Raw genomic sequence first — 57,671 nt, 5'->3', positions numbered from 1 at the left:
CGCCGGGCCGCAATTGCCCCAGTTTCCAGCGCTGTCCGGTCACCACGGTGGCCGGGCAGACGAAGCCGCCGAGCGAGGGCCCGTCCGGTCCGAGCAGCACGGGCATGTCGCCGGTGAAGTCGACGGCGCCGACCGCGTAGGGCGTGTCGTGGATGTTGGACGGGTGCAGGCCCGCCTCGCCGCCGTCCGGGCGCGCCCAGCGCGGCCTGGGGCCGACGAGCCGGACACCGGTGCGGGCGGAGTTGAAGTGCACGCTCCAACTGGCCGCGTAGAAGTCGTCGATGTCCTGTTCGGTGAAGAACTCCGGCGCCGCGTGCGGGCCTTCGACCACGCCGATCTCCCACGTGGTGCCGATCGCGGGGCGCCGGGCGGGTGCGACGGGCGTGCCGTCCGCGGTGACGCCGCCGTGCAGGACGTCCGCGGTGCGCAGCGCCCGCCCGCCGTGCCCGCCGAAGCGGCCGAGTGTGAAGGTCGCGGCGCTGCCGAGGTACGGGGGCACGTCCAGCCCCCCGGCGACCAGGACGTACGTGCGCAGGCCCGCCTCGTGCGGCGCGCCGACGTCCAGCAGCCCGCCGGCCGGCACGGTGACCGGCTCCCACTGCGGCACCGGGCGGCCGTCGACGGTGACGGGCGCGGGCGCGCCGGTGACGCACACGGTCGTGGCGTGGCTGAAGCGCAACGCCGGTCCCTGGAGCGTGCATTCGAGACCGGCGGCGCCTTCGCCGTTGCCCAGCGCGGTGTTGCCGAGCCGGAAGGACAGGTCGTCCATCGGCCCGCAGGGCGGCACCCCGACGTGCCACAGGCCCGTGCGGCCCGGCCAGTCCTGGACGGTGGTGAGGGTACCGGCGCGCACCACGTCGATCCGCCGCGAGGTGTCGGTGACGCCCCCCAGCGTGGCGGTGTGGTGGACGGCGGCGCGCAGCGCCGGTTCGGCGAGCGCGGCCCGCAGCAGGCCGAGGTTGGTCTCGACGCCGTCGACCCGGGTGGCCGCGAGGGCCCCGGCGAGCCGGTCCAGCGCCTCCTCGCGGTCGGCTCCGTAGGCGATCACCTTGGCCAGCATGGGGTCGTAGGCGGTGGTCACCTCGGTGCCGGTCGCGACCCAGGTGTCCACCCGTACGTCCGGCGGGAACTCCACCCGGGTGAGCACCCCGGCGCTGGGCCGGTGCCCGCGGGCCGGGTCCTCGGCGTAGACGCGCGCCTCGACCGCGTGGCCGCGCGGCCCGGGCGCGGCGGCGGGCGCCTCCCCGTCGCGGGCGAGCCGCAGCATCCACTCCACCAGGTCGACGCCGTAGGTCTCCTCGGTGACCGGGTGCTCCACCTGGAGGCGGGTGTTGACCTCCAGGAAGTACGCCTCGGCGCGCTCGGCGTCGTAGACGAACTCCACCGTCCCGGCCGAGCGGTAGCCGACCGAGGCGCACAGCGCGCGGGCGCTTTCCGCCAGTTGCGCGCGCAGGGGGGCGGGCAGGCCCGGTGCCGGGGCCTCCTCCAGCACCTTCTGGTGGCGCCGCTGGAGGGAGCAGTCACGGTCGCCGAGCACGGTCACCCCGCCGCGGCCGTCACCGAAGACCTGCACCTCGACGTGCCGGGCCCGCTCCACCAGGCGTTCCAGGAAGAGCCCGGCGGAGGAGAAGCCGGCCGCCGCGGCGCGCTCCACGGGCTCCCAGGCCGCGGCCAGTTCGGCGGGGGTGCGGCAGGCGCGCATCCCGATGCCGCCCCCGCCGCCGGTGGCCTTGAGCATCACCGGGTAGCCGAGGTCCGCGGCGGCGGCGAGCGCGGCGTCCAGGCCGGGGAGCAGCCCGGTGCCCGGCAGCAGGGGCACACCGGCCGCCTGCGCGGCCGCCCGCGCGGTGTGCTTGGCGCCGAAGACCTCCAGGTGCCGCGGCTCGGGGCCGACGAAGACCAGCCCGGCGGCCTCGCAGCGGCGGGCGAAGTCCGCGTCCTCGGACAGGAAGCCGTAGCCGGGGTGCACCGCGCCGGCCCCCGTCTCGCGGGCGGCGGCGAGCACCGCCCCCGCGTCGAGGTAGCTCTCCTTGGCGGGCGCGGGCCCCAGCCGCACGGCGGTGTCCGCGAGCCGGACGTGCGGGGCGCCGCGGTCGGGGTCGGAGAAGACCGCGACCGTCCGCAGTCCCATGCGGCGCGCGGTGCGCAGCACCCGGGCGGCGATCTCGCCGCGGTTGGCGACCAGCAGCGTGTCGAAGCTCATCGGTCCGCTCCCGGGAGGGTGACCGTCATCCGTACCGGTGTCGGGTCGAAGCCGTTGCAGGGGTTGTTGATCTGGGGGCAGTTGGAGACCAGTACCAGCACGTCCCGCTCGGCCCGCAGCGTCACGGCGAGCCCGGCGGCCGAGCGGCCGTCGACGATGCCGAGGGTGCCGTCGTCCTCGACGGGGACGTTCATGTACCAGTTGACGTTGCTCACCATGTCGCGCTTGCCGAGCCCCCAACGGGCGCCCTCGGCGAGGAAGTTGTCCGCGCAGGCGTGCTGCGACCAGGTGTGGTGGCCGTAGCGCAGGGTGTTGGACTCCTTCGAGCAGGCACCGGCGATCGTGTCGTGCCCGCCGCAGCCGTCGGCCGTCACCGTCATCAGCGGGGTGTGCTCGTTGGACATCAGGACGCTGCCGGTGGCCAGGAAGATGTTGCCCTGTGCCTGGAGGGTGTCCGGCGCGCTGTAGCGGACCGCGGTGTCGGCGGCGTCGTAGACGAGGAAGTCCACCGCCTGGTTGCCGTGCAGGTCGGTGATGGTCAGCAGGCCCCCCCGGGGGATCACCGCGGACCAGGGGGCGCGGGCGGCGACGGTCGTGGTCGTTTCGGTGGTCGCGGTCATCACAGCCCCCTCGCGGTCAGGTGCTCGGCGGTGTTCTGGAAGGCGCGGCGGCCCTCGGGGGTGTCGTCCCACAGCGGATCGCCCGGCGCGGTCGGCCGCCCCGGCCGTGCGGTGACCTCCAACGGGCCGCACACGTAGGACGGGTGCGGGTCCAGCGGGTGCGGCACGTTCGCCAGCAGCACCGTCAGCGGCATCTCCGCGCGCAGCGTCACCGCGGTGCCCGGGCCCGCCGAACCGGTGAACTCCAGGCTCCCGTCCGAATCGACGCGCACGCCCTGGAAGAACGACAGGGACGGCGGCAGGTCGCGCGGCTCCAGCCCGTGCTTGGCCGCGGCCAGGGTGAACAGCTCCCGCCCCGCCGGGCTGCCGCCCTGCGGCGAACCGTCCCCGTAGCGCGCGGTGTTGCGTACGGCGGTGGACGTGCCGCACAGCGTGTCGTGCCGCCCGCTGGTGTCCGCCACGAGGGAGGCCAGTACCCGGCCCTGGTCGGACAGCAGCAGCCGCCCCGCGCCCAGGTAGGCGTTCCACTGCACCTTCACGGTGTCGGCGACGTTCAGCCGCTCCCACGGGCTGCCGGTGACGAAGAGCAGCACGTGCGCGCACGCGGTGCCGGTCGGGTCGGCGAGCCGCAGCTCGGTGCCCCTGGCCAGCGCCTTGTGCGTGTAGTTGCCCCCCGCGACCGTCTCGGCCCAGACCAGGCCGTCGGGCGCCGGTACCAGCGGCATCGCCGCCGCCCGCCGCCCCTGCTGCGCCCGCGCGTGGGCCCGCGCGCCGTACGTCGTCCCTGTCGCCCCTGCCGCCACGCCGCACCTCCTGTTTCTGTCGTGCGACAGAAATTAGGCGGCGGCGGATTCCGCCCGATTGCCCGCGCGTTGCGCCCGCGTTACCGGCCGCTCACCGCGCCCGCCCCGTACGGAGACAGGTCCGCGGTTGTGCGACGATCGCGGCGTGAGCGGTACGGAACCGGGCAGCGGCAGGGTCGGGCGCGGGCGGCGCGTCGGGCGGCCCCGCGCGCAGGCCCGGCCCGACAGCGGGCTCACCCCGCGGCAGGAGATCCTCGCCGCCGCGGCCGAACTCTTCACCACCCGCGGCTACACCGCCACCACCACGCGGGCCGTGGCCGAGCGGGCGGGCATGCGGCAGGCGACCATGTACCACTACGTCAGCGGCAAGGAGGAGCTGCTCGCGGAGCTGCTGGAGGGCACCGTCACCCCGTCCCTCGCCCTCGCGCGGTCCCTGCTCGCCGACCGCGAACGCCCCGCCGAGCGGCGGCTGTGGGAGCTGTGCCGCGCCGACGTCGAGCTGCTGTGCGCCGGGCCGCACAACCTCGGCGCCCTCTACCTGCTGCCCGAGGTGCGGGCCGAGCGCTTCGCCGCGTTCCGCTCCGCGCGGGGCGAGCTGCGGGAGGCCTACGCGGCGCTGCTGGCCGCCACCGCGGTGGGCGCGGCCCTTCCGCCGGGGGAGCCGGCCCTGCGCGCCGACCTGCTCTTCGCCCTCATCGAGGGCGTGATCCTCGCCCCCCGCGACCGCACGGGCGCGGATTTCGCCTCCGCCACGGCCGACGCCGCCCTCCGTATCGCCGGCTGCGTGCCCGGCCGCCCCTGACCCCGCCGGGCACGCCCGGGGGCGCGCCCGGCCCGGAGGCCGCGCCGGACACCGCGAGCGGCGGTCCGGAGGGCCCGGCTCAGGACGGGAAGGCGCGGCGGAAGGCGCGGAAGGCGGCGCCGAGCACCAGCGCGGACCCGAGGAAGAGCAGGGTGAACCAGCGGAAGTACCAGTGCCCGCCCGTGGGGTCGTAGACGGCGGCCCGCGGCCAGGCGAGGTTGACGGTCATCGCGAGGCCGTACAGGAGGGCCGCGGCGTTGACCGGGACTCCCCAGCGGCCGAGTGAGAACGCGGGGGCGCCGGATTCGTCCGTCACCGGCGGGAGCGGCGCCCGAAGCCGCCGCAGCAGCTGCGGGCCCGTCACCATCGAGTACGCCAGGTACAGCATGACGATGCACGTCGTACCGATGGCCAGCCAGGCGTCCGGCGACGCGAACGCGATGAGCAGTACCGCCGCCGCGAGGGCGCCCACCACGAGCGCGGGTACGGGCGGCTGCCCGGTGCGCGGCGAGACGCGGGCGAGCGCGGGGGAGAGGGGCAGCGCCCGGTCCCGCGCCATCGAGAAGAGCATGCGCGTCGCGGACGTCTGGATCGCCAGCGTCGCGACGGCCACCGCGAGGGCCACGTCGCACAGCAGCACCCGGCCGAGCCCGTCGCCTAGCCGGCTGGTCAGGACGTACGACAGCCCGTCGGTGCCGAGCCGCCCGTCGCTGAGGCTGGGCGCGGCGAGCAGCGCCGCGAGCACCAGCAGCGAGGCGAGCGCCCCGGCGGCGGCCAGCGCGGTGAGGATGGTGCGCGGCGCGACCCGGCGCGGGTCGCGCGTCTCCTCGCTCATCTCGCCCGCGCTGTCGAAGCCGATCATCACGTACGCGGCCGCGAACGACCCGACCAGCAGCGCCGATCCGCCGCCCCCGCTGTGCACGGTGACCGACGGCGAGCGGTCGGCGTGGGTGAGCAGCAGGACGACGATGAGCACCGCGCCGGCGATCTCGGCGGTCACGCCGACCCGGTTGACCACCGACATGACCTTGTTGTCCAGCAGGTTGACCGCCGTGGTGAGCACGAGCAGCACGATGCCGAGCAGCGCCGCGTTCGCCGCGCCGTCCGGCGACACCGGCGAGGTGTCCGTCCCGATGACCTGGAAGCCGGACCACACCGCGGGCAGCACCACCTGGAGCGCGAGCGCGGCCGCCGCGACGACCACGATCTGCCCGAGCACCATGATCCAGCCCGCGAACCAGCCGAAGACGGCGTTGGAGAGCCGGGTGGACCACTGGTAGACGGCGCCGGAGATCGGGTAGCGGGCGGCGAGTTCCGCGAAGCACGCGGCGACCAGCAGCTGCCCGGCCAGGACGGCGGGCCAGGTCCAGAAGAAGCGGGGGCCGCCGAAGGAGTAGCCGAAGGCGAAGAACTGGAAGACGGTGGTCAGGACGGAGATGAAGGAGAAGCCCGCGGCGAAGGACGCGTAGCGGCCGAGGCTGCGGTGGAGCTCCTGGGGATAGCCGAAGCCGGCGAGCCCGGCGGTGTCGGCGGCGCTGCCGGTGCCGGTGCCGGCGTCGGTGCCGGTGGCGTGCGCGGCGGTCCGCACGTCCCGCGGCGGCCGCTCCCGGGTGGTGGGCGGTCTGCTGGTGGTCATGGCCGGGCCCCCTGTCGGGTGGTGCTGTCCGGTGTTCCTGTCGGGCGACAGAAATTAGGCACGGGGTGTTTCCGCCGCATCACGCAGCCGTGTCCGTCGCGGGCCGAAGTCCTCACGGGGACGCCCGGCCCCGCGGCCGCCGAGGGGGGGCGGCGGCTCGCGGTGCCGGGCGGGGCCGGCGAAGGCCGACGGGGTGCGGCGGGGCCCGGGTCCGCCCGCCCGGCCGGTGCCGGTCGTTCAGCGCGGTGACCCCGGCGGCGCCGGCCACCCAAGGGCGCTGCGGGGCCGCCGCTGCCGCCGGGTGCCCCGGCGCGGTCCTCGGCGCCTCTTCCCGCCCGGCCGGTGCCGGTCGTTCAGCGCGGTGACCCCGGCGGCGCCGGCCACCCGGGGGCGCTGCGGGGCCGCCGCTGCCTGGCGCGGTCCTCGGCGGCCCTTCCCGTCCGGCCGGCGCGCCGGTGCGGCCGTGCGGGAGCGCCACCGGCGTCACCTCCCGGCGGCCGAGGCCCGGCGTTCCTCTCCTCCGCCTTCACGGCCGGCGGGACGCGGTACGCCGCCGGCTCCGGTCCCGTCGCCCCGGCGCTCGCCACGTGGCGTTCGGCGGTGTCCGCGGGCCCCTGCCGGGGGTGCGGCGCCGGGCCGGGCGGCACGCCGCCCCTGCTCACGGCGCGGCTGCCCACCCGCGGCCTCCGCCCCGGCCGGCGCCCGGTGCGAGCCGGCGGCGACGCACGCGGGCGCGGCCGGTCAACCCACCGGCCGCGCCCGTCCGTTCACCCCGCCCTACGGCCGCCCGTCCGACTCCTGCTCGCGCTCCACCTCGGCGTTCCACTCCCGCTTGGACGACTGCCAGCCGTCCTCGTCCGAGCCGCGCCGCCAGTAGCCGGACACCGACAGCCGCTCGCGGGGCACCCCCAGCTCCAGCCGTACGAAGCGGCGCAGTTCCTTGACGAAGCCCGCCTCGCCGTGGACGAAGACCTGCGCGTCGCCCTCGGGCACCGTCATCCCGGTCACGGCGGCGACCAGCGCCTCGCCGACCGGGCGCCCGCCGCGGTGCAGCCAGACCACCTCGACGTCGCCGGGACCGGCGCCCTCCAGCTTCTGCTCCTCGGCGGGGCCGGCGACCTCCACGAAGACCTTCGCCGGCGCGCCCGGCGGCAGCGCCTCGACGGCCGCGGCGATGGCCGGCAGCGCGCTCTCGTCACCGGCCAGCAGGTGCCAGCCGGCCGCCGGGTCGGGCGCGTAGGCGCCACCGGGGCCCATGAAGTCGATGCCGTCCCCGGGCCGGGCGGCCGCCGCCCACGGCCCGGCGAGGCCCTCGTCGCCGTGGTGGACGAAGTCGAGGGTCATCTCGCCGGCCTCCGGGTCCCAGGCCCGCACGGTGTAGGTCCTGGTCCGCGGCCACTGCTCGCGCGGCAGGTCGCGGCGTACCGCCTCCATGTCCAGCGGGCGCGGGTACTCCACGCCCTCGGGCGGGAAGACCAGCTTGACGTAGTGGTCGGTGAAGGCGCCGAGATCCGGCCGGTCGGCGGGATCGACGGCCAGCACCACGCGCACCATCCGCGGGGTGACCCGCCCGGTACGCACCACCGTGGCGTGCCGTGCTCGGGGGGTCCTGCGTGCCGGTCGCTCTGCCATGGGATACCCGCTCTCTGCCGGAGGTGCTACTTAGGCGAGCCTAACCCGAGGGGGGTCCGGGGGTGCACGATTGTCCGCACGGCGGCCGCGGTTCCCGGTGCCGGGAGGGGGGTGGGGACCGCTCGGCCGCCCGGTGGCGGGCCGCCGGTGCGGCACGGGAGGTTCCGCGTTCAGAAGGTGAAGGCCGTACGACCCCTTGACGGCCGTCGGGTGGCCTCGCTTCCATACCTTGTAGCCAATGGGAGCGCTCCCATGGCTGACGAGGCAACCCCACACGCCACGAACCGAAGCGTTCCCGTTCCCCCCACCGAGAGGAAGCGCACCGTGGTTCCCTATCCGGATGTCCGGAGTCCGCTGAGAAGCCTGCGGCGGCTGCGCGTGCTGGTCGCGGCGGCTGTCGCCGCGGCGATGCTCGCCCTGCTGTCGATCGCGGGGCAGAGCCACGCCAACGCCGCGGCGGCGCCCTCGGCGGCGGCCGCCGCGGGCAGCGGCTACTGGCACACCAGCGGCCGGCAGATCCTGGACTCGAACAACCAGGCGGTGCGCATCGCGGGCATCAACTGGTTCGGCTTCGAGACCAGCAACGAGGTGGTGCACGGCCTCTGGTCGCGCGACTACAAGAGCATGATCGACCAGATGAAGCAGCTCGGCTACAACACCATCCGGCTGCCCTACAGCGACGACATCTTCAAGGCCGGTGCGACGGCCAACAGCATCACCTTCTACAACATGAACCAGGATCTGCAGGGCCTCAGCCCGCTCCAGATCATGGACAAGATCGTGAACTACGCGGGCTCCGTGGGCCTGCGGGTGATCCTGGACCGGCACCGGCCGGACTCCAGCGGGCAGTCCGCCCTCTGGTACACCAGCAGCGTCCCCGAGTCGACGTGGATCGCCAACCTCAAGGCCCTCGCGACGCGTTACCAGAACAACACCGCCGTCGTCGGCATCGACCTGCACAACGAGCCGCACGACCCGGCCTGCTGGGGCTGCGGGGACACCACCGTCGACTGGCGGCTCGCCGCCGAGCGCGCGGGCAACGCGATCCTGGGCGTCAACCCCAACCTGCTGATCTTCGTCGAGGGCATCCAGACCTTCAACGGCGTCTCCGGCTGGTGGGGCGGCAACCTGATGGGCGCCGGGCAGTACCCGGTCCAGCTGAGCGTCGCCAACCGCGTCGTCTACTCCGCCCACGACTACGCCACCAGCGTCGCCCAGCAGACCTGGTTCACCGACCCGACCTTCCCGGCCAACATGCCGTCCGTGTGGTCGAAGTACTGGGGCTACCTCTTCGAGCAGAACATCGCCCCGGTGTGGGTCGGCGAGTTCGGCACGACGCTCCAGTCGACCATCGACCAGCAGTGGCTCAAGGCGCTCGTCAGCTACCTGAAGCCGACCTCCGGCAACGGCGGCGACAGCTTCAGCTGGACCTTCTGGTCGTGGAACCCCGACTCCGGTGACACCGGCGGCATCCTCAAGGACGACTGGCAGAGCGTCGACACCGTCAAGGACGGCTACCTGACCTCGATCAAGGCCCCGACCTTCGGCGGCTCCACGGGCACCACGAACGGCGGCACCTCGACGGGCACCAGCACGGGGACGTCCACCGGCACCTCGACGGGGACGAGCACGGGCACGAGCACGGGCACCTCCACCGGCACCTCGACGGGGACGAGCACGGGGACGAGCACGGGCACCTCCACCGGCACCTCGACGGGGACGAGCACGGGCACGTCCACCGGCACCACCGGCGGGAGCACCAACAAGGGCTGCACCGCCACGCTGCACGTCGACAACCAGTGGGACACCGGCTTCACGGCCAGCGTCACCGTGACCAACTCCGGCTCCGCGGCCATCTCCGGCTGGACGGTCACCTGGACCTGGCCCGGCAACCAGCAGGAGACCAGCGGCTGGAGCGCCACCATCACGCAGTCCGGCGCGTCGGTCACCGCGAAGAACCTCAGCTACAACGGCACGATCGCCCCGGCGGCGTCCACGAGCTTCGGCTTCCAGGGCACGTCGTCCGGCGCTGTCGGATCCCCGGCGCTGAGCTGCACCGCCGCCTGACGGGCGGCTGAGGCACCCCTCCGGGCAGGTAACCGCCGGCGGGTCCCCTGACAGGGGGCCCGCCGGCGGCCGTTTTCCGCCGCGACGCGCCCCGGCCGCGCGGTGGCGGACCCGTGCAGACCCCTAGGCATACCGACCGGTCGGTACTAGCCTCTGCCCACACTCCGTCACTGACGCCGGTTTCCGCATCCCCTGGAGGACCCGCATGTCCGCCACCCCGACACCGTTCGACGACGACAGACCCGGACCGCAGCCCGCGGACCCCCGCCCCCGCACGCTCCTCGGCCGGCTCCACCGCCGCGACCTGGCCGCGTACCCGGCGACCGCGCCGCGCATGGTGTACCTCGCCATCGTGGTGGTCACCACCGTCGTGCTCTACTACATGCTCTACATCCAGTACGCCGTGGCCACGTCGATCATCACGCACTTCGACATGAGCTACCGCTACTTCGTGTGGGTCTCGGTGATCGGCAACGCGGCGGGCGCCTTCGCCTCGCTCGCCGCCGGGCTCGCCGACCGCTGGGGACGCGCCAACATGGTCGTCTACGGGCTGCTCGTCGCCTCGCTGCTGGTCCTCCTCGGGCTGCCGAACGCCGGCGGGAAGGCCACCTACCTGGTGCTCTTCGCGCTCGTCAGCGTCGTCGAGGGCGTCGTCCTGGTCGCCACACCCGCACTGATCCGGGACTTCTCGCCGCAGTTGGGGAGGGCCACCGCGATGGGGGCGTGGACCATGGGGCCGGTCGTCGGCAGCCTGGTCGTCACCACCGTCACCAGCCGCACGCTGGACACCTCCAGTTGGCAGGACGAGCTGCGCTTCTCCGCGATCGCCGGGCTGGCCGTCTTCGCCCTCGCGGTCGTGGGCCTGCGCGAGCTCTCCCCGGCGCTGCGCGACCAGATCATGGTCTCGCTGCGCGACCGCACGCTCGTCGAGGCCCGCGCCAAGGGCATCGACCCGCAGGTGCTCGCCCGCGGCGGCCAGTGGCGCCAGATGCTGCGGCCGGCCGTCGCCGGACCGGGGCTCGGCATCGCGCTCTTCCTGCTGCTCTACTTCGCGGCGGTCGGCAACTTCGTCGTCTTCTTCGCCACCACCTACGGCTACAGCGAGCAGCGCGCCAACGCCGTCGCCAACTGGTACTGGGCGGCGAACGCGATCGCGCTGGTGGCCGTCGGGCTGCTGTCGGACAGGCTCAGGGTGCGCAAGCCCTTCATGGTCGCCGGGGCGGTCGGCTCGATCGCGGTGACGGCCGTCTTCGCCACCCGGGCCACCCACCCGGAGACCGGTTACCACACCTTCGCCTGGCTCTTCGTCGGCATCGGCGTCTTCAGCGGGGTGGCCTACGGCCCGTGGATGGCGGGCTTCACCGAGACGGTCGAGAAGCACAACCCGGCGGCGACGGCCACCGGGCTCGCCGTGTGGGGGTGGACGGTGCGGATCGTCGTCGCCGTCTCCTCCGCGCTCATCCCGGTGCTGGTCACCTCCGTCACGCCGCTCGTCGAGCACGGCCCGCAGGTCGCGGCGGCGCAGGCGCAGGCGGCGCCGGCGCTTGCCGTCGTCTCCGCGCACCCGCGGATCTTCGCCGAACTCGGCGCGTACCCGCCCGGGAAGGCGCCCGCGGACGTCACGGCCCGCGCGGTGCAGGAGGTCGGGCCGGCCGGCCTCGCCGTCGTCCAGAAGGCGCAGCCCCAGCTGGCGGTCCTCCGGCAGTACGGCACGAAGGTCCAGAAGGCCGCGCACGACGGCCCCGGGCAGTGGCGCACGTGGTGGTGGGTCTGCGTCGGCGGGCAGGTGCTCTTCCTGCCCTTCGTCTTCCTGATGTCCGGCCGCTGGAGCCCGCGCCGGGCCCGCGAGGACGCCCGCGCCCACGAGGCCGCGGTCGCCGCGGAGCTCGCTGCGCTTGGCTGAGCCCTCCGCGCCCCGGGGCACCTTCCGTACGCCGGTGCCTCCTGGAGCGGGCCGCGCGACCGGCCGCCGGCGGCGGAAGGTCCGGGCGCCGCCGCAGGAGGCACCCGGTGGGGCCGCGGGGAGAGTGTCAAGAGTCAAGTCCGGTCGGGTAATCAAGGCGTCAAGCCCGCCGGCAGGCTATTGTGCGGCCACATGACCGAACGTCCGTTTGAGGCCCTTGGGTTGAGCCCGGACGCGGACCGGGCGTATTCCCTGCTGGTGTCCACGCGCGGCGTCGCCGCGGGCGAACTCGCCCGCCAGATGGCGGTGCCGGCGGACCGCGCCCAGGCGGCCTGCGGCGAACTCGCGGCCCGCGGTCTGGCGCGCAGGGGCCACGACGGGCGGTGGTACCCCGTACCGCCCCACGCAGGCTTCCGCCCCCTGCTGTCGCACGCGCAGGAACAGCTGCGGCTGGGGCGCGAGCTGCTCGACCGGCTGGACGCGGAGTACCAGCGCGTCCACGAGAGCCACCGGGCCGAGGAGGCCGTGCAGGTCGTCGCGGGGCGGGCGGCGATCGCGCGGCGGGTCGCGGAGGTCCAGGGCGCGGCGTCGCGGGAGGTCACGGCCTTCGTGCCGGGCTCGGCGGCCGCGCCGCGCGGGGCGGTGGCGGCCGGGGTGCCGCGGCGGGTGGTGTTCGAGCGGGCCGGGCTGGAGGCGGCGGGTGCGTTCGGGCCGCCGGGCGATCCGCTGACGGCCGTCCGGGTCACCGGCCGGCTCCCGGTCCGGCTGGAGATCGCCGACGGCCGGGTCGCCCTCATGCCGCCGCCGGAGGCCGAGGGCCCGGAGCCGGTGATGCTGGTGGTGCTGGCCGGTCCGCTGCTGGACGCGCTGACCGCGCTGTTCGGCGTGGTGTGGGCGGGCAGCGTTCCGCTGGGCCGCCGCCCGGACGTCCAGCAGCCGCGCAGCGCCCTGCGGTTACGGGTGCTGGGGATGCTGGCGAGCGGCAGCACGGACGCGGCGATGGCGCGTTCGCTGGGCGTGGCCGTGCGGACCGTGCAGCGGCACGTGGCGGCGATGCAGCGCGAGGCGGGCGTCGACAACCGCATCCAGCTGGTCTGGCACGCGGCCCGGCACGGCTGGCTGGACGAGCTTCCGGACGGACGACCGGACGGCCGGCCGGAGGGGGACGTACGGCGCCCGTCCGGATGACGGGAAGGCGACTCCGCACAGCGGAGCATGGAGTGTCAGGTATTCGTCAACCGTTTGACGAATCCCTGGGGCGCCTGAGGCACATGTATACGCCAGCGGTCCGAACGGCCGTGACCCCCGCGACGCACCCTGCCGCGCGGGGTCCCACCTGCCCCAGGGAGACCCCCCTTGCGGATACCCGTTCTCAGACGCCGCCGCCGCGCCACAGGTGCGGTGGCCTTCCTCGCAACGGCCGCGCTCGCGGTCGTCGGCCTGCAGATACCCGCTGCGGGCCCGGCCGCCGCGGCCCCCGCGAAGAAGCCGGACGTCGTGCGGCAGTGCGACACCCCGCAGCCCCGGCACGCCGCGTGCCTCGCGCTGCGCAGAACCGACGTCGCGGCCAGGACCGGCCTCCAGCCGCACGCCGCCACCCCGTCCGGATTCGGCGCCACCGACCTGCAGAGCGCCTACGCGCTCCCGGCCGACGGCGGCGCCGGCCGGACCGTCGCCGTCGTCGACGCCTACGACGACCCGACCGCCGAGGCCGACCTCGCCGTCTACCGCGCGCAGTACGGGCTGCCACCCTGCACCAGCGACAACGGCTGCTTCCGCAAGGTGAGCCAGCGCGGCGGCGACGACCTGCCGGAGGCCGACCCCGACTGGTCCGGCGAGATCAGCCTCGACCTGGACATGGTCTCGGCGGCCGCTCCGCTGGCCCACATCCTGCTGGTCGAGGCCGACTCCTCCTACGTCGAGGACCTGGGCGCCTCGGTGGACCAGGCCGTCGCGCTCGGCGCCAAGTACGTCTCCAACTCCTACGGCACCGGCTACGACACCACCCCCGGCAGCGGTGAGGACCCGTCGGAGACCACGGACCTCGACCCGTACTACAACCACCCGGGTGTCGCGGTCGTCGCCTCCAGCGGTGACGACGGCTACGGCGTGAGCTATCCCGCCTCCTCCCGGTACGTCACCTCGGTCGGCGGCACCTCGCTGACGGTGGACGCGGGCAGCGCGCGCGGCTGGAGCGAGTCGGTGTGGAACAACGCCTACGGCGGGCCGGGATCCGGCTGCTCGCTGTACGAGCCCAAGCCGGCCTTCCAGACCGACAGCGCGTGCGGCAAGCGGTCGGTGGCCGACGTCGCGGCGGTGGCCGACCCGGTGACCGGCGTCTCCGTCTACCAGACCTACGGGGGCGGCGGCTGGGCGGTCTACGGCGGCACCAGCGCCTCCTCCCCGCTCATCGCGGGCGTGTACGCGGCCGCCGGCACCCCCGGCGCCGGCACGTACCCCAACTCCTACCCGTACGCCCGCCCCGGCGCGCTCAACGACGTGACGGACGGCGACAACGGCTCCTGCACCCCGGCCGCGCTGTGCACCGCCGGGCCCGGCTACGACGGCCCGACCGGCCTCGGCACGCCCAACGGCCCGGCCGCCTTCTCCAGCGGCCCGCACGGCGTGGTGGCCGGCGCCGTCACCGACCACGCCACCGGCGCGCCGCTGGCCGGCGCGAAGGTCACCGTGGGCGCCGCCGCCGCCACCACCGCCGCGGACGGCACCTACACAGTGGACGTCGCGCCCGGCACGTACGACGTGACGGCCGCCGCGTACGGCTACCGGAGCGGCAGCGCCGCCGGGGTCGAGGTCGCCGACGGCGGCACCGTCACCGAGTCGTTCGCGCTCGACGCGGTGCCCACCCGCACCGTCACCGGCCGCGTCACGGACGGCTCGGGCCACGGCTGGCCGCTGTACGCCGCGATCACCGCGAAGGGCGTGCCCGGCGGCGCGGTCCACACCGACCCCGCCACCGGCGCCTACTCCCTGACGCTGCCGCAGGACAGCACGTACACCCTGCACGTCACGTCCGGCTACCCGGGCTACCGGCCGGTCGACAGGACCGTCGAGGTCGGGGAGGCCGACAGCTCGGTCGACATCGCGGTCCCCGTGGAGAGTTCGTCGACCGACGCGCCCGGCTACGCCGTCCACCTGAACGGCGCCACCGAGCCCTTCACGTCGACCGCCGCCGCCCCCGAGGGCTGGAGTGTCGCCGACGCCGACGGCACCACCGGCGGCTGGACCTTCGACGACCCGGGCAAGCGCGGCAACCGCACCGGCGGCAGCGGCGGCTTCGCGATCGTCGACAGCGACGACTTCGGCCAGGGCCTGCACCAGGACACCTCGCTGCTCTCGCCGTCGTACGACCTGAGCGGCACCACCGACCCGCTGCTCGCCTTCGACACCGACTACCGCGAGTACACCAGCTCCACCGCCTCCGTGGACGTCTCCGCGGACGGCGGCACCACCTGGACCAGCGTGTGGAAGCAGACCACCGCGTCGGTGTCCGGCAAGCACGTCGAGATCCCGCTGACCGGCTACGCGGGCAGGAGCGACGTCCGGCTGCGCTTCCACTACACCGGGACCTGGGCGTACTGGTGGCAGCTCGACAACGTCTTCGTCGGCAAGCGCTCCTTCGACCCGGTGCCCGGCGGCCTCGTCGTCGGCAACGTCAGGGACGCCAACACCAAGGACGGCGTCAACGGCGCCACCGTCACCAGCACCGACCACCCCGCCGACCACGCCACGACGGCCGCCACGCCGGACGACCCCGGCCTCGACGACGGCTTCTACTGGTTCTTCTCGCACGCCACCGGCAAGCACCAGGTGAGCGCGGCCGCGTCGCACTACACCACCGCCACGGCCGCCGTGACCGTGCCGGCGGACGGCGCCGCGCAGCGCAACCTCACCCTCAAGGCGGGCCGCATCAAGATCACGCCCGCCGAGGTGAGCCGGACCGTCGCCTGGGGCAAGAGCACCACCCAGGCCGTCACCGTCAAGAACACCGGCACCGCGCCCGCCACCGTCACCCTCGGCGAGAACCCCGGCGGCTTCACCGCCCAGAAGGCGGGCGCGCCGCTCCACCTCGTCAAGGGCCACTACTCGCCGCGCTCGCTCGCCGCACAGCGCGCGGCCGGTGCCGGGGCCGTCACCCCCGCGGCCGACCCGGCGGCGGGCGACGCCTGGAACGCCCTCCCCGACCTGCCCGTCACCACCGGCGACAACGCGGTCTTCACGTACGGCGGGACCGTCTACTCCGCGTACGGCTACACCGGGCTGGACGACACCAGCGACCTCTACGCGTACAGCGCGGACAGCGGCGCCTGGACCGAGCTGGCCCCCGCCGCCGACACCCGTGAGGCCCCGGCGCACGGCGTCATCGGCGGCAAGCTCTACGCGGTCGGCGGCTGGGGCGCTTCCGGCGCCCCGGACGCCAAGCTGGAGATCTACGACCCCGCCACCAACAGCTGGAGCACCGGCGCCAGCTCGCCCAAGCCGTACGCCGGCGCGGGCAGCGCGGTCGTCGGCGGCAGGCTCTACTCCGTCGGCGGATGCACCGGCACCGCGTGCGGCACCACCGACGTGACCGCGTACGACCCGGCGTCCGACACCTGGACGCAGCTCGCGGCCTACCCCGAGGCGGTGGCCTGGGAGGCCTGCGGCGGCATCGGCGGGAAGCTCTACTGCTCCGGCGGCACCACCGACGACGCCGCCCTCACCCACGCCTACGTCTACGACCCGGCGTCCGACTCCTGGTCACCGATCGCCGACCAGCCCACCGACGCGTGGGGCACCGCCTACACCGCCGCCAACGGCCTGCTGCTCGTCAAGGGCGGTGCCGTCGACGCCGCCAGCGCGCTCACCAACCAGGCCTGGGCCTACCGGCCCGACGACAACACCTGGACGGCGCTGCCCAACGCCACCGCCTCGCTCTACCGCGGCGGCGGCAGCACCGGCTTCTACGCGGTCGGCGGCCTCGCCGGCCAGGTCCCCGCGAAGACCGCGGAGGTGCTGCCCGGCTACGACCAGGCCGACAGCACCGACGTCAGCTGGCTGACCGAGAGCACCGGCACGCTCACCCTCGACCCGGGCGCCAGTGCCACGGTGACCCTCGGCCTGGACGCGTCCGTGCCGGAGATCACCCAGCCGGGGACGCTCACCGCCTCGCTGGGGGTCGGGAGCGACACGCCGTACCCCGTGGCCGCGGTCGGCGTGAGCCTCACCGTGAACCCGCCGGCGACCTGGGGCAAGATCACCGGCACGGTGACGTCCGGCGGCAAGCCGCTGGCCGGTGCCACGGTCCAGATCAACACCTGGGCCACGCACTACACCCTCAGGACCACCAAGGAGGGCACCTACGCGCTCTGGCTCGACGTGCGGAACAACCCCTTGCAGCTGATCGTCGCCAAGGACGGCTACCAGCCGACGACGACGACGCTCCGCATCGCGAAGGGGGCGACGACCACGGGCGACTTCTCGCTCCTGAAGGACTGACCCGCCGCCCCGCGGTGGGCCCCTCCTCGCGGGGGCCCACCGCGGGGCCGGGGGCCGCGCGCCACGGGTGTGCGCGTCGCGGTGTCCCGCGCGCTCTCCCGGCGGGGGTGCGGGCCACCCGCCGCCGGGTGCGGGTGGCCCGCGCGGCGCGTCACGGCGGGGGGCGCAGCAGGGCGAGGGTCGAGGCGAACTCGGCCTCGACGATGTGCGCGGCGGCGACGGGGTCGCCGGCCGCGACGGCCGCGACGAGGGCGGTGTGGGCGGCGTCGCCGTCGCCCGGCGGGGCGGACCGCAGGCCGAGGAGGGAGACGAGGTCGACGAGCCCCTCGCGCAGGACGGGCGCGAACTCGGCGAAGAGGTCCGTGAGGACGGGGTTGTGCGCCGCCGCGACGACGCCCGCGTGCAGCGCGACGTCCGCGTCGACGAACGCGGCGGCGCCGCGTCCCGCGGCCGCGCGCCGGGCGGCGAGGGCGGCTTCCAGGCCGGCCAGGTCCGCCTCCGTGCGCCGCTCCGCGGCGAGCCGCGCGGCCTGGACCTCGACCATGGCCCGCACCTCGTAGACGTCGGCGACGGCCGCCCGCCGCAGGCGCGTGCCGAAGTCCTCGTCGGGCTCGGTGGAGACGACGAAGACCCCGGCGCCCTGGCGGGACCTGACCAGGCCCGCGCCGGCGAGCGCGCGCAGCGCCTCGCGGACGGTGGACCGGCCGACGCCGAGCTGCGCGGCGAGCGCGGTCTCGCCGGGCAGCCGGGTGCCCACCGGCCACTGCCCGCCGACGATCTGCTCGCGCAGATGCTCCGTGGCCTGCTCCACCAGCGGGCTGGGTCGCAGCGAGCCGAGCGGCATGGCACCTCACCTCTCAGGTTGTCTGAGGAGTTGACGAGCGCTAGTCTACCCCCCATGCAGCGGATCCTCCTTCTCGGATGCCGCGGCGGGGCCTGACGCGACCGGCACCCCGCCGCGGGGTTCGGCGCTGCCGGTCTACCCGGCACGCCGATCAGCGAAGGACGTACCACTGTGATGAACCCCGATGTCATGGGCGGGCTGCGCACTCCCGCGGGACCCGTCCCGCAGGGCGCCCCCTGGTGGAATCCGCAGCGGGGCAGCGCGATGCCCTCGTACCGCTACCGGCCCGCGCACCGGCGGGTGGAGATCCCCCGTCCGGCCGACCGGCAGTGGCCCGGCCGGCGGACGGAGCGCGCCCCGCTGTGGGTGCCGGTCGACCTGCGGGACGGCAACCAGGCGCTGGCCGAGCCCATGGACCCGGCGCGCAAGCGGCGGATGTTCGACCTCATGGTCACCATGGGCTACAAGGAGATCGAGGTCGGCTACCCGTCGGCCAGCCGCACCGACTTCGACTTCGTCCGGCACCTGGCCACCTCGGGCGCCGTGCCCGGGGACGTGACGGTCGTCGTCTTCACCGCCGCCCGCGCCGACCTGATCGAGGCGACCTTCGCCTCGATCCGCGGCCTGCCGCGTACCGTCGTCCACCTCTACACCGCCACCGCGCCCACCTGGCGCGACGTCGTCATCGGGCGGGGGCGGCGGGAGCTGCGGGACATGATCGAGGAGGCGGCGCGGCAGATGGCCCGGCTGGGCGAGGCGCAGCCCGGTGTGCGCTTCCAGTTCTCGCCCGAGGTCTTCAACCTGACCGAGCCGGACTACGTCCTGGAGGTCTGCAACGGCCTGACCGCGCTGTGGGACGCGAGCCCGGAGCGGCCCGTCGTGCACAACCTGCCCGCCACCGTGGAGATCGCCACGCCCGACGTCTACGCCGACCAGATCGAGTACATGCACCGCCACCTGGAGCGCAGGGACGCGGTGATCCTGTCCGTCCACCCGCACAACGACCGCGGCACGGGCGTCGCCTGCGCCGAACTCGCGGTGATGGCGGGCGCGCAGCGCGTCGAGGGCTGCCTGTTCGGCAACGGCGAGCGCACGGGCAACGTGGACCTGGTGACCCTCGCGCTCAACCTGCACACGCAAGGGGTCGACCCGATGATCGACTTCTCCGACATCGACGCGGTCCGCCGCACCGTGGAGCACTGCAACCGGCTGCCCGTCCCCGGCCGCCACCCCTACGTCGGGGACCTGGTGCACACCGCCTACTCCGGCACCCACCAGGACGCCATCAAGAAGGGCTTCGACCACCACGCGCGGCGGGCCGCCGAGCTGGGCGTCCCGGAGAGCGAGGCGCCGTGGGAGGTGCCGTACCTGCCGATCGACCCGGCCGACATCGGCCGCGACTACGAGGCCGTCATCCGTGTCAACAGCCAGTCCGGCAAGGGCGGGATCGGCTACCTGCTCGCCACCCGGCACGGCCTGGAACTGCCCGCGCCGCTGCGCGCGGAATTCTCGCAGGTCGTGCAGAGCGCCGCGGACGACAGCGGCGCGGAGGTCACCGCGGAGCAGCTCGGCGAGCTGTTCGCCGCGGAGTACCTGGACCCGGCCGACGGCCCGCTCGCGCTCGGCGACTGGCGCACGGCCGAGGACACGCCCGGCGTCCACGAGTTCACCGGCGTGCTGCGCCACACCGGGGACGGCACGGAGACCAAGCTGCGCGGCCGTGGCAACGGCCCGCTGTCCGCGCTGGCGGCGGCGTTCGCGGACGCCGGGACCGAGGTGGACATCCTCGACTACACCGAGCACGCCGCGGGCACCGGCCCCGACAGCCCCGCGGTCGCGTACGTGCGCTGCCGCGTCGGCGGCGCCGTGCGGTGGGGCGCCGGGCGGGACACGTCGGTGCTGACCGCTTCGGTACGGGCCGTGCTGGCCGCCGTCAACCGGCGCTGACGGCGGCGCGGCTGCGGGCGCGGGGGATCAGGGGCGGTAGACCTTGCCCGGCTCGGGTGTGGCCGGGGCGAGCAGTTCGGGCACCGTCACGAAGGTGTAGCCCTGTGCCCGCAGCGCGTCGATGATGCCCGGGACGGCCGGCACGGTCCCCTTGTAGAGGTCGTGCAGGATGATGATGCCGTCCCGGCTCGCGTCCTTGAGTATCCGCTTCTTGATGAGCGCGGAGTCGGTCGTGGCGTAGTCGCTCGCGGTGTCGCTCCACAGCACCTGGGCGATGCCCAGCTCCTTGCACACCTTGGAGACCTTCTCGTCGGTGCGGCCCTGCGGCGGGCGCATCAGGGTCGGGCGCTTGCCGGTGAGCTTCTCCACCTCGTCGTCGAGGTGGTTGAGCTCGGTGCGTATCTCGGCGGGCTTGAGGTCGGTGAGCCGGCGGTGGGTCCAGGTGTGGTTGCCCAGCACATTGCCGTTCTGGCCCATCTGCTTGACCAGCTCGGGGTATTTGTCGACATGGTTGTGGCCGAGGAGGAAGAAGGTGACCCGGACCTTCTTCTCGTCGAGCACCTTCAGCAGCGCCGGGGTGTTGTTGCTCGGACCCGCGTCGAAGGTCAGCGCTATGCACTTGGCCTTGCGGCAGTCCACCGCCCCGGCGGGCAGCGCCGCCGCGGCCTTCCCGTCCGTGTCCCCGTCCTTCGCCGCCTTCGCGGCCGCCTTGTAGGCGTTCTCGCGCGCGTCGTGCGGAGACTGCGCGTCGTACGTCGCGCCGCAGCCGCTGATCCCCAGCCCGAGGCCGGCCGCCGCGATCCCGGCGACCAGCGCCGCCCGCCGCCTTCCACGGCGCGGGACGGATATGGCATGGGGCATGGCGGTACCTCCGCGGGTCGGTTCATGGGGGCGCTGCTGTCGGAACGCCGTGAACTATACCCACAGCGTATAGAGGGGTGATCGGGGGGCCCGCGCAGGCGCCCTACCGGACGGCCGCCAGCGACTCCAGCAGCCGGGACAGCGAACCGCCCAGGCCCCACGTCCGCGCCAGCGCGTCCAGCGCCCGGGGGGCGGCCGGGGCCGAGGGCAGCGTCGCGTCGAACGGCGGCAGCGGGACGTCCCTGGCGACCGCGACCACCCGCGGTGCCACGTCCAGGTAGCCGGCCGCCGCCGCGATGTTGCGGCGCCGCGCGGGCGTCAGCCGGGAGAACGGGTCGGCCGCGGCCGCCCGCACCGCCGCCAGGTCGCCGTACTCCGTCACCAGTTGGGCCGCCGTCTTCTCGCCGATGCCCTTCACCCCCGGCAGGCCGTCGCTCGGGTCCCCGCGCAGCGCGGCGAAATCCGCGTACTGCCGGGCGCGCACCCCGTAGCGCTCCTCGATCGCGGCCTCGTCCAGCACGTCGCAATCGCCCACGCCCTTGCGCGGGAAGAGCACGCGGACGCCCCGTGCGTCGTCCACGAGCTGGAACAGGTCGCGGTCGCCCGTCACGATCGCCACCGGGGTGCGCGCGCTCGCGGCGAGGGTGCCGATCACGTCGTCCGCCTCGTAACCGGGCACCCCGACACGGGCGATGCCCACCGCGTCCAGCACCGCCTCGATGACGGGCACCTGCGGGGACAGCGTGTCCGGCACGTCCTCGCTGCCCTCGGCCTCGTCGGCGACCCGGTGCGCCTTGTACGACGGGATCAGCTCCACCCGCCACTGCGGGCGCCAGTCCGCGTCCATGCACGCCACCAGCGCGGTGGGGGAGTGGTCGGCGACCAGGCGGGCGATGAAGTCCAGCAGCCCGCGCACCGCGTTGACCGGCGTGCCGTCCGGCGCGCGCACCGATTCGGGCACGCCGAAATACGCACGGAAGTACAGGCTCGCCGTGTCGAGCAGCATGAGCCGGTCGTGAGGGGCGCGGGCGTTCTGGTCGGTCACCGGCCCAGCATGGCACGCCCCACCGACAGCGGCCCGTACCGTGGGCGCATGACGCACCCCCACCGCGCGCCCTCACCGCGCGCACGGCCGGGCGGGCACGTGCGGGCCGGAGCGCGCGTGCGCCGCGTCGTGTCGCTCGTGCCCTCGCTGACCGAGGCGGTGGCCGCGACCGCGCCCGGGCTGCTGGCCGGGGCGACCGACTGGTGCACCCACCCCCCGGACCTGGACGTCGTCCGCGTCGGGGGCACCAAGAACCCCGACGTGGCCGCGGTCGCCGCGCTCGCGCCCGACCTGGTCGTCGCCAACGAGGAGGAGAACCGCCCCGCCGACCTCGACGCGCTGCGCCACGCGGGACTCGACGTCCTGGTCACCGAAGTGCGCTCGCTGCCGCAGGCCTTCGCCGAACTGGACCGGCTGCTGACGCGGGGCTGCGGGCTCGCCCGCCCCGCCTGGCTGGACGCCGCCGAGGCCGCCTGGCGGGACGTCACCCCCGCCGCCCCGGCGCGCGCCGCGGTCGTACCCGTCTGGCGCCGCCCGTGGACGGTGCTGGGCCGCGACACCTTCGCCGGGGACGTGCTCGCCCGCCTCGGCGTCCGCAACCTCCACGCCGGGCACCCCGAGCGCTACCCGCGGATCCCGCTGCCCGAACTCCTCGCCGCCCGGCCCGACATCGTCGTCCTGCCCGACGAGCCCTACCGCTTCACCGCGGACGACGGCCCCGAGGCCTTCCCCGGCATCCCCGCGGCCCTCGTCGGCGGACGCCACCTGACCTGGTACGGGCCGTCCCTCGTGGAGGCACCCGGGGTGCTCGCGCGGGCGCTGGCCGCGGTGGGCTGAGTCAGGCGGTCACGGTGGACCCCGCCGCGGGCGCCGGGAGCGCGCCCGTCACCAGGCCGCGCAGGGTGCCGCCGGCCGCCGCCGCCCACCCCGCGGCCAGCAGCACGTACAGGCCCGCCGCCAGCCACGCCGCCGCGTGCAGCCCCGTGTGCCGGGCCAGGCCGGAGGCACCCGTCACGCACGTGCCGACGGGAAAGGTGAAGGCCCACCAGGTCAGCGAGAAGCGCATCCCGCGCCGTGCCGCCCGCACCACCAGCGCGGCCGAGAGCGCCAGCCACAGCAGCGCGAAGCCCATGACCGGCACCCCGTAGAGGACCGCGAAGCCGCGCAGCGCCGCCGCGTACGGCGCCCCCACCGCCACGGGGCCCGCGTCCGCGAACGCGCCCACCGCGGTCGTCGACTGGCCCAGCGGGCCCAGTACCAGGAAGAGCAGCGGCGTCAGCGCGACCGGCAGCGGCCCGTACCGCAGCAGCCTGCCCCATACCAGGGGCAGCGTCATCAGGGTCGCCAGCAGACTCAGCCCGAACAGCGCCACGCACCCCAGCAGCAGCGCCTCGCGGGCCTGGGCCCCGCCCAGATGCGGCACCAGCGCCGGCCCGAGCGCGGCCGAGACCATCGGCGCCACCAGCGGCAGGAGCCACACCGGCGAGGCGCCGTCCGCCGCGATCCGGTGCCGCGTCACCATCAGGTACGGCACCGCGACCGCGACCACCAGCCCGCTCACGGTGCCCGCCGTCCACAGCGTCCAGCCGGCCGCGACCGCCGCGCGCTCGCCGGCCACCCGCGGCCCCAGCGACAGCGCACCCGCACCGACCGCCAGCAGCGCCATCGGCTGGCAGCCGTGGAACGGCGCGACCGCGGGGTCCGCGAGGTGCCGCAGCGCCTCGTCCCGGTGGCGCGTCCAGTGCGCGGCGCGTGCCGCGAGCACCGCGACGAGGGCGGCGGCCGCGAGGACCCACACCGCCGTGCAGGCGTCCCGCAGCGCCGCCGGGCTGCCGGGCAGACCCGCGCCCGCGGTGCCGACGACGGCGGTGCCCATCACACCGGCGTACCAGTTGGGCCCGACGTGCCGCGTCCCCCCGCGGGGGAGGGGAGGAGCGGTGGGGCGGGGGCGGAGGACCGGGGGACGGAGGGCTGGGATGACCATGAGTCCACGGTGGCCGCGGGCGCGGGGGGCGGGTAGCACCCTCGGGGCTATCGGGCCATAAGCGGCGCTTATGGGGGCCGGGGGCGGTCGGCCCTGTGGGGGCTGCGCCCTCACCGGACCGGCCGTCCGTCTGCGGGCGGGTGCCGTGTCCTGGCGGTTGTCCGTCCCCGGCCCGGGAGCCCCCCCGCGCGGCGCCGGGCCCGCAGCCCCCGGACCGCCCGTTCGCCGTCGCCCGTGCCGCGTTGCCCGTGCCGCGTCGCCCGTGCGGGCGCCGGGGCGGCCGCACGCGGGCATACGCTGGGGCCATGACCGGCAGTGACGGCCCCGAGGGGCGGGGGGCCCTGGCGCGGCGGGTGCCGGATCTGGCGGCCATGGAGCTGCTGGTGGCCGTCGCGCGGCTGGGGAGTCTGGGGCGGGCGGCGCGGGAACTGGGGATCAGCCAGCCCGCGGCGAGTGCGCGGATGCGGGCGCTGGAGCGGCAGGTGGGGGTGGGGCTCGTACGGCGCTCGGCGGGCGGTTCGCGGCTCACCGAGCAAGGGGCCGTGGTCACCGAATGGGCGCGGCGGGTGCTGGAGGCCGCCGAGGACTTCGACGCGGGGGCGCGGGCGCTGCGCGGGCGGCGTGACTCGCGGCTGCGGGTCGCCGCCAGCCTGACCGTCGCCGAGTACCTGCTGCCCGGGTGGCTGACCGCGCTGCACGTACGGCACCCGGGCACGGCCGTGTCGCTCGCGGCGGGCAACTCGGTGGCCGTCGCCCGGCAGGTGGCCGCGGGGGAGGCGGACCTCGGGTTCGTCGAGGGACTGGACGTGCCCGCCGGGCTGGACGCGGCCGTCGTGGGCCACGACCGGCTGCTGGTCGTCGTCGCGCCGGGCCACCGCTGGGCCGCCCGCCGCCGTCCGCTGCCCGCGGCCGAACTCGCCGCGACCCCGCTGCTGCTGCGCGAGGAGGGCTCGGGCACCCGGCAGGTGCTGGACGCGGCGCTCGACGGGCACGGCGGACCGGCCGCCGCGCTGCTCGAACTCGCCTCGACCACCGCCGTGAAGTCCGCGGCGGTCGGCGGGGCGGGCCCCGCCGTGCTGAGCGAGCTGGCCGTCGCCGACGAGCTGGCCGCGCACCGGCTGGCCGCCGTACCGGTCGCCGGGCTCGACCTGCGCCGGGCGCTGCGCGCGGTGTGGCCCGCGGGCCACCGCCCCGCCGGTCCCGCGCGCGACCTGCTCGCCCTCACCCGGCGGCCCGCCCCGCGCCGGTAGCGCCCCCGCGCGTCTTGCGGGGACGCGCTCTGGCGCGCGGCACGGGCGGCGCGGTATGCAGGGTGGCGACCACTTACGGGATTCTCATGCTCGGGCCATAAGGTGACCGCCGTGACGACCTCGACCCCGCCCGGCTGGTATCCAGAACCCGGGCACACAGGCAACAGCCCGGCGATGGAACGCTGGTGGGACGGCTCGGCGTGGACCGAGTACACCAGGACCGCCCCGGTCCCGCCCACCGCGCCGCCGGCCTATCCGGGCTCCCCGCAGGCAGGCTACGGCTACGGCACGCCCCCGCCGGACACCGGCAGGCGCACCGGGACGGTGGTGATCGCCCTGGTCGCCGCGCTCGTCCTGATAGGCGCCGTCGTCGCCGGCATCCTGGTGCTCGGCAAGGACGACAACGGCAAGGGCGACGCGAAGGGCTCGCCCAAGCCCAGCCGGTCCACCGGCAAGCTGCCGCACCCGCTGCCGTCCGACCGCGGCGGCGACGGCGGCGGCAGCACCGGCGGGAGCGACGGGGGCAGCGGCACCGGCGACCCGACGAAGGTGGTCGACGGCGCCGACGCGATCAGCCTGCCCGTGCTCGACGGCTGGCAGGGCCAGTCCGGTGACGCGGGTGCGCAGGCGACCGTCGGGGAGTACGACTGCCCCGGCACCCAGGGCGGCACCTGCTCGCTCGGCGGCGTCTCCGCGCAGCCCGCAGCCCTCGCCGGGATCACCGCGACGACGCCGAAGGCCGCGGCCGAGCAGGACATCGCCGCGAACGCCGCGGCCGCCTACGGCAAGGACACCTACGGAGCGACGACCTCGCACCAGCAGCTCAAGGCCGGCGCGGTGACCGTCGCCGGGCAGCAGGGCTACCTGGTGCGGTGGAAGGTCGTCACGCAGTCCGGCACCCAGGGGTACGTCGAGTCGGTGGTCTTCGCGTCGCCGACCACGAAGCAGCTGGTCGTGGTCCGCTTCGGCTTCGACGTCACGCCCAAGGCGCCGACGCTCGCCGACATGGACAAGATCGTCCAGGGCATCAGGACCGACACCAGCCACGGCAGCGGCACGTCCGGCGGCACGGGCGTCTGACGCCCGCGGCCGTACGCCCACGGGCCCGCCCCCGCGCCGGGGGCGGGCCCGCGGGCTTCACAGGAACGTCTTGCCCTCACCGCGGTACGTCGGCACCACCGCCGTCACCGCGTCGCCCTCCAGCAGGTGCAGCTGCGCGAACCGCTCGCACAGCTCGCCCGCCTTCGCGTGCCGGAACCACACCTTGTCGCCGATCAGCAGGTCGTCCGCGGGCGAGCCCAGCAGCGGGGTCTGCACCTCGCCCGCGCCCTCCTGCGGGTCGTAGCGCAGGCCCGCCGGCAGGTACGGCTCCGGCAGCCGGTCGCGGCCCGGCGCGCCGGACGCCGGGTAGCCGCCGCCCAGCACCGTCACCACGCCCACGCCCGGGCGGCGCACCACCGGCTGTGCGAACAGGGCCGCCGGACGCCCCCGGAAGGACGTGTAGTTGTCGAAGAGCCGCGGCACGTACAGGCCCGAGCCCGCCGCGATCTCCGTCACCGCGGGCTCCGCCGCGGTGTGCTGCACGCTGCCCGTGCCGCCGCCGTTGACGAACTCCAGGCCCGGCTCCACCGCCCGTACCGCACGCACCGCCTCCGCACGCCGCGCCGCCAGCTCCTTGCGCGCCGCGGCCTGCATCAGCCGTATCGCCAGCGACCGCGCCGGGCGTCCGCGCAGCGTGTCGCCCACCCCCGCTATGTGCCCCTCGTACGCCATCAGGCCCACCAGCCGGAAGCCCGGCCGTTCCACGACCGCGCGCGCCAGCTCCGCGAGCGGCTCCGGATCGTGCAGGGACGAGCGCAGGGCGCCGATCCGCAGCCGCCCGCCCAGCTTGCGCAGGCTGGTGTCCAGCTCCAGGCACACCCGGACGGTCTCGCCGCCGGTACCGCGGGCGGCGTCGATCAGGTCGAGCTGCGCGACGTCGTCGACCATCACCGTCACCGCGGCGGCGAGTTTGGGGTCCGCGGCCAGTTCCGCGTACCCCGCGCGGTCCGCCGACGGATACGCCAGCAGCACGTCGGTGAAACCCGCGCGCGCCAGCCACAGCGACTCGGCGAGCGTGAACGACATCAGGCCGCTGAAGCCGTCGTGCGCGAGCACGCGCTCCAGGAGGGCGCGGCAGCGCACCGACTTGGTGGCCACGCGGATCGGCTTGCCGCCCGCGCGGCGCGCGAGGTCGGCCGCGTTGGCGTCGAAGGCCGCGAGGTCGACGAGGGCGAGCGGGGCGTCGAGGTGCGCGGTGGCCCGGTCGTAGCGGGCGCGGTCCGCGGCGGCGTGCTCTGACATGGCCGCAGCTTGCCAGAGCGGCCCTACCCAGCGGTAGGCCCCGCGTCCGCGGCGGCGGGAGCCGCGGGCCCCCGCGACCCCGTAAAGTGACGCGCGCAAGCCGAGCACGCAGAGGTCACGAGGGGGCGCCGGGTGAGCACCGGAGTGGACAGCGGAGAACCCCCGGTATCTCCCTTCCCCACCCTCCACCCCCGCTCCCCGCAGCCGGCCACCCACCGTCACGACCCCGCCCCGGAGGGTACGCCCGCGCGCCCCGCGGGGGCACCCGGTGGGCCCGCTGCGCCGGACGCGCCCGCGGCGCGCCCCGCCCCGGCGGAGGGTGCGCGGCCGGAGGCCGGTGAGGGCGCCGTCCCGCCGCAGGCCGGTGCGGTGGGACGTTCGCCGTCGCCGTCGCCGTCGCCGTCGCCTGCGCCCGCGCCGGAGCCGCCGCCCGCGGAGCCGCGCCCCTCCGCCCCGGGCGGGCGGCCCGTTCCGCCGCCGCCCGACTCCGCGACCCGGCTGCCGGGTGCGCCGGACACGGTGACGGACGCCGCGGCGCCCGGTCCCCGGCGGGGCCGCCCCGTCCCGCCGCCGCCGAACCCGGAGACCCGCCTCCCCGACCCACCGCACCCACCGCACCCGCCCCGCCCGGCCGCCCCGCCGCCCGCGCGCCCGGGGGCCGTCCCCGTGACGCCGCCCAGGCCGCCGGCCGCCCCGCGCCCGCACGCGTCCGCCCCCGAGGGGCCGGCCGGTGTGCCGCCGCGTCCGGCGCCGCCGCAGGGGCCGGGCGACGCCGCGGCTCCGCCTGCCCGTCCGGCCTCCGCGGGGGAGCCGGGGACGCGGGTCCCGCCCGCCCCCGCCGTACCGCCGCAGGCTCCGCCGGTGCCTGTGGGCCGCCCGGAGGACGCGCGGGGGGCCACGCCGGCGGCCCCCGGCGTACCGCCGCAGGCCGCGCGCCCGCTGCCGCCGGAGGGGGCAGCGGCTCCCGGCTCCGCGGGGGAGCCGGGGGTGCGGGTCCCGCCCGCTCCGGCCGTACCGCCGCAGGCTCCGCCGGTGCCGCCGAGCGCCCCGCAGCGGCCGGTGTACGTACCGCCGCAGTTCCCGCACGGCGGGGACGGGCGGGTGGCCGTGCCGCCCGGGGGGACGTGGGGCGGGGACGTCGCGCCCGTGCCGGCGTACGCGCCGCCGCCCGCGGGGGTCCGTCCCGTCGCGGCCACGCGGCGGCACCTCGCCATCGCCGTGTGCCTCGTGCTCGGACTCGGGCTGATCGGCGGGGCCGTCGCCGGGGCGGTGCTGGACCGGGGGCCGCAGGCGGCGCCGGCCGCGGCGCCGGGCAGCGCCGCGGAGTTCGCGCAGGCGCGGCTGGTGTGGCGGGACGCCCCCGTGGACACGCTCTTCCCCCCGGTCGTGCACGGCAAGGGCGCGGGCCCCGGCGGCGCGGACCGGACCTGGACGCGTATCGGCGTCGCCGCGCCCGGCGGCTGCGCCGGCGCCTTCGACCCGCTGCTGGACCGCGTGCTCGCACCCACCGGCTGCGCGAAGCTGCTGCGCGCCACCTACGCCGACAGCACGTCCACGACCGTGACGACGGTCGGCGTCCTGGTCACGGCGGGCGACGCGGCCGGCATGAGCGCGCTCGGCAGGCGCTGGACGGCCGAACACCTCGGCGGCCGCACCGACCTGATACCGCGTCCGGTGGCCTTCCCGGGAACGGCCGCCGCGCGCTTCGGCACCGCCCAGCGCGGCAGCTGGGACGTACGGGTGTCGACGGCGCTGCCCTTCGTCGTCTACGCGGTCAGCGGCTTCGCCGACGGCCGGGCCGTCCCGCAGCCGCAGCCCGCGTCGGCGGCCACGGCGGCGGGTGCGACGACCGCGGCCGCGCAGGTCGGCCTCGGCTTCGACGCGACGGGGCTGGCCAAGGCCATCGACGGCGGGCTGAAGGCCGCCGTCGACCGCGAGCTGCACCCGGACGCCCGCACCACGCCGGCCACTCCCGCGGGAACGGAGCACAGCCGATGAGCCGCCGCACCCCCCGCCGTCCGCGGCTCGCCGCGGCTGCCGCCGCCGTCACGGCGGCCGCGGCCCTCGTCGCGCTCGGCACCACGCCCGCGGCGGCGGACGGCATCCGCGACCGCCAGTGGGCGCTGGACGCCCTGCACGCGCAGCAGGCGTGGCGCACGACGAAGGGCGCGGGTGTGACCGTGGCCGTGCTCGACACCGGCGTCGACGCGACCCACCCCGACCTCACCGGCCAGGTGCTCACGGGCAAGGACCTCATCGGTTTCGGCGCCGCCCGCGGCGACAAGTCGTGGGCCAACCACGGCACGGGCATGGCCGCGATCATCGCCGGGCACGGCCACGGCCCCGGCAACGGCTCGGGCGTGCTCGGCATCGCCCCGCAGGCGAAGATCCTGCCCGTGCGGGTGATCCTGGAGGAGAAGGACCCGCAGCGCGACAAGGCGCGCTCGACGCGCGGCAGCGCGCTGCCGGAGGGCATCCGCTGGGCCGTCGACCACGGCGCCGACGTCATCAACCTCTCGCTCGGCGACGACAGCGCCACCGCCTCGCCGGTCGCCGCCGAGGCGGACGCGATCCAGTACGCGCTGGGCAAGGGCGTCGTCGTGGTCTCCTCGGCGGGCAACAGCGGCGACAAGGCGGACCGCTCGTCCTACCCCGCGGCCTACCCCGGCGTCATAGCGGTGACCGCGGTCAACGACCTGGGCCGCCACCCGCAGTTCTCCACGCACCGCTGGTACTCGGCGGTCTCCGCCCCCGGCGACGACATCGTCATGGCCGACCCCGACCGCAAGTACTACGACGGCCTGGGCACGAGCGCGGCGTCCGCGTACGTCTCCGGCTCCGTCGCCCTGCTCAGGTCGGCCTACCCCCGGCTGAGCCCGCTCCAGATCAGGCAGGTGCTGGAGGGCACCACCCGGCACAGGCCCGAGGGCGGGCGCAGCGACGAACTCGGCGCCGGGGAGATCGATCCGGCGGCCGCGCTCGCGGCCGCCGCGAAGCTGAAGCCCGCCCCGCCCGCCCCCACCGCGGCGGCCTACCCCCAGCGCTACTTCGGCCCCGGCCCCGGCCGGCGGCCCGCGCCGGCCGCCGCGTCGAGCGTGCTCGGCAACGGCGTCGCCGCCGCCTTCGCGGCGGCGGGCGCGGTGCTCGTGGCCGTCGCGGGCGTCCTCTGGTACCGCCCCCGCCGCGCGGCAGCGCGGAACACGGCGGGGCGGTCGGCGGGGACCTGGGCGGGGTAGCGGGAGAGGGTCCGCGCCGGGGCAGGCCCGCGCGGCCCGCCGCGGCCCGTGGGCGTCCCGCCGCGGCGCCAGGTGCCGCGTCCGGGGTGCGGATCGTGACGGATAGGCTGCGTGGGTGGAGCTCAAGAACATCCCGGATCCCGGCTTTCCCGACGACGACGGCTCCGCCGCGCCCGCGCTGGCCGCGGCGCTCGCCGCCTGGGACGGCGAGCGCGAGCCCGACCGGGAGGACGCCGTGGTCGAGGCGCTGCAGGGCGCGCGGCTGCTGGTGCCGGTCGTCGCGGTGCTGGGCGAGGTGGAGACCGGGCCCGACGGGCTGCGCCGGGAGAAGACCAGCGACATGGCGGTGCCCACCATCGAGGCCCGCAACGGGCGCCGTGCGGTGCCCGCCTTCACCTCCACCGCCGCGCTCGCCGCGTGGCGCCCGGACGCCCGGCCCGTCGCCGTACGGCTGGGGCAGGCGCTCCAGGCCCTCGTCCATGAGGGCGCGGACACGCTGCTGATCGACATCGCGGGCCCGGTCCCGTTCTCGCTGCACGGCTCCGCGCTGCGGGCGGCGGCCCGCGGGCCGGGCGGGACGGACCCGCTGGCGGACGCGGAGGTGCGCGGCGCCCTGCGGGCCGCGCTGGCCGCCGAGCCCGGTGTCGTCCGGGCACACCTCACGCGGGGCGCGGACAGCGACGGCACCCTCGGCCTGGTGCTGGCCCCGGGCGCGGACGCCGCCGTGACCGGCCAGGCGCTCGCGGGGGCGCTCGCCGCCGATCCGGTGCTGCGCGCGGCGCTGCGGCGAGGCCTGGACCTCGCCTTCCTGCCGCCGGACGCCACCCTCCCGGGTGAGCCGCTCTTCACCCGCTGACGCCCGCCCGCCCGTACGGCCGGCCGATGTCCTGCTTCCTCCGAGATGTGGCTTTCACCCGTAAAGCCGAGAATACGAGGGCGGACATCGATCACCGTCGTCGTGGAGGCGCGGATGGACATCCGAACGATCACCGAGAACCGCACGGCCGGGGACCAGCGGGCGTTCGCCTGCGAATTCCTCGGCACGCTGCTGCTGGTCTTCTTCGCGGTGGGCGCGGCGGTGCTCTCCGGCGAGTACATCGGCACCCTGGGCATCGCCCTGGCCTTCGGGCTGGTCCTGCTGGCCATCGCCTACGCCGTCGGGCCGATCTCCGGCAGTCACGTCAACCCGGCGGTCACGCTGGGCATGCTGGTCGCCGGGCGCATCTCGCTGCGCACCGCCGTCGAGTACTGGGTCGCGCAGTTCCTGGGCGCGATCGTGGGGGCGGCGCTCCTGCTGCTCGTCGCCAAGCAGGTACCGGGGCTCCAGACGCACGGCGCCTTCGGCACCAACGGCTACGGCTACCGGTCGGCGGTCGGCATCAACATCTTCGGCGCCTTCGTGGCCGAGATGATCCTGACCTTCCTGCTGGTCTTCGTGGTGCTCGCGGTCACCCACCGGATCGCGGTGGTCGGCTTCGACGGGCTACCCATCGGCATGGCGCTCGCCGTGATCCACCTCGTCGGCATCCCGCTGACGGGCACGGGCGTCAACCCCGCCCGCAGCCTGGGACCCGCGCTCTTCGCGGGCAGCCCGGCGCTCAGCCAGGTGTGGCTGTTCATCGTCGCGCCCCCGATCGGCGCCGTGCTCGCCGCGCTGGTGCACGAGGTCACGCACCCGGCGTTCGCCGCGGTGAGGGCCGCGCGGGCGGCGGCCGCCGAGGAGGAGACGGCGGCGCGCGCCGAGGGCGAGGCCGGATGACGCGGCCGCAGGACCTCAGCCGTAGACGGGGCCGGTGAACTTCTCGCCGGGCCCCTGTCCGGGCTCGTCCGGCACCACCGACGCCTCGCGGAAGGCCAGCTGGAGCGACTTCAGCCCGTCGCGCAGCGGCGCCGCGTGGAAGCTGCTGATCTCGCCCGCGCTCGCGGTGACCAGACCGGCCAGCGCCTGGATGAGCTTGCGTGCCTCGTCCAGGTCCTTGTGCTGCGCACCCTCCTCGGCCAGGCCCAGGTTCACCGCCGCGGCGCTCATCAGGTGCACGGCGACGGTGGTGATCACCTCGACGGCGGGCACGTCCGCGATGTCGCGCGCGAGCTGGTCGGACGGGTCGGGGGCGGTGGCAGGTGCGTCGCTCATGCCGACACGATATGCCCCGTCCGGCCGGTTACGGCCTTCGGCCCGGCGCTGGTATGCTGAGGGGACGACCGGTCGGGCGCACGCGTGCCCGACCACCAAGTGGAGGCTCCGATCTCCCACCTGGTCGGCCGCGAGGCCGACGGGTCCCGGTCAGACGGTGCGGTCCGGCCGTACGCGAGTACGTCGCGTACATCCGGTGAGCACCGTCCGAATGCGCCCCGCGGAATAAACGCGGCGGTGCTCCCGGTTGTGAGGAGCCCCGCCTGTGTCCCGTACGGGGCGTTTTCCACGCCTGGGGTGCGGGTCGGTCCATACGAAGACAGACTCAAGCGCGGCTGTCGGCCAGTCAGCCGCGTGGTGCAACCGAGGAGGCCCCATCAGCGCCGAGCCCCGCATCAACGACCGGATTCGCGTTCCCGAGGTGCGACTTGTCGGTCCCAGTGGCGAGCAGGTCGGCATCGTGCCGCTTGCCAAGGCCCTGGAGCTTGCGCAGGAGTACGACCTCGACCTGGTCGAGGTGGCGGCGAACGCCCGTCCGCCCGTGTGCAAGCTCATGGACTACGGGAAGTTCAAGTACGAGTCGGCCATGAAGGCCCGTGAGGCGCGCAAGAACCAGGCGCACACGGTCATCAAGGAGATGAAGCTCCGGCCGAAGATCGACCCGCACGACTACGACACCAAGAAGGGTCATGTCGTCCGGTTCCTCAAGCAGGGCGACAAGGTCAAGATCACGATCATGTTCCGCGGGCGCGAGCAGTCCCGTCCGGAGCTGGGCTACCGGCTGCTCCAGCGGCTCGCCGAGGACGTCCAGGACCTCGGGTTCGTCGAGTCGAACCCGAAGCAGGACGGCCGCAACATGATCATGGTCCTGGGTCCGCACAAGAAGAAGACCGAGGCCATGGCCGAGGCCCGCGAGGCGCAGGCCGCCCGCAAGGCCGTCCGCCAGGGCGACGCCCCGGCCGAGGCGGAGACGCCCGCCGAGGCGGAGACGCCCGCCGAGGAGACCCAGGCCCAGGACGCCGGCTGAGCGGCCTGGACGAAGAACATCCGGAGCAGCGGCTCCGGGTCGGTTAATGCAGAACTGACGCTCTCCGTGCGCCCACCGGCGCACGGGAGGCCAGCGACGAGGAGACTACGGCGCCATGCCGAAGAACAAGACGCACAGCGGTGCGAGCAAGCGCTTCAAGATCAGCGGCTCCGGCAAGGTGCTGCGCGAGCGCGCCGGCAAGCGCCACCTGCTCGAGCACAAGCCGTCCAGCAAGACCCGCGCCCTGACGGGCACCGTCGAGGTCGCCGCCCCGGACGCCAAGAAGATCAAGAAGCTTCTCGGCAAGTGACGGCCGTGCCCCCTCCGGGGCGCAGCCGTCCCGGGTCGGGAGTCCATTCGCTTTCGGACCGCGTGGGGCATACCGCGGTCCCCTAGAAGGAGTTATCAAGTGGCACGCGTCAAGCGGGCAGTCAACGCCCAGAAGAAGCGCCGGGCGGTCCTCGAGCAGGCCAGCGGCTACCGCGGTCAGCGTTCGCGCCTGTACCGCAAGGCCAAGGAGCAGGTCACCCACTCCCTGGTCTACAACTACAACGACCGCAAGAAGCGCAAGGGCGACTTCCGCCAGCTGTGGATCCAGCGCATCAACGCCGCTGCCCGCGCGAACGGCATCACCTACAACCGCTTCATCCAGGGCCTGAAGGCCGCCAACGTCGAGGTCGACCGCAAGATCCTCGCCGAGCTGGCCGTCAACGACGCCAACGCCTTCGCGGCGCTGGTCGAGGTCGCCCAGAAGGCGCTGCCCGCGGACGTGAACGCCCCCAAGGCGGCGTGACCCCCGCGCTGAGCGACATCGCGGCAGTACCCCGGGCCCGCGGGCGGCAACGCCCCCGCGGGCCCGTCGCGTGACCGGCCCGCGCCCGCACCCCGCACGCCCTCCCGTACCACCTCTGGAGCAGCCACCCCGATGGGCACCACCCCCGAGCTGACCTCGCTGCGCTCCGCCCGGGTCACCGCCGCGCACCGGCTGGCCCGGCGCAGCTTCCGCGGCAAGGAGCGGCGGTTCCTGGCCGAGGGCCCGCAGGCCGTACGCGAGGCGGTCGCCCACCCCGGGGGGCCCGCCGGACGCACCCTCGTCGAGCTGTACGCCACACCCGAGGCCGCGGAGCGGCACGCCGACCTGGTCGCCGCGGCCCGCGCGGCCGGCGCGCCCGTGCTCACCGCGACCCCCGAGGTGATGGCGGAGATCTCCGACACCGTCACCCCGCAGGGGGTCGTCGGCGTGTGCCGCTTCCTGGACACGCCCTTCGCCGCGGTGCTGGACGCCCGCCCGCGGCTGGTCGCGGTGCTGGCCCACGTCCGCGACCCCGGCAACGCCGGCACCGTGCTGCGCTGCGCCGACGCGGCCGGCGCCGACGCCGTCGTCCTCACCGACGCCTCCGTCGACCTGTACAACCCCAAGGCGGTACGCGCCTCCGCCGGAAGCCTCTTCCACCTGCCGGTCGCCGTCGGGGTGCCGGTCGCGGACGCCGTGGCCGGGCTGCGCGCCGCGGGCGTACGCGTGCTGGCGGCGGACGGCGCGGGGGAGCGGGACCTGGACGCGGAGCTGGACGAGGGCACGATGCGCGGGCCCAGCGCCTGGATCTTCGGCAACGAGGCGTGGGGCCTGCCGGAGGAGACCCGGGCGCTCGCGGACGAGGTGGTGCGCGTCCCCATCCACGGCCGCGCCGAGAGCCTCAACCTCGCCACCGCCGCCGCGGTGTGCCTCTACGCCTCCGCAAGGGAGCAGCGTGCGCCCGGAGGGTGCCGCAGCGTTACGTCCACCTAGTAGGGTGGCTCGCCCGGGGGACCCTGAAAGGGGGGTGGCGCGGATGGGTGTCACGGCGCGAGGCAACGGAACGCACACGCGTGAGGACGCTGCGCTCGGCGCGGTCACGGTCCTGCCCGCCCAGGAACCTCCCGCCGCCGGCCCCGGGCCCGACCCGTGCCGCTCCACCGCCGACGGCTACGCCCCGCACCCCGACGACCTGCCGGACGGCCTGCTCGTCGCCGACCACGCCGGCCGGGTGGTGTGCTTCAACGCCGCCGCCGCCCGTATCACCGGGCTGCGCCCGCAGGACGTGCTCGGCCGCCCGGTGGAGCAGGCACTGCCGCTGGAGGATCTCGAGGGCCGCCGCTGGTGGCAGCTCACCGACCCGTACGGCGGCCTCGCGATCAGGACCGGGCAGCCCGAGCGCAACCTGCTGCTGCCCGGCGGCCGGGAGGTGCTGGTCGCCGCGCGGTACGTGCGCGAGCGGCCCACCGGACCCGTGCTGCGCCTCGTGGTCACGCTGCGCGGCACCGAGGCCCGGCGGCGCACCGAACGCAGCCACGCCGAGCTGATCGCGACCGTCGCGCACGAGCTGCGCTCCCCGCTGACGTCCGTCAAGGGCTTCACGGCGACGCTGCTGGCCAAGTGGGAGCGCTTCACCGACGACCAGAAGAAGCTCATGCTGGAGACCGTCGACGCCGACGCCAACCGCGTCACCCGGCTGATCGCCGAGCTGCTCGACATCTCCCGGATCGACTCCGGGCGGCTGGAGGTACGCCGCCAGCCGGTCGACCTCGCCGCCGCCGTCCGCCGGCACGTCGACGCGCACATCGCCGCAGGCCAGCCGCAGGATCGCTTCACCGTACGGGTCGCCGGGCCGCTGCCCGAGCTGTGGGCCGATCCCGACAAGGTCGACCAGGTGCTCGGCAACCTGCTGGAAAACGCGGTGCGCCACGGCGAGGGAGAGGTCACCATCGACGTGGCGCCCGCACATCCGGGCGAACTCACCGAGCGGCGGTGCGACGCGACCGCGGTCACGGTGAGCGACGAGGGTCCCGGCATTCCGGAGGAGTCCATGAGTCGCGTGTTCACCCGCTTCTGGCGGGGCAGCAAGCGCGGCGGCACGGGCCTCGGGCTGTACATCGTCAAGGGCATCGTGGAGGCCCACGGCGGCACCATCACGGTCGGGCGGGCCGCGGGCGGCGGCGCCGAGTTCCGATTTACGCTGCCCGTCGGGGCTCCCGCGTACATGGCCTGAGCGGCCCCGGGACACCGCGACGGGCGCAACCAGAGCTGCGGGCCCGCACGGACGCAGCCGGCTCCGGCGGCCGAAAACAGCCGGTCCCCGCGGCGCAAGTAGACTCGTCCCCTGGCATGTGTCCGGTCGGGCGGAGCCTCCACCGCGACGCCACCGCGGGCGCAGTGGCGCGCACGCCGCCCACCACCATCGTCCACTTCGGAACGGGAAGAGATGTCGGCACCGAACAAGTCGTACGACCCTGTCGAGGTCGAGGCGCTCAAGCCGGAAGCGATCGAGCGGATGCGCGACGACGCGCTCGCCGCCATCGCGGCGGCCGGCGACCTCGAAGCCCTCACCCACGCCAAGACCGCGCATGCCGGCGGCGGCTCACCGCTCGCGCTCGCCAACCGGGAGATCGGAGCCCTTCCGCCGCAGGCCAAGGCCGAGGCGGGCAAGCGGGTGGGCCAGGCCCGCGGCGCGGTCAACAAGGCGCTCGCCACCCGGCAGGCCGAGCTGGAGGCCGAGCGCGACGCCCGGGTGCTCGTCGAGGAGGCCGTCGACGTCACCCTGCCGTACGACCGCCGCCCGGCCGGCGCCCGGCACCCGCTCACGACGCTCTCCGAGCGCATCGAGGACATCTTCACGGCCATGGGCTACGAGGTCGCCGAAGGCCCCGAGGTCGAGTCCGAGTGGTTCAACTTCGACGCGCTGAACTTCCCGCCCGACCACCCCGCCCGCGAGACCCAGGACACCTTCTTCGTCGCCGGACCCGACGGCGGAGGCTCTGGGGGAGAGTCCGGCGTGGTCCTGCGCACCCACACCTCACCGGTGCAGATCCGCGCCCTGCTGGAGCGCGAGCTGCCGGTGTACGTGATCGCACCCGGCCGCGTCTACCGCTCCGACGAGCTGGACGCGACCCACACCCCGGTCTTCTCGCAGGTCGAGCTGCTCGCGGTGGACGAGGGCCTGACCATGGCCGACCTCAAGGGCACCCTCGACCACATGGTCGTCTCGCTGTTCGGCGAGGGCATGATCACCCGGCTGCGGCCCAACCACTTCCCCTTCACCGAGCCGTCCGCCGAGATGGACATGCTCTGCTACGTCTGCCGCGGCGAGTCCGTGGGCAACCCCGACCGCCCCTGCCGCACCTGCTCCTCCGAGGGCTGGATCGAGCTGGGCGGCTGCGGGGTCGTCAACCCCAGGGTGCTGGTGGCGTGCGGCGTGGATCCGGAGAGGTACAGCGGCTTCGCCTTCGGCTTCGGCATCGAGCGGATGCTGATGTTCCGCCACAACGTCGAGGACATGCGAGACATCGTCGAGGGTGACGTGCGCTTCACCCTCCCGTTCGGGATGGAGATCTGATGCGGGTCCCGCTTTCTTGGCTGCGGGAGTACGTCGACCTGCCCGCCGGTGCCACCGGCCGCGACGTCCAGGCCAAGCTCATTTCCGCCGGCCTCGAGGTCGAGACCGTCGAGCAGCTCGGCGCGGGCATCAAGGGCCCGCTGGTCGTCGGCCAGGTGCTGACGATCGAGGAGCTGGAGGGCTTCAAGAAGCCGATCCGCTTCTGCACCGTCGACGTCGGCGACGCCAACGGCACCGGCGAGCCGCAGGAGATCGTGTGCGGCGCCCGCAACTTCGCCGTCGGCGACCGCGTGGTCGTCATCCTGCCCGGCGGCGTGCTGCCCGGCGACTTCCAGATCGCCGCCCGCAAGACCTACGGCAAGGTCTCGCACGGCATGATCTGCTCCGCCCGCGAGCTGGGCATGGGCGACGACCACGACGGCATCATCGTGCTGCCGCCCGGCGCGCCCGCGCCCGGCACCGACGCGATCGAGCTGCTGGAGCTCGTCGACGAGGTGCTGGACATCGCCGTCACCCCCGACCGCGGCTACTGCCTGTCCCTGCGCGGCGTCGCCCGCGAGGCCGCCATCGCCTACGGGGTGCCGCTGCGCGACCCGGCGCTCATCGACGTGCCCGCGCACAACGGCGAGGGCTACCCCGTCACGATCGCCGACCCGGAGGGCTGCGACCGCTTCACCGCCCGCACCGTCAGCGGCATCGACCCCGAGGCCCTCTCGCCCATCTGGCTCCAGCGCCGGCTGCAGAAGGTCGGCATGCGCCCGATCTCCCTCACCGTCGACATCCCCAACTACGTGATGTTCGAGCTGGGCCAGCCGCTGCACGTCTACGACCGCGCGCGCGTGCGCGGCCCGATCGGCGTCCGGCGTGCCGCCCCCGGCGAGCAGATCACCACGCTCGACGGCGCCGAGCGCACCCTCGACGCCGAGGACCTGGTCATCACCGACGACTCCGGGCCCATCGGCCTGGCCGGCGTCATGGGCGGCGCCGACAGCGGGATCGCCGACAGCGGCTCGGTCGACGTCCTCGTCGAGGCCGCGCACTTCGCGCCCGTCCCGATCGCCCGCACCTCGCGCCGGCACAAGCTCGGCTCCGAGGCGTCCCGCCGCTACGAACGCGGCGTCGACCCGCTCACCACGTCCGCCGCCGCCCAGCGCACCGTCGACCTGCTGGTGCTGCTCGCGGGCGGCACCGCGGACCCCGGCGTCACCGAGATCGCCGTGCCCGTGAGCCCGCGCACCGTCACCATGCGCGCCGACCACCCCGACAGGGTCGCCGGCACCGACTACGGCCGCGAGACCGTGGTACGGCGGCTCCAGGAGATCGGCTGCGACGTCACCGGCTCCGACGAGCTGACGGTCACCGTGCCGTCCTGGCGGCCCGACCTGAACTACCCCAACGACCTCGCCGAGGAGGTCATCCGCCTCGAAGGCTACGAGAACCTCCCGTCCACCCTGCCGCAGCCGCCCGCCGGCCGCGGTCTGACCCCCGGCCAGCTGCTGCGCCGCCGCGTCGGCCGCGCCCTCGCCGGCGCCGGCTACGTCGAGGCGCTCAGCTACCCCTTCATCAGCAGCGACGTCCTCGACCAGCTCGGCCTCGACGCGGACGACGACCGGCGCCGCACGGTCCGGCTCGCCAACCCGCTCGACGACACCGAGCCGCAGCTGCGCACCACGCTGCTGCCCGGGCTGCTCGCCACCCTGCGCCGCAACCACGGGCGCGGCACGCACGACATCGCCCTCTTCGAGACCGGGCTGGTCTTCCTGCCCGGCGAGCGGCAGGTCCTCCCGCCGCGGCTGCCCGCCGACCGGCGGCCCACCGACGAGGAGATCGCCGCGCTCGTCGCCGCGCTGCCCGACCAGCCGCGCCGCGTCGGCGCCGTGCTCGCCGGGGCCCGCGAGCAGGCCGGCTGGTGGGGCGGGGCCCAGCCCGCCACCTGGGCCGACGCGATCGAGGCCGCCCGCACCGTCGCCCGCGAGGCGGGCGTCCAGCTCACCGTACGGGCGGGGCAGTACGCGCCCTTCCACCCCGGACGGTGCGCGGTGCTGCTCGCCGGCGGCCGGACCGTCGGCCACGCGGGCGAACTGCACCCGCGGGTGACCAAGGCCTTCGGGGTGCCCGAGCGGACGTGCGCGATGGAGATCGACCTCGACCTCGTCGTCGCGGCGGGCGGCGAGGCGGCCACCGGGCCGCACGTGTCGACCTTCCCCGTGGCCACGCAGGACGTCGCGCTCGTCGTCGACGCGGACGTCCCGGCGGCGGAGGTGGAGGCGGCACTGCGCGCCGGGGCGGGCGACCTGCTCGAATCGGTGCGGCTGTTCGACATCTTCACCGGGTCGCAGATCGGGGAGGGACGCAAGTCCCTCGCCTACGCGCTGCGCTTCCGCGCGCCCGACCGCACGCTCACGGCGGAGGAGGCCTCCGCCGCGCGCGACGCCGCCGTCGCCTCGGCGGCGAGCCGCACCCGCGCGACCCTGCGCGGGGCCTAGGGCGTGTCCGCAAAGTCCCGTCGTCCGCCCGGAGGGCGGGGCAGACGGTGTCTGGTGCGTGCGATCGCAAGGCGGAGGGTCGTCCTCGTAGTGGGCCTGCTCGGACGAGCCCGACAACGTGGCGAGCGTGCGTGCCAGGCGCCGTGTGCCAGGCGGGACTTTGCGGACACGCCCTAGGGCGCGTCTCTCTGAGCGTGGCGCGCCGGCCCGGCGCGTCCGTCCGACGAGGGATCACGGATGCGACGCGGGACCGGATCGCGCCGCTGACAGCGGCCGATCCGGTCCGCGGGCGGCGGTGGGCCGGCCACCGCCGAACGCGTGCGGCCCTCGCTCCCCGGGGCGGGGCCGCCCGTCGATCGGCGAAGCGGTGATGCCCGGTCCGGCCGCACCCGGCGCCACACCCCTTCGGTACCGGCACGACGCCGGCGGGGCGCGGCGCTGTCCGGCCCTCCTGGGGCCCTCGGCGCCCAGGCGCCGACCACGCCGTGCGTCATCGGCTTCGGCCACCCGCACGCCGAACCGGCCCCCGACGCCGACCTCGTCATCGGCCTGCGCGGAGACCGGGGCCCGCGCACCGACCCGGCGCGCCTTCGGGACCGGCCGCCGGTCGCGGCAAGGGGTGAGACCACCGGCACCGGCGGCGGTCCGCGGGCCTGGTCCGCGGCCCGGGAGCGCGGTTGCCGGCCGGCTCACTCCGTTTCGGTCAGGCACTCGGCGAGCAGGCCGACGACGTCGTGCCAGGCTCGCTGCGCGTGCCGTGGGTGGTAGCCGACGCCGGGGACCGCGGGGTGGTCGACCGGCGGGTGGTGGAAGGCGTGCAAGGCGCCGCCGTAGACCGTGAGGCGCCAGTCGACGCCCGCGGCCTGCATCTCGGCTGTGAACGCGTCCCGCTGCGCGGGCGGCATGATCGGGTCCTCCGACCCGACCCCGGCCCACACCGGGCAGCGAATGCGCGCCGCTTCGCCCGGCCGGCCCGTGGTGAGCGCGTTGACCGTCCCGATGGCGCGCAGGTCGACGCCGTCACGCCCGAGTTCCAGCGCGACGGCGCCCCCGGTGCCGTAGCCGACGGCGGCGATCCGGTCGGGATCCGTCCGCGGCTCGGCGCGCAGCACGTCGAGCGCGGCACGGCCGATGCCCCGCATCCGGTCGGGGTCGGCGAGCAGCGGCAGGCAACGGGCCAGCATCTCCTCGGGGTCACCCAGATAGCGCCCGCCGTGGAGGTCGAAGGCCAGCGCCACGTAGCCCAGCTCGGCGAGAGCATCGGCCCGGCGGCGCTCGACGTCGCTGAGCCCCATGCCCTCCGGCCCGAGCAGCACCGCGGGCCGGCGATCGGCTCCGGCCGGGAGCGCGAGGTGCCCGACCATCGTCAGACCGTCCGCCGGGTACTCGACCGTGCGCGTTGTTGTCGTCATGCGACGGGACAGTAGTGGTCGCCGGGTCCGGTCGGGCCGCCGTTCCGCCGCGGGCTGAACAGCACGGATGCTCCTCCGCAACGGGGCGGCGGCCGCAGTCCGCCACGGCCCCCTGTCCCGCGGCGGCGGTTCCGGAGCACCTGCCCTGGCCGCGGTGCGCGAGGTGGGCCCGCCGGTCCGCCGTCGCCGTCCCAGGAGCGACGTGCCGGCGGAGGCCCCGGCTCCCCTTCGCGTGACGAGATCGTCTCCGGCGGTCTTAGCCCGGTCCGGCATGACGCCTGCGCGCAGCTCGCGGGCACGGCGGGCCGCGCCCGCTGGTTGCGCGTCAGGCGGCACCTACCCGCGCACCCGGCCGCGGTGACGGGGCGGTCCCGCGACGGCTGACCGGTGCGGCCCGTTGGGCGCGGGGGCGCGGGGAACCGCGCGCGCAACCCCTTCCGGGCGGTGGTGGGCTTGTCGGGTCGCGTGGCACCCGCCCGGAGGGCACGGGCACCCGCGTGCCCGGCCACGGGCGGCGGCCGCGGTCCGCCACGGCCGGGTCGGCAGCCCCCGGCGGCCCGCCGTGCGGGCTCCGCGACCGCCGCGCGGGGCGGCCCCCGAGGGGCCCGGGGGGTGGCTCCCGAGGGGTTCTCCCCGGGGGATGCGAGCGCTATCATCGGACCTCTCGTGGGAGCGCTCCCACGCATCGCGCTGCCCCGAGTCGTCCAGCCCCCCACACTCAAGGACGTCCCATGCTTCGCAGACCCCTCGCCGCGCTCGTCGCGGCCTTCTCCCTGATCGGCGGTGCCGTGTCCGTCGCGGCGGCGACGGTCGCCGCCACCGGCTCACCGGCCGCGGCAGCGGCGCCCGCCGCGGTGTCCGACACGTACACCTGGAAGAACGCCCAGATCGAGGGCGGCGGCTTTGTGCCGGGCATCGTCTTCAACCAGTCGGAGAAGAACCTCGCCTACGCCCGTACCGACATCGGCGGCGCGTACCGGTGGAACGAGTCGACCAAGTCCTGGATCCCCCTGCTGGACTCGGTCGGCTGGACGGACTGGAACCGCAACGGTGTGGTCAGCCTCGCCACCGACGCGCTCGCGCCGGACAAGGTGTACGCGGCGGTCGGGATGTACACCAACTCCTGGGACCCCAACAACGGCGCGATCCTGCGCTCGTCGGACCGCGGGGCGACGTGGCAGTCGACGGCGCTGCCGTTCAAGCTCGGCGGCAACATGCCCGGCCGCGGCATGGGCGAGCGGCTGGCCATCGACCCCAACAAGGACAGCGTCCTGTACTTCGCCGCCCCCAGCGGCAACGGCCTGTGGCGCAGCACGGACTCCGGCGTGACGTGGGCGAAGGTCGCGTCCTTCCCCAACGCGGGCACCTACGTGGCCGACCCGTCGGACAGCACCGGCTACCAGAGCGACAACCAGGGCGACGTGTGGGTGACCTTCGACCCGCGCACCGGCACCAAGGGCAGCACCACGCAGACCATCTACGTGGGCGTGGCCGACAAGGCCAACACCGTCTACCGCTCCACCGACGGCGGCGCCACCTGGTCCCGGCTCGCCGGGCAGCCCACCGGCTACATCGCGCACAAGGGCGTCCTGGACAGCGTCAACGGCTACCTCTACCTCGCCACCAGCGACACCGGCGGCCCGTACGACGGCTCCAAGGGCCAGGTGTGGCGGTACGCGACGGCCACCGGCACCTGGACGAACGTCAGTCCGATGTCGGACACGGACACGTACTTCGGCTACAGCGGCCTCAGCGTGGACCGGCAGCACCCGGGCACCCTGATGGTCACCGGCTACAGCTCCTGGTGGGCGGACACCCAGATATTCCGCTCCACCGACAACGGCGCCACCTGGACCCGGGCCTGGGACACCCCCAGCTACCCGACCCGCGCCGACCGCTACACGATGGACATCTCGTCCTCGCCGTGGCTGAGCTGGGGCGGCAACCCCGCGCCGCCGGAGGAGGCGCCCAAGCTCGGGTGGATGACGGAGTCGCTGGAGATCGACCCGTTCAACTCCAACCGCATGTGGTACGGCACGGGCGCGACGATCTACGGCACCGACAACCTCACCAACTGGGACACCGGCACCAAGTTCACCGTCAAGCCCAACGCCAAGGGCCTGGAGGAGACCTCGGTCCAGGACCTCATCAGCCCGCCCACCGGCGCCCCGCTGATCAGCGCGCTCGGTGACCTGGGCGGTTTCCGGCACACCAGCCTCGACACCGTCCCGGCGATGATGTTCACGCAGCCGAACTGGACCACGACGACGAGCCTGGACTACGCCGGCACCAACGCCAACATCATCGCCCGCGTCGGCAACGCCGACACCGGCGCGCACGTCGCCTTCTCCACCGACAACGGCGCCAACTGGTTCGCCGGCACCGACCCCTCCGGTGCCACCGGCGGCACGATCGCGGCGGCGGCGGACGGCAGCGGCTTCGTGTGGAGCTCCGGCGTCGGCGTGCAGCACACCACCGGCTTCGGCAACTCCTGGCAGGCCGTCACCGGACTGCCGACGGGAGCCGCGATCGGCTCCGACCGGGTGAACCCGAAGAAGTTCTACGGGGTGTCCGGCGGCAAGTTCTACGTCAGCACGGACGGCGGCGCGACCTTCTCCGCGACCGCCGCCACCGGACTGCCGACCGAGAGCGCCCACCTCAAGGCGCTGCCCGGCACCGAGGGCGACGTCTGGGTCGTCGGGGGCAGCGGCAGCACCTACGGCCTGTGGCACTCGACGAACTCCGGGGCGTCCTTCACCAAGCTGTCGAACGTGCAGGAGGCCGACACGATCGGCTTCGGCAAGGCCGCGCCCGGCGCCTCCTACCAGGCGCTCTACACCAGCGCGAAGATCGGCGGGGTGCGCGGCATCTTCCGCTCCACCGACGCCGGCGCGAACTGGGTGCGGATCAACGACGACAAGCACCAGTGGGGCGTGACCAACACCGCGATCACCGGCGACCCGCGCGTCTACGGGCGCGTCTACATCGCGACCAACGGGCGCGGGATCATCTACGGCGACACGTCGGACACCTCGGGCGTCACGACCCCGCCCACGACGACCACCCCGCCCACCACGCCGCCGACGACACCTCCGACGACTCCGCCCACCACACCTCCGACCACTCCGCCGACCAGCGCACCCGCCGGCTCGTGCACGGTGGCCTACGCGGTCACCAACCAGTGGCCCGGCGGCTTCCAGGCGTCGGTCACGGTGACCAACACCGGCAGCACGGCCGTCGCCCCGTGGAAGCTCGGCTGGTCGTTCACGGCCGGCGAGACGATCTCGTCGCTGTGGGGCGGCGACTACACCCAGAGCGGCGCGGCCGTGACGGTGACCGCCCCCAGCTGGGGCACGTCGATCCCGGCCGGCGGCAACGCCGTGGTCGGCTTCACGGGCGTGGCACCCGGCGCCCCCGCGGTACCGGGCTCCTTCACGCTCAACGGCAAGGCCTGCACCAAGGCCTGAACGAGCCCGCCGGGCCCGCGCGACTGCCGGCGCGCGGGCCCGGCGGCCGGGGGCCGCGGGTGGGACCGGGGCAGCACGCCGGTCCCACCCGCGGCTCCGGGCACCGGCCCGGGTAACGTCTGTGCGGTAGGCGACGGAGCTGCACGGAGGGCTGGGCGAGTGGGAGACATCGAGCGCGTCGGAGTGGTCGGCGCGGGCCAGATGGGGTCCGGCATCGCCGAGGTGTGCGCGAAGGCCGGGCTGGACGTCCGGATCGCGGAGACCACGGGCGAGGCCCTGGAGCTGGGCCGGGCCCGGCTCACCGGCTCCCTCGGCAAGGCGGCCGAACGCGGCAAGATCACCGCGGAGCAGCGGGACGAGGCGCTCGGGCGGCTCAGCTTCACCACCGACCTCGGCGAGTTCGCCGACCGCGACCTGGTGATCGAGGCCGTGGTGGAGGACGAGCGGGTCAAGACCGACATCTTCACGGTGCTCGACCAGGTGGTGCAGCGCGAGGACGCGATCCTGGCGTCCAACACCTCGTCGATCCCGCTGGTCCGCCTCGCGGTGGCGACGTCCCGCCCGGACCGCGTGCTCGGCATCCACTTCTTCAACCCCGCGCCCGTCCAGGCCCTCGTCGAGCTGATCCCGGCCCTCACCACCGGCAGCGACACCCTCAAGCGGGCGGAGGACCTCGTCACCACCGTCCTCGGCAAGCACGCCATCCGCGCCCAGGACCGCTCCGGCTTCGTGGTGAACGCGCTGCTGGTGCCGTACCTGCTGTCGGCCATCCGGATGTACGAGTCGGGCATCGCGACCCGCGAGGACATCGACAACGGCATGGAGATGGGCTGCGCCCACCCGATGGGCCCGCTGCGGCTGTCCGACCTCATCGGCCTCGACACCGTCGCCGCGATCGCCGACTCGATGTACTCCGAGTACAAGGAGCCGCTGTACGCCGCCCCGCCGCTGCTCCAGCGGATGGTCGACGCGGGGCGGCTGGGACGGAAGTCCGGCGCGGGCTTCTACCCGTACGGCTGACCGCCGCGGGCCGCGTCAGCCCGGGGACGTGCCGTCCGTGCGGGACTCGTAGGCGCTGACGACCGCCTCGGTCGGGCCGTCCATGAGCAGCTCGCCCTTCTCGATCCACAGGGTGCGGGTGCAGATGTCACGGATGGCCGCGTTGCTGTGGCTGACCAGGAAGACCGTGCCGGCCTCCTTGCGCAGTTCGCGGATGCGCCGCTCGGAGCGCAGCTGGAACTGCCGGTCACCGGTGGCGAGCGCCTCGTCGATCATCAGGACGTCGTGCTGCTTGGCCGCGGCGATGGAGAAGCGCAGCCTGGCGGACATGCCGGAGGAGTAGGTGCGCATCGGCAGCGAGATGAAGTCGTCCTTGTCGTTGATGCCGGAGAAGTCGACGATCTCCCGGTAGCGGGCGCGGACCTCCTCCGGGCTCATGCCCATCGCCAGGCCGCCGAGGATGACGTTCTTCTCGCCGGTCAGATCGCTCATGAGGGCCGCGTTGACGCCGAGCAGCGACGGCTGGCCGTCGGTGTAGACCTTGCCGCGCTCCGCCGGGAGGAGCCCGGCGATGGCCTTGAGCAGCGTGGACTTGCCCGAGCCGTTGGAGCCGATGATGCCGATCGCCTCACCGCGGTAGGCGGTGAAGCTCACCCCCCGGACGGCGTGCACCGTCTGCACGGCGGGTGAGCCGCGGCGCAGCACGATACGGCGCAGCGCGGCCGTGGCGCTGCCGCGGCCGGCGTCGGCGCCGTAGACGCGATAGACGACGTGCAGGCCGTCGACGATCACGGTCGGCGGACCGGGCGGCGGGCCCTTCTCCGTCCGGGCCTGCGGACGGGACGGCGGTTCCGGCCCGGACGCGGCCCCGCCGGCGGGCTGCTCGGTCACGCCCGTACTCCTTCGGACGACGGCACCCCCTCGCCCAGCGTGCCCCGGCCGCACCGGCACGGCAGCACGGGGCCGCCGGGCGGGTGAAGGCCCCCGGACTGTCCGAGGGGAGTGCGAGGATGCCCCCATGCGCCACGACCTCGAACGTATCGCACTGATATCGGACGTCCACGGCAACCTGACAGCGCTGGAAGCGGTCCTCGACGACATCGACGCCCGCGGTGTCACCCGGATCCTCAACCTCGGCGACTACGTGGGCAAGGGGCCCCGCGGCCGGGAGGTCGTCGACCTCTGCCGCGAGCGCTGCGCCGTCAACATCCTCGGCAACTGGGACGACTTCCTGCCCGACCCGGACCGTCAGGAGGACGACGACGCCCTGCGCTGGTGGCTCGGCCAGCTCTCGCCCGGCCAGGGGGAGTGGCTGCGCGGCCTGCCCTTCAGCCACGACCTGCTGGTCAGCGGCCGCCGGATCCGGCTCTTCCACGCCTCCGCCACCTCGGTGCACCGCCGGGTCAGGTTCGACCACGACGAGGCGGAGTTCCGCGGCATGTTCGCCAACACCCCCGCGACCGGGGACGGCCCGCCGCCCACCGTGGTCGGCTACGGCGACACCCACGACGCGTACTACGAGGTCGACCGGGAGCGGCGCACCCTCTTCAACACCGGCAGCGTCGGCAACAGCCTCGGCGACCCCACGCCCGTCTACGTCGTCGTCGAAGGCGTCCCGGACTCCGTCGACGACGCGCCCTTCTCGCTCCAGTTCGTCCGCGTCCCCTACGACGTCGAGGCGGAACTCGCCGCGGCCCGGGCGGCGGGCATGCCCGAATACGACGGTTACGCGGCGGAGCTGCGGCACGGCGTCTACCGCGGCAACCTCGCGAGGGGCACCGCGCCCGGCTACCACCGCCGGCCGCGGTAGCCCCCCGGCTACGAGGCCGACAGCGCCGTACCGCGCGGCACCGCCGGCCGCGTGGAGCCGTCCCGCAGCAGCACCAGGACGGCGACGTCGTCCGCGCAGCGGCCCCCGGCGTGCCGGACCACCGCGTCCCGCAGCAGCTCGGCGACCTCCGTGCCGCGCACCCGGCGCGCGGCCATCGCGTTGAGGGTGTCCGGCAGCGGGAAGTACCGCCCGGCGGCGTCCCGGGTGTCCGTCACCCCGTCGGTGTGCAGCAGCAGCCCCTCGCCGGGCGCCAGCCGCCCCGTACTCACCGGCACCTGCGCGCGCGGCGCGTCGAACAGCCCCAGCGGCGGCAGCGGATCGCCCAGCGGCAGCGGCCCGGTACGCGGACCGAGGACGTACGGGGCGGGGTGGCCGCAGTTGACCACCAGCAGCGTGCCGTCGCCGTCGATCTGCACCAGCTGGAGCGTCGCGAACTCCTCCGCCGCGTCCGGCACCTCGCCGGGCCCCGCCTGCGCGGTGACCCGCTCCAGCAGGTGGCGGCGCAGAGCCCCGTCCAGCCGCCGCACCACCCCCGCCGGATCCGGCTCCTGGTGCGCCGCCTCCCGGAAACAGCCCAGCAGGGCCGACGCGAGGCCGATCGCCGGCAGACCGTGCCCGCGCGCGTCGCCGATCAGGGCGCGCACGCCGAAGGGAGTGGCGACGGCCTCGTAGAAGTCACCGCCGATCCGGGCGTCGAGGCTCGCCGACACGTACTCGCCGGTGACCGTCACATCCCCGAGACGGCGCGGCAGCGCCGGCAGCAGCACCTGCTGGGCCGCCGCCGCGATCTCACGGGCCCGGTCCAGTTCCGCGCCCAGCGCGGAGCGGCGCCCCGCCGTCCACATCCCGGCGGCCAGCACCGTCAGCACCGCGCCGGCGGTCCCCGCGGCCGGACCCGGTCCCGTCACCTGTTCCGTCGCGATGTCCGCGCCCACGGCGGCGAGCGCGAGACCGCCGCTGCCCAGCACCGCGAGCCGCCGCGCCCCCGCGGCAGCCGTCAGCGCGGGGGCCGCGGCCAGGGCCGGGAGCACGTCGGAGCCGTCCGGCAGCTGCCAGGCGAGCAAGCCCATCGCCGCGGTCCACCCTGCGGGGAGCAGGGCCCAGTGCGCGCGGGCCAGGCCGCGCGAGGTTCGCTTCTGGCTCATCCAGCCGGCTCCCCCTTGCGGCTCTGGGACGTCGCCCCGATTCTGACCCCTCCACCCCCCGCCACGCCCGCATCACGCGGCCCGTTCCCCCATTTGAGCGATCCCCACCCCTCCCAGGCCCCCCGCGCCTGGCGGCGCCCGCTTGCGGTGGGGCTTGCACCTTGCCCGCCGCAGGGCGCCCGCGCCTGGCGGCGCGGCGCTCGGGCGGTGCCCGCCCGGGGTGCGTGGGCGGCTTGCCGGCCGCGGGGGACGCGCCTGGCGGCGCGACGGCGGGCGGTGCGACGGCGGGCGGTGCCCGAGCCCGGCGGCGCCGCTTCGGGCGGTGGCCGCCTGGGGTGCGTGGGCGGCTGACCCGCAGTGTGGGTTTCCCGCGCCTGGCGGCGCGGGGTGTTCCCACCCCCACCACCCGTGCGGGACAGATGTCGGCTGACGGCCTTCTCGTGGGGGTGCGCCGCCGTCGGGGGCGAACCGCAGTCCCCGCAGAGACTTCACCCCCACCGGCAGGCAGCCGCCACACCGGCCCGGGAGGGGGACGATCCGGGGGTGCCCCCGCAGGAATGCGCACCCCACCGCCCAACGACCTGGGGAGAGGCCAGACGCGCATTCCGAGGAGGTACCCCCGGAGTGGCACCCGACCCCACCCCCGCACAGACAGCGCGATGCCCCGCCGGGCAACCCAGGGGCGCGGGGAACTGCGCGAGCAACCCACCACCGGCGGAACGGCGAACCGCCACGGCAAGCGGCACCCCCTCAGTGCCGCGAGGCACGGCGCCTCAGTGCCGCGGGGAACCGCGCCCCCAGCCCCCACCGGGCGAACGGCGAACCGCCCACCGCAAGTGGCACCCCCTCAGTGCCGCGAGGCACGGCGCGCCCAGCCCCCACCGGGCGAAGGGCGAACCGCCACCCCGAGCGGCACCCCGCAAGGCACCCGGCCACGGGGAGCCGCAGCTCAAAGCGGGGTTCGGCGCAAGGAGAAGCGGGCAGGGATGGACGGGGCCCGGGCCCGACCATGATCCGGCGTCAGGAGGCAGAATGGGAACGCTCTCACGGAGATCGCTCACCGCCGGAGCGGCCGGCGCCGCAGCCGCGGCGATCGTGCCGGGCTCAGCCACCGCGGCGAGCGGCACCGCGGCGAGCGGCCCGGCGGCCAGCCCCCCGCCCCCCGGCGCCCCAGCGCCGACCACCGCATCGCCCCACGGCGCGGAAGGCCCGCACCACCGCACCCCGCGCAGGGAGTTGCGGGGGATGTGGATCGCGACGGTCGCGAACACGGACTGGCCCTCCGCCCCGGGCCTCGCGCCCGCCCAGCAGCGGCAGGAACTGCTCGACCTCCTCGACCTGGCCGTGGAGCGCCGGCTGAACGCCGTGATGTTCCAGGTCCGCCCGACCGCCGACGCGTTCTGGCCCTCCCCGTACGAGCCCTGGTCGCAGTATCTGACGGGCACCCAGGGCCGCGACCCCGGGTGGGACCCGCTGGGCACGGCCGTCCGCGAGGCGCACCGCCGCGGGCTGGAGCTGCACGCCTGGTTCAACCCGTACCGGGTAGCGAACAGCGACGACCCGGGCCGGCTCGCCCCGACCCATCCCGCGCGGCTCAACCCGCAGTGGACGGTGCCGTACGGCGGCAAGCTCTACTACAACCCCGGCCTGCCCGAGGTCCGCCGCTTTGTGCAGGACGCGATGCTCGACGCGGTCCGCCGCTACCCGGTGGACGCGGTCCACTGGGACGACTACTTCTACCCCTACCCGGTCGCCGGCCAGGTCTTCGACGACGACGCCGCCTATGCCGCGTACGGCGCCGGCTTCCCGGAGCGCGACGCGTGGCGCCGGCACAACACCGATCTGCTGGTCCTGGAGACCGCAGCCCGTATCAAGGCGATCCGCCCCGGCACGCAGTTCGGCATCAGCCCCTTCGGCGTGTGGCGCAACGCGGCGAACGACCCGCTCGGCTCGGCGACGACGGCGGGTGTGCAGACGTACGACGACCTGCACGCCGACACCCGCGGGTGGGTGCGGCGCGGCTGGATCGACTACATCGTGCCGCAGGTGTACTGGAACATCGGTTTCGCGGCGGCCGACTACGCCGTCCTCGTCCCGTGGTGGTCGGAGGTCGTGCGCGGGACCCCGGTCCGGCTCTACGTCGGCGAGGCCCTGTACAAGGTGGGCGTGGCCGGCCAGCCGGCGGCGTGGCAGGATCCGGCGGAGCTGTCCCGGCACCTGGCCTTCGACGCGGATCACCCCGAGGTGCGCGGCAACGTCTTCTTCTCCGCCACGCAGGTCGCGTCCGACCCGCTGGGCGCGATGAGCCGGGTCGTCGCCGACCACTACTCCTGCCGTGTCAGGACGCCCGGCCGCACGTGACGGATCCGGCGGCGCGGGTGATGTGCGCGGATTCGCCGTGACCGCGCGCACGGGGGCCCGCCCGCTTGTACCGTGGACGGGTCGTCGTGGGGGGAGCAGGCGTGGAGATCGAACTGGCCGACGCGGTGGCCGAGTTGCGCGACGAGCTGACCAGGGCGGTCGCGCGCGGGGCCGGGCAGGACATCGCCTTCCAGGTGGGTCCGATCGAGCTGGAGTTCACCGTGGAGCTGCGCGCCGACGCCCGGGCGCGGGCGGGGTTCAGGGCGTGGGTGGTGTCGGGCGACGCGGAGGCGGGCACCGGACGGACACGTACGCACCGTGTCCGTCTGACGCTTCAGCCGCAGGGGCGTGACGGGCGGCCGCTGCCCATCAGCGGCGGGCGCGACGCGTTCTCCGTGCCGGACGGGTTCCCCGGCCGTATCGACGACTGACGCGCCGGGCGGCCGGGACGGGGCCGGGGCTCCGGGGGGAGCGGGACGCGGTGGACAGCGATCTGGTCATGGACGTGTACGTGGCCACGGGAGGGCACACCGGGCGCCGGGGGTCGGGCTATCTGATCGCCCCGGGCCTGGTGCTGACGTCCGCGCACGTGGTGCCGGAGCGGGGCGCGGCGGTCGCCGTCTCCCGTGTCCGGAGTGCCCGCGGGAAGGCCGGGCAGTATCCGGCCACGGTGCTGTGGCGCGGCACCCCCCACGAGCGGGACGACGCGGCCCTCCTCGGTGTCGGCGCGGCCGGGGCGCGGCCGCCGTGGCCGGTGCCGCCGGTGCGGTGGGGACGGCTGGTCACCCACCGCTCCGGCACCGCCTGCGCCACCACCGGACTGCCGTGGTTCGTGCAGACGGAGCACGGGGCCCCCGACCTCCTGCGGCATGACGGGACGGTCAACCGGACGGACCGCTCGGCCAACAACCGGCACCTGATGCGCCTGGACGAGCGCGTCGAGGCCCGGGTCGACAGCCGGGGGCGCCTGGTCTCGCCGCTGGCCGGGCTGTCGGGCGCGTCCGTCTTCTGCGGAGACCTGCTCACCGGGGTCGTCGCCCAGGACTTCGGCGCGCTCACGTACACCCGGCTGGAGGTGGTGCCCGCCTACGTGCTGCTGAAGGACCCGGAATTCCTCCGGATCGTCGCGGAGCACGGGCTGGGGACCGTGCCGGAACCGGCGGAGTGGCAGCGGCTGACGACGCACCGGGCCGGGGGCCGCGGCGGCCCGCGGCCGCTCGCGTCCCCGGCCGCGCTGCTGGAGGCCGAGCACACGGTGGTGCCCTTCCAGGGCCGCGGGGAGCTGCTCGCGGACCTGCTGCGCTGGTGCGCCGAGCCCGGCCTCGGGGTGCGCCTGCTGCACGGCCCCGGTGGCCAGGGCAAGACCCGGCTCGCCCTGGAGCTCACGGACCGGCTGGAGCGCGGCGGTTCGGCGGTCGTGTGGCCGGGCGCCGACGCCACCGCCGACGACCTGGCGGCGCTCGGCGACACGGCCGTGCCGCTGCTCGTGGTCGTCGACTACGCCGAGACGCGCGTGGGCCAGCTGACCGCGCTGCTGAAGGCGCTGGTCCGCCGCCGCGACGCCGTCCCCGTACGGGTCCTGCTGCTCGCCAGGACCGCGGACGACGACTGGTGGCGGGCCGCCCGGCGGGAGAGCAGCGACACCCGGGATCTGCTCGACGGCATGCCGCTGACCCCGCTCCCCCCGCTCGTACCGGAGCCCGGTGGCCGCGCCGGGGCGTACGAGGCGGCCGTGGACGGCCTGGCCCGGGCGCTGCCGCGGGTACGCGGGCACCGGTACCGAAAGTGGGGGAGGCTCGCGCGGCAGCTGGCCGCCGCCCGCGGTGGCCGACCCGCCGCGCCCGGCACGGACACGGCTCTCACGCTGCACATGACCGCCCTGGCGGACCTCCTGGACGCCGCCCTGGCACCCGGGAGCCGGCCCGGCGCGTCCGGGCCGGTGGAGGGGCGGCTGCTGGACCACGAGTCCAAGTACTGGGAGGCGGCCGCGCGGCAGTACGGGCTGGCGGGGCGCGAGTCGAGCCGGGAGGACGCGCTCGCCGCGGCCTTCCTGTGCGGCGCCGACGACCCCTTCCAGGGACAGCGGCTGCTGGGACGGATCTCCGCGCTCCGCCCGCTGGGCCCGGAGCAGCACCGGGCGCTCACCGAGTGGATCGCCGCCCTCTACCCACCGCGCGACGGCGGCGCGTGGGGCGCCCTGCTCCCGGACCGGCTCGCCGAGTTCTTCGTGGCCCGGCGGCTGAGGAGCAACGGCCGGCTCGCCGACGACCTGCTGGGCGGTGCCCGGGACACCGCGGAGGGTGTGACGGGTGCGCAGGCGGCCCGGCTGCTGACGGTCTACACGCGCGCGGCCGCCCACCCCGCTTTCCGCGGCACGCTCGACGGCCCGCTCACCGAGCTGTGCGTCCGCCGCGGCGACGTGCTGGAGCGGCCCGCAGTCGACGTCGCCACCCAGGCGGAGCGGCCGGCGCCGCTGGTGGCGGCCCTGCACCGCATCGCCGAGGCGCCCGGTGCCACCTACGACGAGCTGCTGCGGCTGGCCGACCACCTGCCGAGGGCGACGCATACGCTCGGCCCGCTCGCCGCGGGCGTGACCGGGCGGCTCGCGGAGATGCTCCGCCGCAGGGCCGCGGCCGACCCGGCGGTCCTGCCCGACCTCGCCCTGATGCTGCGCCGCCTCACCGGCCGCCTCGGCGACGCGGGGGAGGTGGGGCCTGCGTACGCGGTCGCGCACGAGGCACGGGGCATCTACGAGCGGCTCGCGGCGGACGATCCGGCGGCGTACCGGCCGGAGCTCGCCGCCGTCCTGCACAACCTGTCGGTCACGGCCGCCCGTGCGGGACGGCGGGACGAGGCCCTCGCACCCGCCCGCGAGTCCGTGCGCCTCTACCGCGAACTCGCCGCCGGGCGCCCGGAGACGGACGACTCCTGGACGTACGTGGCCCACGGCCCCGGCGCCCTGGCCCTCGCCGAGGGGAACAGCGGCCGGCCCGAGGCGGCCCTCGACGCGGTGGACGAGGAGGTCCGCATCCGGCGCCCGCTGGCCGGGGCGCACGGCGAGACCGCCCGGGCCGGCCTCGCGGCGGCCCTCAACAACCAGGCCGTCTGGCGGAAGGAGTGCGGACGCTTCGACGGGGCGCTGGCGGCGGCCGAGGACGCGGTGCGCCGCTTCCGGGAACTGGCCGACGAGCGCCCCGACGCCCATCTGCTGGGCCTGGCCCGCGCAGTGGCGACGCTGTCGGACTGCCTGGGCCTGGCCGGGCGGCCGCGGGAGGCGCTGGAGGCCGCCAGGGAGGCCCTCGCGATCCGCCGCCGGCTGGCCGCCGGCCGCTCCGGCTCCTCCCTCGCCGACCTCGCCCGCAGCCTCAACAGCCTCGCGATCGACCTGGGCGGCACCGGCCACGCGGACGAGAGCGTGCCCTACGCGGCCGAGGCGGTGGACCTCCTGCGGGAGCTGGCCGCGGGCGAACCGGCCGCGTACGGGCACGAGCTGGCCAACACCCTCAACACCTACGCCAACCAGCTCTCCGACGCCGGCCGCGTGGCCGAGGCGGCCGCGGCGGCGCGCGAGTCGGCCGACCGGTACGCCGCGCTGGCGGAGGCGGAGCCGGGCGCCTTCACCGCCGACCTGGCCATGAGCCTGCTCACGCTGGCCGGCCGGCTCCAGGAGGCCGGCGAGCCGGGCGAGGCGCTGTCCACCGCCGAGGAGTGCGTGCGCCTGTACCGCGAGCTCGCCGAGCGCCGCCCGGGCAGCGCGGACCACGAGCTGGCGTCCGCCCTCACCAACTGGTGCCTGTTCCTGCTGCGGGCCGGCCGCGAGGAGGAGGCGCTGGCCGCGGCGGAGGAGGCGGTCGGCCTCCAGCGCGCGCTGGAGGCGGACCCGGCGACGGCAAAGCGCGCCCGCCCCGCGCTGGCCGCGGCACTGCTCAACCTGACGAGCTGCCTGCACACCGCGGGGCGGACGCAGGAGGCCGTGCCCCGGGTCGCTGAGGCCGTGCGGCTCTACCGCGACCTCGCCCGGCAGGACCCCGGGCTGCACGAGCCGCGCCACGCGGTGGCTCTGTCCGCCTACTGGGCGCTGCTCTCGCAGGCCGGTCGCCCGGCGGAGGCGCTGGAGGCCTACCACGAGGCGGTGGCCGTCCGCGGGCGGGTGGCCGCGCGCTCGGGCGAGCCGGAGCACGTGCGGGAGTACGCGGAAGGCCTGCTCGTCCTCGGGCAGCTGCTCGCCGGGGCCGGGCGCCCGGAGGACGGGGCCGACGCCCTGGCGAAGGCGGCGGCCGCGCACCGCCTCCTCGCCGCCGGGGACCCGGCGGGCGCGGCCGGCGACCTCGCCCTCAGCCTGGCCCTGCGGACGACGTGCCTGCTGCGGGCGGGCCTGCGCCTGGACGCCCTGCCGGCCGCCGAGGAGGCCGTACGGCTGCTGGAGGGCCCGGCGGGCGACGACGCGCGGCGGCCGCTGCTCGCCGAGTGCCTGTGCGTGCTCGGCGGCCTGCTGCACGGCGTGGGACGCGCGGACGCCGAGGAGGTGCTGCGCCGGGCCGTCCGGCTGTCCGCGGCCCTCCCGCCGGAGCCCGCGCACGACGCCCTGCGGAGCCTGTCCCGCTCCCTGCTGGGCACCCATCTCGGGGAGCGGGAGCGCCTCGGCGAGGGGCTCGGCCTGGCCCGCGAGGCCGTCGCCCTCGCCCGCGGCCCGGCCGGCCTGCTGCTCGCCTGGACCCTCATCGGCCTGGGGCGGCTGCTCGCCCTCGACCCGGGCACGGCCGGCGAGGCCCTGGGTGTGTGCGCCGAGGCCGTCGCCGTGTGCGAGGAGCCGGCCGGGGCGGATCCCGCGGAGCAGCAGTCCGTCCTCGCGGTGGCCCTCGCCGAGCACGGCCTGCGGCTGTCCGGGGCCGGCTGCCACGCCGGCGCCCTCGCGGCCACCGATCGGGCGGTCGCCCTGTGCCGGGCGCTCGCCGGCCGCCACGCCGCCGCCGAGCGCGAGCACCTGGCGCTCGCCCTCCACGCGCACGCCACGGCCCGGCTGCTGGCGGGAACGGAGCCGGCGCGGGCGCGCGCGTCCGCCGAGGAGGCCGCCCCGATCTGGCAGCGGATCGCCGAGGAGGAGCCGGGACTCGCGGCCCCGTACCTCGCCGCGGTGGCCGACACCCGCGCCCGCCTCACCGGCGGCCGGGCGGACGGCTCCGCGACCGCGGCCGCAGGCCCTACGCTGGGGGGATCATGCACCGATTCAGCACCCCGTGGGGCGACCTCGACCTGACGCGCCACCCCGCGGACCCCCGCGACCAGCTGCGGGCCTGGGACGCCGCCGACGACTACCTGCTGCGGCACCTCGCGGAGGAAGGCCCCGCCCGCGGCGCCGGCACCACCACCGTGCTGCTCGGCGACCGCTGGGGCGCGCTGGCCACCGCGCTCGCGTCCGCGCCCGGCGCGGACGACCTGGTGCAGATCTCCGACTCCTTCCTCGGCCAGCAGGCCACCCGCGCGAACCTGCGGCGGGCCGGTACCGGGGAGCGGGTGCGGCTGCTCACCACCCGCCAGGCGCCGCCCGCCCGGATCGACCTGCTGCTGGTGCGCGTGCCCAGGAGCCTGGGCCTGCTGGAGGACCAGCTGCACGCGCTCGCGCCATCCGTGCACGCGGGCACGGTCGTGGCCGGCGCGGGCATGGTCACCGAGATCCACACCTCGACGCTCGCGCTCTTCGAGCGGATCCTCGGCCCGACGCGTACCTCGCTCGCCGTCCGCAAGGCCCGGCTCGTCCACTGCACGC

At 75.6% G+C, this 57,671-nt stretch carries 41 protein-coding genes (2 of these 41 running past the window's edge); 27 read left to right on the top strand and 14 right to left on the bottom strand.

Annotation, left to right across the window (positions count from 1 at the left end):
• The 3 genes in view from uca to ACH4SE_RS08650 are tightly spaced (each overlapping or abutting the next) and all read right to left on the bottom strand, a layout consistent with a single transcriptional unit that may run on beyond the window.
• Nucleotides 1-2,203, bottom strand: partial view of an urea carboxylase gene (gene uca, locus ACH4SE_RS08660; RefSeq protein ID WP_398542568.1) — the 5' portion only. Its footprint begins 1,358 nt before the window's first position; 2,203 of the gene's 3,561 nt are visible here — the first part of the coding sequence; its start codon is at nt 2,201-2,203; its stop codon lies beyond the left edge, outside the window.
• Nucleotides 2,200-2,823: an urea amidolyase associated protein UAAP2 gene (locus ACH4SE_RS08655; protein ID WP_398542567.1), complete on the bottom strand. Its 624-nt coding sequence runs from the start codon at nt 2,821-2,823 to the stop codon at nt 2,200-2,202. The genes uca and ACH4SE_RS08655 overlap by 4 nt, the downstream gene beginning before the upstream one ends.
• Nucleotides 2,823-3,626: an urea amidolyase associated protein UAAP1 gene (locus ACH4SE_RS08650; RefSeq protein ID WP_398542566.1), complete on the bottom strand. Its 804-nt coding sequence runs from the start codon at nt 3,624-3,626 to the stop codon at nt 2,823-2,825. Before ACH4SE_RS08650 ends, ACH4SE_RS08655 begins: the two co-directional genes overlap by 1 nt.
• A 145-nt stretch (nt 3,627-3,771) precedes the next feature.
• On the opposite strand from ACH4SE_RS08650, the gene ACH4SE_RS08645 reads away from it, so the two are divergent.
• The gene (locus ACH4SE_RS08645; RefSeq protein WP_398542565.1) at nt 3,772-4,428 is read left to right on the top strand and encodes a TetR/AcrR family transcriptional regulator; all 657 of its coding nucleotides are present in this window, start codon (nt 3,772-3,774) and stop codon (nt 4,426-4,428) included.
• 79 nt (nt 4,429-4,507) lie between these two features.
• On the opposite strand, the gene ACH4SE_RS08640 is transcribed toward ACH4SE_RS08645, so the two are convergent.
• Both ACH4SE_RS08640 and ACH4SE_RS08635 read right to left on the bottom strand, forming a co-directional pair.
• Complete coding sequence (locus tag ACH4SE_RS08640) at nt 4,508-6,064, bottom strand: amino acid permease (RefSeq protein WP_398542564.1); 1,557 nt, start codon at nt 6,062-6,064, stop codon at nt 4,508-4,510.
• 777 nt (nt 6,065-6,841) lie between these two features.
• Nucleotides 6,842-7,696, bottom strand: a complete 855-nt coding sequence (locus ACH4SE_RS08635) for a siderophore-interacting protein (protein ID WP_398542563.1) — start codon at nt 7,694-7,696, stop codon at nt 6,842-6,844.
• Between the two features lie 408 nt (nt 7,697-8,104).
• On the opposite strand from ACH4SE_RS08635, the gene ACH4SE_RS08630 reads away from it, so the two are divergent.
• From ACH4SE_RS08630 to ACH4SE_RS08615, 4 genes are all read left to right on the top strand, one after another.
• Nucleotides 8,105-9,763 carry a cellulase family glycosylhydrolase gene (locus tag ACH4SE_RS08630; protein ID WP_398542687.1) on the top strand — a complete coding sequence of 553 codons (1,659 nt, stop codon included), beginning with the start codon at nt 8,105-8,107 and terminating at the stop codon, nt 9,761-9,763.
• 205 nt (nt 9,764-9,968) lie between these two features.
• Nucleotides 9,969-11,666, top strand: coding sequence for an MFS transporter (locus ACH4SE_RS08625; RefSeq protein WP_398542562.1), 1,698 nt, complete (start codon nt 9,969-9,971; stop codon nt 11,664-11,666).
• Between the two features lie 192 nt (nt 11,667-11,858).
• Nucleotides 11,859-12,854: a LuxR C-terminal-related transcriptional regulator gene (locus ACH4SE_RS08620; protein ID WP_398542561.1), complete on the top strand. Its 996-nt coding sequence runs from the start codon at nt 11,859-11,861 to the stop codon at nt 12,852-12,854.
• A 213-nt stretch (nt 12,855-13,067) separates the two neighbouring features.
• A complete protein-coding gene (locus ACH4SE_RS08615; RefSeq protein WP_398542560.1) occupies nt 13,068-17,162 on the top strand; it encodes a carboxypeptidase regulatory-like domain-containing protein in 4,095 nt (1,364 codons plus the stop codon).
• A 151-nt stretch (nt 17,163-17,313) separates the two neighbouring features.
• On the opposite strand, the gene ACH4SE_RS08610 is transcribed toward ACH4SE_RS08615, so the two are convergent.
• Nucleotides 17,314-18,006: a FadR/GntR family transcriptional regulator gene (locus ACH4SE_RS08610; protein ID WP_398542559.1), complete on the bottom strand. Its 693-nt coding sequence runs from the start codon at nt 18,004-18,006 to the stop codon at nt 17,314-17,316.
• Nucleotides 18,007-18,180: 174 nt separating this feature from the next.
• On the opposite strand from ACH4SE_RS08610, the gene ACH4SE_RS08605 reads away from it, so the two are divergent.
• The gene (locus ACH4SE_RS08605) at nt 18,181-19,953 is read left to right on the top strand and encodes a 2-isopropylmalate synthase (RefSeq protein WP_398542558.1); all 1,773 of its coding nucleotides are present in this window, start codon (nt 18,181-18,183) and stop codon (nt 19,951-19,953) included.
• Between the two features lie 27 nt (nt 19,954-19,980).
• Here ACH4SE_RS08605 and ACH4SE_RS08600 read toward each other — a convergent pair whose 3' ends face one another.
• Complete coding sequence (locus ACH4SE_RS08600; RefSeq protein WP_398542557.1) at nt 19,981-20,814, bottom strand: polysaccharide deacetylase family protein; 834 nt, start codon at nt 20,812-20,814, stop codon at nt 19,981-19,983.
• 103 nt (nt 20,815-20,917) lie between these two features.
• Nucleotides 20,918-21,820, bottom strand: coding sequence for a 5'-3' exonuclease H3TH domain-containing protein (locus ACH4SE_RS08595; RefSeq protein ID WP_398542686.1), 903 nt, complete (start codon nt 21,818-21,820; stop codon nt 20,918-20,920).
• A gap of 87 nt (nt 21,821-21,907) precedes the next feature.
• Between ACH4SE_RS08595 and ACH4SE_RS08590 the strand changes: the two genes are divergently transcribed.
• Entirely contained in the window at nt 21,908-22,696 is a 789-nt protein-coding gene (locus ACH4SE_RS08590) for a helical backbone metal receptor (protein ID WP_398542556.1), read from the top strand.
• Between the two features lies 1 nt (nt 22,697).
• Here ACH4SE_RS08590 and ACH4SE_RS08585 read toward each other — a convergent pair whose 3' ends face one another.
• Nucleotides 22,698-23,843, bottom strand: a complete 1,146-nt coding sequence (locus tag ACH4SE_RS08585; protein ID WP_398542555.1) for a TDT family transporter — start codon at nt 23,841-23,843, stop codon at nt 22,698-22,700.
• Between the two features lie 305 nt (nt 23,844-24,148).
• Here ACH4SE_RS08585 and ACH4SE_RS08580 point away from each other — a divergent pair, with 305 nt between their 5' ends.
• Both ACH4SE_RS08580 and ACH4SE_RS08575 read left to right on the top strand, forming a co-directional pair.
• The gene (locus tag ACH4SE_RS08580; protein ID WP_398542554.1) at nt 24,149-25,093 is read left to right on the top strand and encodes a LysR family transcriptional regulator; all 945 of its coding nucleotides are present in this window, start codon (nt 24,149-24,151) and stop codon (nt 25,091-25,093) included.
• 111 nt (nt 25,094-25,204) lie between these two features.
• Nucleotides 25,205-26,173: a DUF2510 domain-containing protein gene (locus ACH4SE_RS08575; RefSeq protein ID WP_398542553.1), complete on the top strand. Its 969-nt coding sequence runs from the start codon at nt 25,205-25,207 to the stop codon at nt 26,171-26,173.
• A 57-nt stretch (nt 26,174-26,230) separates the two neighbouring features.
• Here ACH4SE_RS08575 and ACH4SE_RS08570 read toward each other — a convergent pair whose 3' ends face one another.
• Nucleotides 26,231-27,436 carry an amino acid deaminase/aldolase gene (locus ACH4SE_RS08570; protein ID WP_398542552.1) on the bottom strand — a complete coding sequence of 402 codons (1,206 nt, stop codon included), beginning with the start codon at nt 27,434-27,436 and terminating at the stop codon, nt 26,231-26,233.
• A 1,032-nt stretch (nt 27,437-28,468) separates the two neighbouring features.
• Between ACH4SE_RS08570 and ACH4SE_RS08565 the strand changes: the two genes are divergently transcribed.
• The 4 genes from ACH4SE_RS08565 (at nt 28,469) to ACH4SE_RS08550 (ending at nt 32,431) form a co-directional block, all read left to right on the top strand.
• On the top strand, nt 28,469-29,434 hold the full coding sequence (locus ACH4SE_RS08565; RefSeq protein ID WP_398542551.1) for a hypothetical protein: 966 nt from the start codon (nt 28,469-28,471) through the stop codon (nt 29,432-29,434).
• Complete coding sequence (mycP, locus tag ACH4SE_RS08560) at nt 29,431-30,672, top strand: type VII secretion-associated serine protease mycosin (protein ID WP_398542550.1); 1,242 nt, start codon at nt 29,431-29,433, stop codon at nt 30,670-30,672. The genes ACH4SE_RS08565 and mycP overlap by 4 nt, the downstream gene beginning before the upstream one ends.
• 115 nt (nt 30,673-30,787) lie before the next feature.
• Entirely contained in the window at nt 30,788-31,528 is a 741-nt protein-coding gene (locus ACH4SE_RS08555; protein ID WP_398542549.1) for an SseB family protein, read from the top strand.
• A 114-nt stretch (nt 31,529-31,642) separates the two neighbouring features.
• The gene (locus tag ACH4SE_RS08550) at nt 31,643-32,431 is read left to right on the top strand and encodes an MIP family channel protein (protein WP_398542548.1); all 789 of its coding nucleotides are present in this window, start codon (nt 31,643-31,645) and stop codon (nt 32,429-32,431) included.
• Between the two features lie 15 nt (nt 32,432-32,446).
• On the opposite strand, the gene ACH4SE_RS08545 is transcribed toward ACH4SE_RS08550, so the two are convergent.
• Complete coding sequence (locus tag ACH4SE_RS08545) at nt 32,447-32,806, bottom strand: DUF1844 domain-containing protein (protein ID WP_398542547.1); 360 nt, start codon at nt 32,804-32,806, stop codon at nt 32,447-32,449.
• 376 nt (nt 32,807-33,182) lie between these two features.
• Here ACH4SE_RS08545 and infC point away from each other — a divergent pair, with 376 nt between their 5' ends.
• The 7 genes from infC (at nt 33,183) to pheT (ending at nt 40,689) form a co-directional block, all read left to right on the top strand.
• The gene (gene infC, locus ACH4SE_RS08540) at nt 33,183-33,833 is read left to right on the top strand and encodes a translation initiation factor IF-3 (RefSeq protein WP_398542685.1); all 651 of its coding nucleotides are present in this window, start codon (nt 33,183-33,185) and stop codon (nt 33,831-33,833) included.
• 115 nt (nt 33,834-33,948) lie between these two features.
• The gene (rpmI, locus tag ACH4SE_RS08535) at nt 33,949-34,143 is read left to right on the top strand and encodes a 50S ribosomal protein L35 (protein WP_031515208.1); all 195 of its coding nucleotides are present in this window, start codon (nt 33,949-33,951) and stop codon (nt 34,141-34,143) included.
• 99 nt (nt 34,144-34,242) lie between these two features.
• Nucleotides 34,243-34,626 carry a 50S ribosomal protein L20 gene (gene rplT / locus ACH4SE_RS08530; RefSeq protein ID WP_031515209.1) on the top strand — a complete coding sequence of 128 codons (384 nt, stop codon included), beginning with the start codon at nt 34,243-34,245 and terminating at the stop codon, nt 34,624-34,626.
• Between the two features lie 132 nt (nt 34,627-34,758).
• Nucleotides 34,759-35,619: a TrmH family RNA methyltransferase gene (locus tag ACH4SE_RS08525; protein WP_398542546.1), complete on the top strand. Its 861-nt coding sequence runs from the start codon at nt 34,759-34,761 to the stop codon at nt 35,617-35,619.
• A gap of 43 nt (nt 35,620-35,662) precedes the next feature.
• Nucleotides 35,663-36,859, top strand: coding sequence for an ATP-binding protein (locus ACH4SE_RS08520; RefSeq protein WP_398542545.1), 1,197 nt, complete (start codon nt 35,663-35,665; stop codon nt 36,857-36,859).
• A gap of 213 nt (nt 36,860-37,072) precedes the next feature.
• The gene (gene pheS / locus ACH4SE_RS08515) at nt 37,073-38,203 is read left to right on the top strand and encodes a phenylalanine--tRNA ligase subunit alpha (protein WP_398542544.1); all 1,131 of its coding nucleotides are present in this window, start codon (nt 37,073-37,075) and stop codon (nt 38,201-38,203) included.
• Complete coding sequence (gene pheT, locus ACH4SE_RS08510; RefSeq protein WP_398542543.1) at nt 38,203-40,689, top strand: phenylalanine--tRNA ligase subunit beta; 2,487 nt, start codon at nt 38,203-38,205, stop codon at nt 40,687-40,689. The genes pheS and pheT overlap by 1 nt, the downstream gene beginning before the upstream one ends.
• Before the next feature lie 689 nt (nt 40,690-41,378).
• On the opposite strand, the gene ACH4SE_RS08505 is transcribed toward pheT, so the two are convergent.
• On the bottom strand, nt 41,379-42,101 hold the full coding sequence (locus tag ACH4SE_RS08505; protein WP_398542542.1) for a dienelactone hydrolase family protein: 723 nt from the start codon (nt 42,099-42,101) through the stop codon (nt 41,379-41,381).
• 731 nt (nt 42,102-42,832) lie between these two features.
• Between ACH4SE_RS08505 and ACH4SE_RS08500 the strand changes: the two genes are divergently transcribed.
• A complete protein-coding gene (locus ACH4SE_RS08500) occupies nt 42,833-45,568 on the top strand; it encodes a cellulose binding domain-containing protein (protein ID WP_398542541.1) in 2,736 nt (911 codons plus the stop codon).
• A gap of 159 nt (nt 45,569-45,727) precedes the next feature.
• Nucleotides 45,728-46,588, top strand: a complete 861-nt coding sequence (locus tag ACH4SE_RS08495) for a 3-hydroxybutyryl-CoA dehydrogenase (RefSeq protein WP_398542540.1) — start codon at nt 45,728-45,730, stop codon at nt 46,586-46,588.
• Between the two features lie 15 nt (nt 46,589-46,603).
• Here the strand turns inward: ACH4SE_RS08495 and ACH4SE_RS08490 are convergent, their stop codons facing one another.
• Nucleotides 46,604-47,359 (bottom strand): ABC transporter ATP-binding protein, encoded by a 756-nt coding sequence (locus ACH4SE_RS08490; RefSeq protein ID WP_398542684.1) that lies wholly within the window; start codon nt 47,357-47,359, stop codon nt 46,604-46,606.
• A gap of 226 nt (nt 47,360-47,585) precedes the next feature.
• Here ACH4SE_RS08490 and ACH4SE_RS08485 point away from each other — a divergent pair, with 226 nt between their 5' ends.
• A complete protein-coding gene (locus ACH4SE_RS08485; RefSeq protein WP_398542539.1) occupies nt 47,586-48,377 on the top strand; it encodes a metallophosphoesterase family protein in 792 nt (263 codons plus the stop codon).
• An 8-nt stretch (nt 48,378-48,385) separates the two neighbouring features.
• Here the strand turns inward: ACH4SE_RS08485 and ACH4SE_RS08480 are convergent, their stop codons facing one another.
• On the bottom strand, nt 48,386-49,543 hold the full coding sequence (locus ACH4SE_RS08480; RefSeq protein WP_398542538.1) for a PP2C family protein-serine/threonine phosphatase: 1,158 nt from the start codon (nt 49,541-49,543) through the stop codon (nt 48,386-48,388).
• 1,032 nt (nt 49,544-50,575) lie between these two features.
• Here ACH4SE_RS08480 and ACH4SE_RS08475 point away from each other — a divergent pair.
• From ACH4SE_RS08475 to ACH4SE_RS08460, 4 genes are all read left to right on the top strand, one after another.
• Nucleotides 50,576-51,904 (top strand): glycoside hydrolase family 10 protein, encoded by a 1,329-nt coding sequence (locus ACH4SE_RS08475; RefSeq protein WP_398542537.1) that lies wholly within the window; start codon nt 50,576-50,578, stop codon nt 51,902-51,904.
• A gap of 101 nt (nt 51,905-52,005) precedes the next feature.
• Nucleotides 52,006-52,335, top strand: coding sequence for a trypco2 family protein (locus ACH4SE_RS08470; RefSeq protein ID WP_398542536.1), 330 nt, complete (start codon nt 52,006-52,008; stop codon nt 52,333-52,335).
• A 50-nt stretch (nt 52,336-52,385) separates the two neighbouring features.
• Complete coding sequence (locus tag ACH4SE_RS08465; RefSeq protein WP_398542535.1) at nt 52,386-57,161, top strand: tetratricopeptide repeat protein; 4,776 nt, start codon at nt 52,386-52,388, stop codon at nt 57,159-57,161.
• On the top strand, nt 57,122-57,671 hold the 5' end (the start) of the coding sequence (locus tag ACH4SE_RS08460) for a methyltransferase (protein ID WP_398542534.1). Its footprint extends 611 nt past the window's final position; 550 of the gene's 1,161 nt are visible here — the first part of the coding sequence; its start codon is at nt 57,122-57,124; its stop codon lies off the right edge, out of view. The genes ACH4SE_RS08465 and ACH4SE_RS08460 overlap by 40 nt, the downstream gene beginning before the upstream one ends.

The sequence above is a fragment of the Streptomyces sp. NPDC020983 genome (assembly GCF_044333485.1).
Taxonomy (GTDB): Bacteria; Actinomycetota; Actinomycetes; order Streptomycetales; family Streptomycetaceae; genus Actinacidiphila.
The sequence above is the reverse complement of the archived record's forward strand: the minus strand, read 5'-3'. Positions and strand labels throughout refer to the sequence as shown.

What these genes read in the sequence shown, in the direction of transcription:
- ACH4SE_RS08635 (WP_398542563.1), bottom strand. Translation starts at nt 7,696, where the DNA reads ATGGCAGAGCGACCGGCACGCAGGACCCCCCGAGCACGGCACGCCACG.
- ACH4SE_RS08595 (WP_398542686.1), bottom strand. Translation starts at nt 21,820, where the DNA reads ATGCTGCTCGACACGGCGAGCCTGTACTTCCGTGCGTATTTCGGCGTG.
- pheS (WP_398542544.1), top strand. Translation starts at nt 37,073, where the DNA reads ATGTCGGCACCGAACAAGTCGTACGACCCTGTCGAGGTCGAGGCGCTC.
- ACH4SE_RS08525 (WP_398542546.1), top strand. Translation starts at nt 34,759, where the DNA reads ATGGGCACCACCCCCGAGCTGACCTCGCTGCGCTCCGCCCGGGTCACC.
- mycP (WP_398542550.1), top strand. Translation starts at nt 29,431, where the DNA reads ATGAGCCGCCGCACCCCCCGCCGTCCGCGGCTCGCCGCGGCTGCCGCC.
- ACH4SE_RS08640 (WP_398542564.1), bottom strand. Translation starts at nt 6,064, where the DNA reads ATGACCACCAGCAGACCGCCCACCACCCGGGAGCGGCCGCCGCGGGAC.
- ACH4SE_RS08480 (WP_398542538.1), bottom strand. Translation starts at nt 49,543, where the DNA reads ATGAGCCAGAAGCGAACCTCGCGCGGCCTGGCCCGCGCGCACTGGGCC.
- ACH4SE_RS08585 (WP_398542555.1), bottom strand. Translation starts at nt 23,843, where the DNA reads ATGGTCATCCCAGCCCTCCGTCCCCCGGTCCTCCGCCCCCGCCCCACC.
- ACH4SE_RS08590 (WP_398542556.1), top strand. Translation starts at nt 21,908, where the DNA reads ATGACGCACCCCCACCGCGCGCCCTCACCGCGCGCACGGCCGGGCGGG.
- ACH4SE_RS08610 (WP_398542559.1), bottom strand. Translation starts at nt 18,006, where the DNA reads ATGCCGCTCGGCTCGCTGCGACCCAGCCCGCTGGTGGAGCAGGCCACG.
- ACH4SE_RS08570 (WP_398542552.1), bottom strand. Translation starts at nt 27,436, where the DNA reads ATGTCAGAGCACGCCGCCGCGGACCGCGCCCGCTACGACCGGGCCACC.
- ACH4SE_RS08625 (WP_398542562.1), top strand. Translation starts at nt 9,969, where the DNA reads ATGTCCGCCACCCCGACACCGTTCGACGACGACAGACCCGGACCGCAG.
- rpmI (WP_031515208.1), top strand. Translation starts at nt 33,949, where the DNA reads ATGCCGAAGAACAAGACGCACAGCGGTGCGAGCAAGCGCTTCAAGATC.
- ACH4SE_RS08505 (WP_398542542.1), bottom strand. Translation starts at nt 42,101, where the DNA reads ATGACGACAACAACGCGCACGGTCGAGTACCCGGCGGACGGTCTGACG.
- ACH4SE_RS08600 (WP_398542557.1), bottom strand. Translation starts at nt 20,814, where the DNA reads ATGCCCCATGCCATATCCGTCCCGCGCCGTGGAAGGCGGCGGGCGGCG.
- ACH4SE_RS08605 (WP_398542558.1), top strand. Translation starts at nt 18,181, where the DNA reads ATGAACCCCGATGTCATGGGCGGGCTGCGCACTCCCGCGGGACCCGTC.
- ACH4SE_RS08655 (WP_398542567.1), bottom strand. Translation starts at nt 2,823, where the DNA reads ATGACCGCGACCACCGAAACGACCACGACCGTCGCCGCCCGCGCCCCC.
- ACH4SE_RS08580 (WP_398542554.1), top strand. Translation starts at nt 24,149, where the DNA reads ATGACCGGCAGTGACGGCCCCGAGGGGCGGGGGGCCCTGGCGCGGCGG.
- ACH4SE_RS08550 (WP_398542548.1), top strand. Translation starts at nt 31,643, where the DNA reads ATGGACATCCGAACGATCACCGAGAACCGCACGGCCGGGGACCAGCGG.
- ACH4SE_RS08500 (WP_398542541.1), top strand. Translation starts at nt 42,833, where the DNA reads ATGCTTCGCAGACCCCTCGCCGCGCTCGTCGCGGCCTTCTCCCTGATC.
- ACH4SE_RS08545 (WP_398542547.1), bottom strand. Translation starts at nt 32,806, where the DNA reads ATGAGCGACGCACCTGCCACCGCCCCCGACCCGTCCGACCAGCTCGCG.
- ACH4SE_RS08630 (WP_398542687.1), top strand. Translation starts at nt 8,105, where the DNA reads ATGCTCGCCCTGCTGTCGATCGCGGGGCAGAGCCACGCCAACGCCGCG.
- ACH4SE_RS08620 (WP_398542561.1), top strand. Translation starts at nt 11,859, where the DNA reads ATGACCGAACGTCCGTTTGAGGCCCTTGGGTTGAGCCCGGACGCGGAC.
- ACH4SE_RS08520 (WP_398542545.1), top strand. Translation starts at nt 35,663, where the DNA reads ATGGGTGTCACGGCGCGAGGCAACGGAACGCACACGCGTGAGGACGCT.
- ACH4SE_RS08475 (WP_398542537.1), top strand. Translation starts at nt 50,576, where the DNA reads ATGGGAACGCTCTCACGGAGATCGCTCACCGCCGGAGCGGCCGGCGCC.
- ACH4SE_RS08485 (WP_398542539.1), top strand. Translation starts at nt 47,586, where the DNA reads ATGCGCCACGACCTCGAACGTATCGCACTGATATCGGACGTCCACGGC.
- pheT (WP_398542543.1), top strand. Translation starts at nt 38,203, where the DNA reads ATGCGGGTCCCGCTTTCTTGGCTGCGGGAGTACGTCGACCTGCCCGCC.